The organism is Thermoplasmata archaeon, from assembly GCA_036395115.1.
Taxonomy (GTDB): Archaea; Thermoplasmatota; Thermoplasmata; order RBG-16-68-12; family RBG-16-68-12; genus RBG-16-68-12.
In genome coordinates, this window is the sequence record DASWDU010000034.1 from 1 (window position 1) to 57,671 (window position 57,671).

General features: G+C 66.1%; 60 protein-coding genes and 1 tRNA gene. 33 read left to right on the plus strand and 28 right to left on the minus strand.

What is annotated here, in order from left to right; all coding sequences use genetic code 11:
* The first annotated feature begins 651 nt into the window (after positions 1-651).
* Complete coding sequence (locus VF992_07855) at positions 652-1,065, plus strand: hypothetical protein (protein ID HEX9341065.1); 414 nt, start codon at positions 652-654, stop codon at positions 1,063-1,065.
* A gap of 19 nt (positions 1,066-1,084) precedes the next feature.
* Here the strand turns inward: VF992_07855 and VF992_07860 are convergent, their stop codons facing one another.
* From VF992_07860 to VF992_07875, 4 genes are all read right to left on the minus strand, one after another.
* Entirely contained in the window at positions 1,085-3,598 is a 2,514-nt protein-coding gene (locus VF992_07860) for an Ig-like domain-containing protein (GenBank protein ID HEX9341066.1), read from the minus strand.
* Positions 3,599-3,615: 17 nt separating this feature from the next.
* Positions 3,616-3,996 (minus strand): hypothetical protein, encoded by a 381-nt coding sequence (locus VF992_07865; GenBank protein HEX9341067.1) that lies wholly within the window; start codon positions 3,994-3,996, stop codon positions 3,616-3,618.
* A 75-nt stretch (positions 3,997-4,071) separates the two neighbouring features.
* Positions 4,072-4,539, minus strand: a complete 468-nt coding sequence (locus VF992_07870) for an ABC transporter substrate-binding protein (protein ID HEX9341068.1) — start codon at positions 4,537-4,539, stop codon at positions 4,072-4,074.
* 158 nt (positions 4,540-4,697) lie between these two features.
* Positions 4,698-5,387, minus strand: a complete 690-nt coding sequence (locus VF992_07875; protein ID HEX9341069.1) for a hypothetical protein — start codon at positions 5,385-5,387, stop codon at positions 4,698-4,700.
* 129 nt (positions 5,388-5,516) lie between these two features.
* On the opposite strand from VF992_07875, the gene VF992_07880 reads away from it, so the two are divergent.
* From VF992_07880 to VF992_07890, 3 genes are all read left to right on the plus strand, one after another.
* A complete protein-coding gene (locus VF992_07880; protein HEX9341070.1) occupies positions 5,517-5,993 on the plus strand; it encodes a DNA primase in 477 nt (158 codons plus the stop codon).
* Positions 5,994-6,197: 204 nt separating this feature from the next.
* Positions 6,198-7,502 (plus strand): DNA primase DnaG, encoded by a 1,305-nt coding sequence (gene dnaG / locus VF992_07885; protein ID HEX9341071.1) that lies wholly within the window; start codon positions 6,198-6,200, stop codon positions 7,500-7,502.
* Positions 7,503-7,519: 17 nt separating this feature from the next.
* On the plus strand, positions 7,520-9,049 hold the full coding sequence (locus VF992_07890; protein HEX9341072.1) for an ATP-binding protein: 1,530 nt from the start codon (positions 7,520-7,522) through the stop codon (positions 9,047-9,049).
* A gap of 139 nt (positions 9,050-9,188) precedes the next feature.
* Here the strand turns inward: VF992_07890 and VF992_07895 are convergent, their stop codons facing one another.
* From VF992_07895 to VF992_07930, 8 genes are all read right to left on the minus strand, one after another.
* Positions 9,189-10,388 (minus strand): tetratricopeptide repeat protein, encoded by a 1,200-nt coding sequence (locus tag VF992_07895; GenBank protein ID HEX9341073.1) that lies wholly within the window; start codon positions 10,386-10,388, stop codon positions 9,189-9,191.
* A 118-nt stretch (positions 10,389-10,506) separates the two neighbouring features.
* Positions 10,507-11,463: a hypothetical protein gene (locus VF992_07900; GenBank protein HEX9341074.1), complete on the minus strand. Its 957-nt coding sequence runs from the start codon at positions 11,461-11,463 to the stop codon at positions 10,507-10,509.
* Positions 11,464-11,748: 285 nt separating this feature from the next.
* A complete protein-coding gene (locus tag VF992_07905) occupies positions 11,749-11,928 on the minus strand; it encodes a hypothetical protein (GenBank protein ID HEX9341075.1) in 180 nt (59 codons plus the stop codon).
* A gap of 46 nt (positions 11,929-11,974) precedes the next feature.
* Positions 11,975-13,951: an ABC transporter ATP-binding protein gene (locus VF992_07910; GenBank protein HEX9341076.1), complete on the minus strand. Its 1,977-nt coding sequence runs from the start codon at positions 13,949-13,951 to the stop codon at positions 11,975-11,977.
* Position 13,952: 1 nt separating this feature from the next.
* Positions 13,953-14,753, minus strand: a complete 801-nt coding sequence (locus VF992_07915) for a hypothetical protein (GenBank protein HEX9341077.1) — start codon at positions 14,751-14,753, stop codon at positions 13,953-13,955.
* Positions 14,754-15,548, minus strand: coding sequence for a helix-turn-helix domain-containing protein (locus VF992_07920; protein HEX9341078.1), 795 nt, complete (start codon positions 15,546-15,548; stop codon positions 14,754-14,756). It lies immediately after the preceding gene.
* A gap of 9 nt (positions 15,549-15,557) precedes the next feature.
* A complete protein-coding gene (locus VF992_07925; protein HEX9341079.1) occupies positions 15,558-17,234 on the minus strand; it encodes an Ig-like domain-containing protein in 1,677 nt (558 codons plus the stop codon).
* A gap of 313 nt (positions 17,235-17,547) precedes the next feature.
* The gene (locus VF992_07930; protein ID HEX9341080.1) at positions 17,548-18,615 is read right to left on the minus strand and encodes an IS630 family transposase; all 1,068 of its coding nucleotides are present in this window, start codon (positions 18,613-18,615) and stop codon (positions 17,548-17,550) included.
* Positions 18,616-18,950: 335 nt separating this feature from the next.
* On the opposite strand from VF992_07930, the gene VF992_07935 reads away from it, so the two are divergent.
* Genes VF992_07935 through VF992_07955 form a run of 5 tightly spaced genes read left to right on the plus strand, consistent with a single transcriptional unit; the run spans position 18,951 to position 23,387 of the window.
* Complete coding sequence (locus VF992_07935) at positions 18,951-19,151, plus strand: hypothetical protein (protein ID HEX9341081.1); 201 nt, start codon at positions 18,951-18,953, stop codon at positions 19,149-19,151.
* Between the two features lie 4 nt (positions 19,152-19,155).
* Positions 19,156-20,019: a hypothetical protein gene (locus VF992_07940; protein HEX9341082.1), complete on the plus strand. Its 864-nt coding sequence runs from the start codon at positions 19,156-19,158 to the stop codon at positions 20,017-20,019.
* Between the two features lie 47 nt (positions 20,020-20,066).
* Entirely contained in the window at positions 20,067-21,659 is a 1,593-nt protein-coding gene (locus VF992_07945; protein ID HEX9341083.1) for an SLC13 family permease, read from the plus strand.
* A 49-nt stretch (positions 21,660-21,708) separates the two neighbouring features.
* Complete coding sequence (locus VF992_07950) at positions 21,709-21,900, plus strand: hypothetical protein (GenBank protein ID HEX9341084.1); 192 nt, start codon at positions 21,709-21,711, stop codon at positions 21,898-21,900.
* The gene (locus VF992_07955) at positions 21,897-23,387 is read left to right on the plus strand and encodes an SLC13 family permease (protein ID HEX9341085.1); all 1,491 of its coding nucleotides are present in this window, start codon (positions 21,897-21,899) and stop codon (positions 23,385-23,387) included. Before VF992_07950 ends, VF992_07955 begins: the two co-directional genes overlap by 4 nt.
* Before the next feature lie 113 nt (positions 23,388-23,500).
* On the opposite strand, the gene VF992_07960 is transcribed toward VF992_07955, so the two are convergent.
* On the minus strand, positions 23,501-23,935 hold the full coding sequence (locus VF992_07960) for a GNAT family N-acetyltransferase (protein HEX9341086.1): 435 nt from the start codon (positions 23,933-23,935) through the stop codon (positions 23,501-23,503).
* Positions 23,936-24,015: 80 nt separating this feature from the next.
* On the opposite strand from VF992_07960, the gene VF992_07965 reads away from it, so the two are divergent.
* On the plus strand, positions 24,016-25,002 hold the full coding sequence (locus tag VF992_07965) for a TRM11 family methyltransferase (GenBank protein HEX9341087.1): 987 nt from the start codon (positions 24,016-24,018) through the stop codon (positions 25,000-25,002).
* On the opposite strand, the gene VF992_07970 is transcribed toward VF992_07965, so the two are convergent.
* Positions 24,992-26,473, minus strand: a complete 1,482-nt coding sequence (locus VF992_07970) for a site-2 protease family protein (GenBank protein HEX9341088.1) — start codon at positions 26,471-26,473, stop codon at positions 24,992-24,994. The genes VF992_07965 and VF992_07970 overlap by 11 nt on opposite strands.
* Before the next feature lie 268 nt (positions 26,474-26,741).
* On the opposite strand from VF992_07970, the gene VF992_07975 reads away from it, so the two are divergent.
* Positions 26,742-26,930 (plus strand): hypothetical protein, encoded by a 189-nt coding sequence (locus VF992_07975; GenBank protein ID HEX9341089.1) that lies wholly within the window; start codon positions 26,742-26,744, stop codon positions 26,928-26,930.
* A 344-nt stretch (positions 26,931-27,274) separates the two neighbouring features.
* Here VF992_07975 and VF992_07980 read toward each other — a convergent pair whose 3' ends face one another.
* The 4 genes from VF992_07980 to VF992_07995 all read right to left on the minus strand — a co-directional run bounded on the left by VF992_07980 (position 27,275) and on the right by VF992_07995 (position 32,730).
* On the minus strand, positions 27,275-27,862 hold the full coding sequence (locus VF992_07980; GenBank protein ID HEX9341090.1) for a VIT1/CCC1 transporter family protein: 588 nt from the start codon (positions 27,860-27,862) through the stop codon (positions 27,275-27,277).
* Position 27,863: 1 nt separating this feature from the next.
* On the minus strand, positions 27,864-30,563 hold the full coding sequence (alaS, locus tag VF992_07985) for an alanine--tRNA ligase (GenBank protein HEX9341091.1): 2,700 nt from the start codon (positions 30,561-30,563) through the stop codon (positions 27,864-27,866).
* 322 nt (positions 30,564-30,885) lie between these two features.
* Positions 30,886-32,028, minus strand: a complete 1,143-nt coding sequence (locus VF992_07990) for an acyl-CoA dehydrogenase family protein (GenBank protein ID HEX9341092.1) — start codon at positions 32,026-32,028, stop codon at positions 30,886-30,888.
* A gap of 120 nt (positions 32,029-32,148) precedes the next feature.
* Entirely contained in the window at positions 32,149-32,730 is a 582-nt protein-coding gene (locus VF992_07995; protein HEX9341093.1) for a hypothetical protein, read from the minus strand.
* A gap of 105 nt (positions 32,731-32,835) precedes the next feature.
* Here VF992_07995 and VF992_08000 point away from each other — a divergent pair, with 105 nt between their 5' ends.
* The 8 genes from VF992_08000 to meaB are packed head-to-tail and all read left to right on the plus strand — an operon-like array spanning position 32,836 to position 39,915.
* On the plus strand, positions 32,836-33,987 hold the full coding sequence (locus tag VF992_08000) for an acetyl-CoA acetyltransferase (protein ID HEX9341094.1): 1,152 nt from the start codon (positions 32,836-32,838) through the stop codon (positions 33,985-33,987).
* Between the two features lie 11 nt (positions 33,988-33,998).
* Positions 33,999-35,147 (plus strand): thiolase domain-containing protein, encoded by a 1,149-nt coding sequence (locus VF992_08005; protein HEX9341095.1) that lies wholly within the window; start codon positions 33,999-34,001, stop codon positions 35,145-35,147.
* Positions 35,144-35,665: a Zn-ribbon domain-containing OB-fold protein gene (locus VF992_08010; protein ID HEX9341096.1), complete on the plus strand. Its 522-nt coding sequence runs from the start codon at positions 35,144-35,146 to the stop codon at positions 35,663-35,665. Before VF992_08005 ends, VF992_08010 begins: the two co-directional genes overlap by 4 nt.
* Positions 35,662-36,144: a Zn-ribbon domain-containing OB-fold protein gene (locus VF992_08015; GenBank protein ID HEX9341097.1), complete on the plus strand. Its 483-nt coding sequence runs from the start codon at positions 35,662-35,664 to the stop codon at positions 36,142-36,144. The genes VF992_08010 and VF992_08015 overlap by 4 nt, the downstream gene beginning before the upstream one ends.
* 50 nt (positions 36,145-36,194) lie before the next feature.
* Positions 36,195-36,761 carry a Rab family GTPase gene (locus VF992_08020; protein HEX9341098.1) on the plus strand — a complete coding sequence of 189 codons (567 nt, stop codon included), beginning with the start codon at positions 36,195-36,197 and terminating at the stop codon, positions 36,759-36,761.
* A gap of 50 nt (positions 36,762-36,811) precedes the next feature.
* A complete protein-coding gene (locus tag VF992_08025; GenBank protein HEX9341099.1) occupies positions 36,812-38,491 on the plus strand; it encodes a methylmalonyl-CoA mutase family protein in 1,680 nt (559 codons plus the stop codon).
* 7 nt (positions 38,492-38,498) lie between these two features.
* Positions 38,499-38,897, plus strand: coding sequence for a cobalamin B12-binding domain-containing protein (locus VF992_08030; GenBank protein HEX9341100.1), 399 nt, complete (start codon positions 38,499-38,501; stop codon positions 38,895-38,897).
* On the plus strand, positions 38,890-39,915 hold the full coding sequence (gene meaB / locus VF992_08035; GenBank protein ID HEX9341101.1) for a methylmalonyl Co-A mutase-associated GTPase MeaB: 1,026 nt from the start codon (positions 38,890-38,892) through the stop codon (positions 39,913-39,915). The genes VF992_08030 and meaB overlap by 8 nt, the downstream gene beginning before the upstream one ends.
* Here meaB and VF992_08040 read toward each other — a convergent pair.
* From VF992_08040 to VF992_08060, 5 genes are all read right to left on the minus strand, one after another.
* Positions 39,897-39,971: transfer RNA gene (locus VF992_08040), tRNA-Arg, on the minus strand. The two genes, meaB and VF992_08040, sit on opposite strands and share 19 nt — an antisense overlap.
* Before the next feature lie 96 nt (positions 39,972-40,067).
* The gene (locus tag VF992_08045) at positions 40,068-40,931 is read right to left on the minus strand and encodes an FKBP-type peptidyl-prolyl cis-trans isomerase (GenBank protein ID HEX9341102.1); all 864 of its coding nucleotides are present in this window, start codon (positions 40,929-40,931) and stop codon (positions 40,068-40,070) included.
* A gap of 74 nt (positions 40,932-41,005) precedes the next feature.
* The gene (locus VF992_08050) at positions 41,006-41,920 is read right to left on the minus strand and encodes a transcription initiation factor IIB (GenBank protein ID HEX9341103.1); all 915 of its coding nucleotides are present in this window, start codon (positions 41,918-41,920) and stop codon (positions 41,006-41,008) included.
* 152 nt (positions 41,921-42,072) lie between these two features.
* Positions 42,073-42,810, minus strand: coding sequence for a class II glutamine amidotransferase (locus tag VF992_08055; GenBank protein ID HEX9341104.1), 738 nt, complete (start codon positions 42,808-42,810; stop codon positions 42,073-42,075).
* Positions 42,811-42,812: 2 nt separating this feature from the next.
* Positions 42,813-43,298 carry an adenosine-specific kinase gene (locus VF992_08060; protein HEX9341105.1) on the minus strand — a complete coding sequence of 162 codons (486 nt, stop codon included), beginning with the start codon at positions 43,296-43,298 and terminating at the stop codon, positions 42,813-42,815.
* 38 nt (positions 43,299-43,336) lie between these two features.
* Here VF992_08060 and VF992_08065 point away from each other — a divergent pair, with 38 nt between their 5' ends.
* Complete coding sequence (locus VF992_08065; GenBank protein ID HEX9341106.1) at positions 43,337-43,723, plus strand: hypothetical protein; 387 nt, start codon at positions 43,337-43,339, stop codon at positions 43,721-43,723.
* 4 nt (positions 43,724-43,727) lie between these two features.
* Here VF992_08065 and VF992_08070 read toward each other — a convergent pair whose 3' ends face one another.
* Positions 43,728-44,237 carry a hypothetical protein gene (locus tag VF992_08070; protein ID HEX9341107.1) on the minus strand — a complete coding sequence of 170 codons (510 nt, stop codon included), beginning with the start codon at positions 44,235-44,237 and terminating at the stop codon, positions 43,728-43,730.
* An 81-nt stretch (positions 44,238-44,318) separates the two neighbouring features.
* On the opposite strand from VF992_08070, the gene VF992_08075 reads away from it, so the two are divergent.
* From VF992_08075 to VF992_08110, 8 genes are all read left to right on the plus strand, one after another.
* The gene (locus VF992_08075; GenBank protein HEX9341108.1) at positions 44,319-44,528 is read left to right on the plus strand and encodes a hypothetical protein; all 210 of its coding nucleotides are present in this window, start codon (positions 44,319-44,321) and stop codon (positions 44,526-44,528) included.
* A 95-nt stretch (positions 44,529-44,623) separates the two neighbouring features.
* Positions 44,624-47,245: a M1 family metallopeptidase gene (locus VF992_08080; GenBank protein ID HEX9341109.1), complete on the plus strand. Its 2,622-nt coding sequence runs from the start codon at positions 44,624-44,626 to the stop codon at positions 47,243-47,245.
* A gap of 116 nt (positions 47,246-47,361) precedes the next feature.
* Complete coding sequence (locus tag VF992_08085; GenBank protein ID HEX9341110.1) at positions 47,362-48,042, plus strand: hypothetical protein; 681 nt, start codon at positions 47,362-47,364, stop codon at positions 48,040-48,042.
* A gap of 180 nt (positions 48,043-48,222) precedes the next feature.
* Positions 48,223-48,723: a hypothetical protein gene (locus VF992_08090; GenBank protein HEX9341111.1), complete on the plus strand. Its 501-nt coding sequence runs from the start codon at positions 48,223-48,225 to the stop codon at positions 48,721-48,723.
* 60 nt (positions 48,724-48,783) lie between these two features.
* Positions 48,784-49,116: a hypothetical protein gene (locus VF992_08095; GenBank protein HEX9341112.1), complete on the plus strand. Its 333-nt coding sequence runs from the start codon at positions 48,784-48,786 to the stop codon at positions 49,114-49,116.
* A 47-nt stretch (positions 49,117-49,163) separates the two neighbouring features.
* Positions 49,164-49,499: a tRNA-binding protein gene (locus VF992_08100; protein ID HEX9341113.1), complete on the plus strand. Its 336-nt coding sequence runs from the start codon at positions 49,164-49,166 to the stop codon at positions 49,497-49,499.
* Complete coding sequence (locus VF992_08105) at positions 49,480-49,971, plus strand: NUDIX domain-containing protein (GenBank protein HEX9341114.1); 492 nt, start codon at positions 49,480-49,482, stop codon at positions 49,969-49,971. The genes VF992_08100 and VF992_08105 overlap by 20 nt, the downstream gene beginning before the upstream one ends.
* A 2-nt stretch (positions 49,972-49,973) precedes the next feature.
* Entirely contained in the window at positions 49,974-50,405 is a 432-nt protein-coding gene (locus tag VF992_08110) for a GNAT family N-acetyltransferase (protein ID HEX9341115.1), read from the plus strand.
* On the opposite strand, the gene VF992_08115 is transcribed toward VF992_08110, so the two are convergent.
* From VF992_08115 to VF992_08130, 4 genes are all read right to left on the minus strand, one after another.
* On the minus strand, positions 50,402-51,598 hold the full coding sequence (locus VF992_08115) for an aminotransferase class I/II-fold pyridoxal phosphate-dependent enzyme (GenBank protein ID HEX9341116.1): 1,197 nt from the start codon (positions 51,596-51,598) through the stop codon (positions 50,402-50,404). The genes VF992_08110 and VF992_08115 overlap by 4 nt on opposite strands.
* Positions 51,595-52,641, minus strand: a complete 1,047-nt coding sequence (gene tdh / locus VF992_08120; GenBank protein HEX9341117.1) for an L-threonine 3-dehydrogenase — start codon at positions 52,639-52,641, stop codon at positions 51,595-51,597. Before tdh ends, VF992_08115 begins: the two co-directional genes overlap by 4 nt.
* A gap of 70 nt (positions 52,642-52,711) precedes the next feature.
* Positions 52,712-53,851: an ATP-NAD kinase family protein gene (locus tag VF992_08125; GenBank protein HEX9341118.1), complete on the minus strand. Its 1,140-nt coding sequence runs from the start codon at positions 53,849-53,851 to the stop codon at positions 52,712-52,714.
* 43 nt (positions 53,852-53,894) lie between these two features.
* Positions 53,895-54,944, minus strand: coding sequence for a prenyltransferase (locus tag VF992_08130; GenBank protein ID HEX9341119.1), 1,050 nt, complete (start codon positions 54,942-54,944; stop codon positions 53,895-53,897).
* 52 nt (positions 54,945-54,996) lie between these two features.
* Between VF992_08130 and VF992_08135 the strand changes: the two genes are divergently transcribed.
* Genes VF992_08135 through VF992_08155 form a run of 5 tightly spaced genes read left to right on the plus strand, consistent with a single transcriptional unit; the run spans position 54,997 to position 57,430 of the window.
* Entirely contained in the window at positions 54,997-55,344 is a 348-nt protein-coding gene (locus tag VF992_08135) for a winged helix-turn-helix domain-containing protein (protein ID HEX9341120.1), read from the plus strand.
* Between the two features lie 33 nt (positions 55,345-55,377).
* Positions 55,378-55,668: a hypothetical protein gene (locus tag VF992_08140; protein ID HEX9341121.1), complete on the plus strand. Its 291-nt coding sequence runs from the start codon at positions 55,378-55,380 to the stop codon at positions 55,666-55,668.
* A 60-nt stretch (positions 55,669-55,728) separates the two neighbouring features.
* Positions 55,729-56,667 (plus strand): aldo/keto reductase, encoded by a 939-nt coding sequence (locus VF992_08145; protein ID HEX9341122.1) that lies wholly within the window; start codon positions 55,729-55,731, stop codon positions 56,665-56,667.
* 9 nt (positions 56,668-56,676) lie between these two features.
* Positions 56,677-57,267, plus strand: a complete 591-nt coding sequence (locus VF992_08150) for a hypothetical protein (protein HEX9341123.1) — start codon at positions 56,677-56,679, stop codon at positions 57,265-57,267.
* A gap of 34 nt (positions 57,268-57,301) precedes the next feature.
* On the plus strand, positions 57,302-57,430 hold the full coding sequence (locus tag VF992_08155; GenBank protein ID HEX9341124.1) for a hypothetical protein: 129 nt from the start codon (positions 57,302-57,304) through the stop codon (positions 57,428-57,430).
* The last annotated feature ends 241 nt before the right edge of the window (positions 57,431-57,671 follow it).

The following is a 57,671-nucleotide window of genomic DNA, read 5'->3' on the forward strand; positions in this document are numbered from 1 at the left end:
CAGACAGCATGTTAGCCACGGACCTGTCGGCTTAGCACACGTCCAGGATGCATATGATCGGTATCAGCGGACGCTGTGCAAGCGGCGCGCGTGCGCCTCCAGCGGCCTCTACCCCTTCCCCTTCGACGCCCGCGCACGTCGGGGGTGCACGTCTCGCCTCCGAACGTAAAACGGGATGCCAATGGCGCAGAGCCCTCTGCTCGGAGACCCGGTTCCTTACGGCGTGTGGATATTTAATCCTTGTCTCGCGGCGGTTCCCTACCGGCCCGAGGAGGCGACGGCGCGTGGGGGGATTGCGGACCGGATATGCCGCGAGACTCCGCGGATTCACCCGGATGGCGTCGACCGATGCGAGCCGAGCCATCGCGTCAGAAAGCCCGCCAACGGGACGTTTCATCGGTTCCGACCCGGCTTTCTTATGCGGGCGTCGGGTCGTCCCGACCGGATACCGCCGATCAACGCCTCGTTCCCACGGGACACGTTTTAAGCGGGTGAAACCGTTAGTCCTCATCTCGCGCGTCACCGGACGCGCGGACCCAAGGGGAGGATCGCGCGCCCGCCCGGTCGATCGTCGGGGATTGGAAGGCGTATCGCTGGGCCGTCGACACTCGCCGCTACCATTTCGATCTCCGCCATCCCCGTCTCCGATGGATGCCGGTGCTGATCGCCTTCACGTTCGTCGGCACGACCGCGACCGCGATCGTCCTGAACGGGGCCTCGCTCTCGCGCGGTCTGAAGACCTATCTGCTCGGGCTGCTTGTGGTCGACGGCGGTATGGTGGCCGTCGAGGTCATGGCCTGGCTCATCGGACGGAAACTCTGGCGGGAGGACCGCGATTTCCGGTATGTCGGGATCGTCGTGGGCTTCGCCTCCCTCCCGGTGTGGGGCTCGGTCGAAGCGCTGTGCGTCAGCTGGATGATCCCGGTGCTCTCGGAGTCGAACGTATGCGCGGTGAGCGGCGGGCTTTCGTGGGCTGCGTTCGTGTGGCTCGTGACAATCCCGAATCTTGCGGTCCTCCTTGATTTCCGGCGCTTCCTCGCACGCGGCGCGGAGCGCCCGGGGTGAAGCCGTCGATCGATTGCGCTTACGGCCGCTTCTTCCGCCTGCGGACCGCCCACACGATGACGACGATGGCGAGCAGCACCGCCAGCGTGATTCCGAACGGCAGCGCCCATCCGAGCGGCTCCGAAGGCGGCGTTGCCTGCGTCGCCGCCGTCGTGAAGGAAATCGAGTAATCGCTTGCGAGCGCGTTGCCCGCGACGTCCCTCACGCCGGACGCGTGAACCGTGACCTGGTATGTCGTGCCGCTTGCAATCGCCCCGGACGGCGTGAAGACGAGCGTGTTCCCGTCCCACCAGAACGTCCCCGCCACAGAGGGCGTGATCGAGAACGCGGCCTCGGCGGTCGCATGAACGACCGCCTCGCTGAACGTCACCCGGACGGTCAGGCCAGCCGTGGCGACGCCTGTCGCGCCGTCCATTGGCGCGGATGAGAGGACCGTCGGCCCGACCGTGTCGACGCCCAATTCCACCTCGCCCGTCGTTGGCTTCGTCGCGATGGACTCCAGATTTCCCGCGACATCCCTCCCGACGACCCAGAATCGATATCGGCCGTCGCCTGACGACGGAGTAACGGTGAAGGCGAACGGCGGGGACGTAAGCTCCGCCGCATAGGCGGGCACGGACCAGGTGGTGCCGTCCGCGCTGTAGCTCACGTAGAGGCGGACCGAGGCGACGCCGCTCGTCGCGTCGCTCGCGTCCACGGTCAGGGGAATCGGCAGGATCGACTGCCAGTAGCCGCTTGGACCGGAGAGCTGCGTCGTCGGCGCGACGGAGTCGAAGCCCGCCTCGATCTCCCCCGTTGCCGGTTTGCTCGACAGGGATTCGGAGTTGCCGGCTCCGTCCGTCGCGAGGGCCCAGAATCGATAGAGGCCCTCTCCCTGCGAAGGTGCGTAGTCGAAAGCGAACGGCTCGGCGTCGTCGGAGGCCACGACAGCGGGTGCGGACCACGCCGTCCCGTCCGCACTGAACGCGACGTAGAGGTCGACCGACGCGACGCCGCTGCGGTCGTCGGATGCGCTCGCGTCGAGGTGGAACGGTCCGGACGTCTGCCAATAGCCGGAGAGGGGGCTCAGGCTCGACGTGGGCGAGGTCGTATCTGGAGGTGGGGGCGAGACGAAGACCATGAAGGCGCGACTCGCGAACACCGCGGTCGTCGTCTCGTTGCCCACCGCCGCGGCCTCGAACTCGTACGTTCCGGGTGCCAGGGTCGACGTGAACGAAGGATCGAGGTCGACCCGCCAGGTGCCGGAGCCCACGAGGGAGGCAAATCCCTCCCGGAGCGGCGTGGCGTTGCCCGCCGCCGAGATCCGATACCGGACGGTCGCGTTATCGTACGGCGCGGCGTTCACAGTCGTGGTGAGGTTCACCTGCGCCGCCTCTCCGACGATGACGTCCGGGATTGGCTCGATTGCGAGATCGGGAACCGGATTCGGGAGGAGGTAGTCCCACCGGTCCGCCGGGAACGGATAGGCGTCGAAAGCCGTGACGGTCGCCTGGACGCTGATTGGGTCGACGGAGGTCAGAACGAACGGCCCGTTGCTCACGTAGAAGTGGCCATACGTGCTCCGGAAGTTCTGCAGGTCAGTCCACCGGCTCGCGGCCTCCGTGGGGTCGAAATTCAAACCGGGTGGCAGGTGCGACATGTAGGACGGCAAGTTCGCGTCCATGTCGGCAAGGCACGGGCCTTTCGTCAGGTCGAGCGCGTACTTCTGTTCGTTCTCAGCGGTGACCTCACTCACCCGACAGGTGTCGTCGAACACAGCGCTCAGCGCGAGTTCGCTCGCCGTCCATGGAGTCGACGGGAACGCGGCATTGATCAAGGAGGCGATTGTTGCCGGATCGATGTGCCAGTATTCGTACCAAACTTGGAGGTGGGTCGCATCGACGACGCGGAACCCTCGCAAGCTGTTTCGAAATAGGATCGCGGCGTAGGACGCCGCGTCGAGGTCTTTCGTATAGACGTCCCCGGCGGGATCCGCCCGGCGGAAGACGAGGGCGAGTTCGTACAGGACGTCGTCCATTGTGAAGTTCGATCCGTCGTGCCACTTCCCGAACGTGAACGTGTAGTTGACCAGCGACTTCGCCGTGGTCCCGGCGGGGACAACCTTGAAACCGAGCGTCGAGCTGTCCCACTCTTGGGCGTCCGTCGGGACGTCGATGGAACCCGTTGGGCCGGCGGTCGTCGTCTCGAACTCGGCGCGGACCCCGATGTACTCGCCGGTATGCGGATGAATCGTCAGGGCGGGGTCCGAGAACGTTTGCGCGACGATGTTGTCGTAGAGCCAACCGAATCCCTGCCACGGCTGCCACGGCGATAGCATCTGAATCCGCTGGCCGACTTGAAGGGTTCCTCCGGGCGAGGCGAAGCGGGCGGTCCGTAGGACGAAGGGGCCCCAGAGGCCCGCAGAGACATCCGAGACGAACGCCGTGACCCGGGGCGAGTAGACGAACGTCTCGTCGCCGACAAGCCAGACGCGAACGGAATCGTTCAGGCCGAGCGTCACGGCGGACTCCACCAAAGCCTCCCGCTCGGCCACGCTCGAGTACTGCCCGTTCAGGAGATTTGTGCATGCGGCCTCGAGGTTCGGCGGGGAGCGTACACGGTCCACACGTTGCTCCCTTCCCCACCGCAATAGAAGAAGTCGGGATCCGAGTCGGCCCACGTCTGAATCTGCGTGGGAGCCCATCCTTCCGTGTACAGCATCCAGGCGCCCGTGTCCGGCGGTCCGTTGTACACGATCGAGAAGGCGATTGCACCGGTCTTGTACATCCGGTTCACCGTCAGGCCGAGGCGCTCGACCTGATTCGCAACGTAGTCGCCGATTCGCGTGCGTGCGTCTTCGATTCGGATGACGAAGTTGACGACGATCGGGTTGCCCTGCCAACTCCATGTGCCGTTGAATGTCGCCCCGGATGCGTTGAGGGCGTTGAACACGAGGTCGTGCGCGCGGGTGATGTTGTATCGGGCGTCTCGGTTCAGGTCGCGGAAGAAGAACGGGTCCCGCGCGACTTATGGGCTCGAGTTGTTCCACAGGGCGGCGTGGGTCGTCCCGTACCCGCCGAACAGCTGGTCGTTGATGTACTCCCGGTCGATGAGGTAGTTGAGCGCGTTTCGGACATCCCGCAGCTCGAAGGGGTTGAACACCCCGGGCGCCAGCGTTTGGTCCACGGGAACCGGATTCACGAACAGGTTGTCTTCCTGCCCGTAGACATCGTCCGTCCGGAGGTCGGGGTCACTGTGCGCGGCCGCGATGTCGGCCGCAGTGCGGAGCGGGAACGTATACATGTCCATGTTGCCGTTCTTCAGGTCCAGCAACGCATGCGCTTGATTCGGCTGCTCGAAGAATCGAATCGAATCTACGAAGCCGCCGCTGCTTGGCGAAGGTGCGGTCGCCGACCCGCCTGCCCTCGGCACGACGATGAGCGAAGCCGCAACGAGCAATACCACGACAATCGCGCAGACGATCGAGCGCCGCATCGAGTTCCCTCCTTCCCCGCGGAGACCTCAAGCAGCGCCTCGGTCGCAGCGAGCCTCGCTCGCCGCGGATCCGGGAAGGCCCCCAACCGGGTGGTACCGCGTTCCGATGGCAGGACGGTCGTATATGACTTTCCGCCGTTCTTGGACGGGAGACGAACTCAAGCAGCCGAACCCGCAATCTGGACGATCCGTGCTTTCCCGCGGTCCACGAGGATCTTCGCGATCGTCTTCGGCAGGGTGACGAGGTCCTCCTTCTTCAGCCGGTAGGTCGTGTCGATCCCTGCAAACGGGGGCAGGTCCTCGAGCACATGGACGAGGACGTGGTCCTTCAGACTCGGCGGCGTCGTCGTGCGCCGCGTCTCCTCCGCCCGTACGACCTTCATGCGCGGAGTTTCCGGGGTCGGACCGGCTTTTTCCGTCGGCGGCTCGGGAGGTGGGGCGGCCGGTTCCGAGCCGAACGGCGATCCGCCGAACGACTCGGCGCGGGCTTTTTTCAGCAGGGCGACCATGCTGTCGAACAGCGCCCGGTCTTGCGCGGGGAGGTTCGGGATCTCGACCTCGGCGCCGCTCGCGCGGCTGGAGGCGAGCAGGGCGAGTTTCCGCTCGCGGTACGTGAAGATCTGATCCCTACGCTTCCGCACCTTTCGGAGCTCGTCCTGGAGAAGGAGGGCTTTCGGAGAGTTCGGATTTTTCTGTGCCTCTTTGTTCGCCAATTCGTCGAGTCGGGCGATGTACGCCGCGAGCTTGTCGTAGAAGTCCGCCTCGAGGCTCACGAGCGTCTTCTTGCCGCTCTCCTCGCGGTAGACTTTCGTCACGCGCTCGAAGTTGACGTCCTCTTCGCCCGGCACGCGTCGCACATCCGACCCGGCGTATAAGATGGCGTCGCCGCGCCGCGCAATCCTTATCGGCCGGGCCTTGCTTCTCGGATTCGGCATGCGCGCGGTCGTCGGCCCCCGCGCCTCGGGAGCGTGTTTCTGATGGACTGGGAGCGACTGTACGAGGACCTCCGGCGTGCGGTCGAAGACCTGCAGGAGCGGAGCCGGACCGCGCCGATCATCGTCGAGGGAGAGTACGACCGGCGGTCGTTGCGGGCCCTCGGGGTCGACGGCGACATCCGCCTCGTGAACGAAGGTTCGACGATCTTCGCGCTGTGCGAATCGATCGCCGCGGGCCACCGCCAGGCGATCATCCTGACCGATTGGGACGTGCGAGGGGGCCGCCTCGCCCGGCAGTTGCGGGACGGGCTGAGCGCGAACGGCGTGCGGTATGACGAAGAAATCCGCGCGCGGCTCACGCGGTTGTGCCGAAAGGACATTACCGACGTCGAATCGCTCCATGGATTCGTCGCACGGGTCGAAGAACACGCGAGCGTCGGGCACCGCCAGCGGCCCTCGAAGCGGTGGTACGCGGACCGGGTCCAGCGTCGCGATACCCGCCGACGATCCCAAAAGTGAGAACCATCGTCCGAACCCTTAAATAGGCCCGCTTCCAGTTTGGCACCGGGATAGCGGCCTGCGCCGCGATTCACCGATCCCCCTCATCCGAATCATCCTTTCCTGCCTCCTGGGAACGGGAGGCTGTGGCGCCCTGCGGGGCCGAGATTGTCCGGATAGCGGGACGTAAACCGCGAGCGAGGCCCAAGTCCGGACAGTGCGAGCATGAACATCGATCCGAGTACAACGAAATACCTGATCCAGGCCCGTATGGAGGCCGAAGGGATCGTGGAGAAGCCCGACGTCGTCGGCGCCGTCTTCGGCCAGACCGAGGGGCTTCTGGGAGAGGAACTGGACCTGCGAGACCTGCAGAAGAGCGGACGCATCGGCCGCATCGAGGTCGACGTGCAGAGCAAGAAGGGCCGGAGCGAGGGGACGATCCTCATCCCGTCCTCGCTCGACCAGGTCGAGACGTCGATCTTGGCGGCGGCGCTCGAGACGATCGACCGCGTGGGGCCGTGCAAGGCCTCGATCCGCGTCGACAAGGTCGAGGACGTCCGCGTGTCGAAACGCAACAAGATCATCGAACGCGCGCGGGCGCTGCTGAGCCAGATGGTCGAAGAGTCGAAGACGTCCGGCACGGACCTCTTGGACGAGGTCAAGATGAGCGTCCAGGTCTCCGAGATCGTCTCGTTCGGGGCCGAGCGACTGCCCTCCGGACCGAACGTCGCGGACAGCGACGCGATCATCATCGTCGAGGGACGCCAGGACGTCCTCAATCTGCTCCGCGCGGGCATCAAGAACGCGATCGCGGTCGAGGGGACGAACGTCCCGAAGACGATCCAGGAGCTCTCGAAGGAGCGAGCGCTCACGGCCTTCGTCGACGGAGACCGCGGCGGCGACCTCATCCTCAAGGAACTGTTGCAGGTCGCGGAAGTCGACTTCATCGCGCGCGCGCCGCGCGGCAAGGAGGTCGAGGAGCTCACGCAGAAGCAGATCATGAAGTGCCTGCGGAACAAGATCCCGGCGGACCAGTACGTCGAGATGTACGGCCTTGGCGGCCAGATCTACAAACCGGAATCCGAGTTCCCGGAGCCCCGCCCCGCCGGCGGACCGACGGGACGTTCGGAGGGACGGGCCGAGCCGCGGCCGATCGCCGCAACGCCGATCGAGACGCCGGCGTTCCGAGAGGAGAGCGCCCCCGCCCCGCTCACGCCGACGACGAAAGCGCTCAGCCCGAAGCTCGAGAAGTATCGGGACATGCTCGTCCAGCTCGGCGGTTCCTCGACCGCGCGGCTCCTCGACGATTCGGACGTCGTGTTGTCGGAGGTCCCGGTGCGCGAGCTCGTCGACACCCTCAAGACGAAGAAGAACACCCGCGCCGTCGTCTTCGACGGGATCATCACGCAGCGGATCCTCGACATCGCCTCGGAGATGAACATGCACTCCGTCATCGGCACGAAGATGGGCACGATTACGAAGCAGCCCGCCGGGGTCGAGATCTGGACCCGGAGCGACCTCGCGCCGTAGGCCCCGGGGTGGACCGTATCGCACGGACGAAGTCGCTCGCGGCGGACGAGGGATTCGCCCTCGACGACTTCGACGACACGTCGGAGATCCCGATCCCGGACGATCCGCTGAAGCGGGTGGTGGGCCAGGACGAGGCGGTCGCCCTCGCGCGGATCGCGGCGAACCAACGACGTCACTTCCTGCTCGTCGGGCCGCCGGGCACGGGCAAGTCGATGATCGCCCAGGCGCTCTCCCTCCATCTGCCGTCCGTGACGGAGGAGATCCGCGTCGTCCACAATCCGGAGAACCCGGAGCGGCCCTTTGTCGAGGTGAAGCAGCGGGACGAGGTCGTGCAGGAGCGAAGCCGGCTCGCAGGCGCGGAAGGCGACCTGATCGACCCGAAAGAGGCGCCGATCAACGTCGCCGAGCGGCTCGGCTACAAGTGCGTCCATTGCGGGACGTACTCGTCGCCGACGGACCGGATGTGCCCGAAGTGCGGCCGACCGAAAGCCGCGGCTCAAGGCAACGTCGGCAATCCGTTCGGCGATCTGCTCGGCGGCATCTTCGAGGTCACGTTCGCGCAGATGGGCGGCCGGGATCGCGTCACGACGACGCGACAGCAGTTCGGCAAGGAGGAGGTCGTCGTCTACGAGCGGGCGGGCGACATGATCCGCGTGCTCGATCAGAAGGCGCTCGAGAAACGGCGGGAGATGGAGAAGGAGAGCCCGCGCAAGGTCCTCGTGCCGATCGCCCGACGTCCGTTCGTGCTCGCGACCGGGGCAAGCGAGACGGAGCTCCTCGGCGACGTCCGGCACGATCCGTACGGGGGACATCCGCAGCTTGGCACGCAACCGTACGACCGCGTCGTGGCGGGCGCGATCCACGAGGCCCACCAGGGCGTCCTGTTCATCGACGAGTTGCCGCAGCTCGGTCACCTGCAGCGGTTCATCCTGACCGCGATGCAGGAGAAGCGCTTCCCGATCTCCGGCCGCAATCCGCAGTCGGCGGGCGCGAGCGTGAAGGTCGACAGCGTGCCGTGCGACTTCATCTTCGTCGGAGCGTGCAATATCCAGGACCTCCCGCACATCCTCTCGCCCCTGCGGTCGCGGATTACGGGCGCGGGGTACGAGGTCCTCGTCGAGACGACGATGCCCGACACCGGATCGAACCGAGCGAAGCTCGCGCAGTTCGTCGCCCAGGAGATCATGGTCGACAAACGCATCCCGCCTGCGTCGCGCGACGCGGTGCAGGTCGTCGTCGAGGAAGCCCGCCGCCGCGCGAAGTCACTGGATAACAAGGACAAGGCCTTGAGCCTCCGGCTCCGGGAATTGGGCGGCCTCATCCGGTCCGCGGGGGACATCGCGGTGACCGAAGAGGCCAAACGGATCGAGGCGGACCACGTTCGGCGGGCGGTGAAGGTCTCGCGATCGATCGAAGACCAGATCCGCGAGCGATACGGGTCGTATTCGGCCGGCGTCGGGACGGACCTGTCGTCCGCGCAGCGGGAATCCTCTCCGTACCATTACTGGAACGAGCACAAGGCGGACGACGTGCAAGGCTATCAGTAGGCGGGGATCGGCCGACCGCCGCAAGACGCAGTCTCGGCGCCTCGCGCCTTGGCGCCTCGACGGCTCACCCGACGGAGGGCTCGGGCCGATCTCCGTCGTCTCGCGGGTCATCCTCTTCTTCGGGGGAGCGAGAAGACCGCTATCCCGGCGACTTCCCGGTTGGCGGCGCGCCCTCCGGCGCTGGGTTTCCCAGGTGCGCCAGGACGGAAGCTCTCTCGCTCAAGGCCGTCGGATCTCCGGGGCTCAGCTGCAAGCCCTGCTCGTACGCGGCGAGGGCCTCCTGGTAGCGCTGCATTCCCTTCAGGGCACGCCCCTTCTCGTACCAGAAATCGGGATCGTGGGGGACGAGCCCGGTTGCCTGGTCGTAGGCCGAGACGGCGTCGCCATAGCGGCCGAGCTCTCGCAGCAGGCCGCCCTTCTGGGACCACAGATCGACGGATCTCGGTCGCAGCTCAATCGCGCGATCGTAGCAGCCGAGGGCCTCGTCCTGACGCCCGAGCTTCCGCAGCGAGTCGGCCTTCGCGGACCACGAATCCGCGTCCGTGTCGACGAGGTCAATCGCCCGATCGAACGAGGCGACCGCCTCCTCGTACCGCCCGAGCCCGTGCAGGAGATCGCCCCGACCCGCCCAGGAGTCGGCGTCTTCGGGTCGCAGTTCGAGGGCGTGGTCCAGGCAGGCGATTGCCTCCTCCGGCGCTCCAATCTTTGTCATCACGAGGCTCCGGCTGCGCCACACGGGAGGGTAGTCCTTGTCCAAGGCGATCGATCGGTCGAAGCTGTCGATCGCGTCCACGAAGTCCCCGAGGCCGAACGCGGCGAGCCCCCTCTGGTACCACGCCTCCGGGTTTTCGGGCGCCATCGCCGCGGACTTGGAGAAGGCGTCGCGGGCCTCCGCGAACTGCCCCTGATTGGCAAAGCCCATGCCCCGGTTGAGGAACACGTCCGCGCCTTCCTTCGGGGCCGAGGGACGCCTGCGCACGAAGATATGGGTCCGGTCGCGGAGGAGGCTCAGGACCAGGACCGCCAACAGGTCGTACGCGAGGAAGATCGCGGCGTTCGTCACGGAACGGTTCGCGAGATTCCAGACGAACAGGGACGTCAGAGCGAGGACCGCGAATACGAGGGATGTCGCGGACAGCTCGACCCAGAGGGACCTCCACGCCACGATGACGAAGGCGAGGACGAGCAATGAGACCCATAAGGCGAGGCGGTCCAACGGCGTGCGCCACAGGGCGATTCCCACCGCCGCGAGAGCGATGACGCCGCCCATGCTGACGGCGACGGCCACGCGGACCGGGGTCGTGCGGTCCCGGGCGACTGAGACCTCCAAGTTCGCCATCAGGCCACCTCCATCCTTGCCGATGCGGCGGAGTTCCCGATCCGGAGGTACGCTTCGCGGACCTCCGAGAGCGTGGCGACGGGCGTTCGACGAGAGCCTTGCGAGGAGTCACAGTGGTTCATGGTTCACCTTTTCGTTCGATTCGAGCGTCACTTCCTCCGCCTTGCGCGATGCCCGACCTCTTCCCTTTCCGCGCCGGTGGGCGAGAGAGGGGCCGGAGTCGCATCCTCACCGTCGCGAGGGGGACCGGCCGGACTTTCGGTTTCGCGACGACGATTGCGGGGAGCGTCACGGAGGGAACGCCTTCCCCGGGTGTGGCCGGGTCGGGTGTGACCTTCAGTGCTACGGTTCCAGGGGTCGAGGCGGTCGCCCGTTTGGGGCGTCGCCGAAGAGCGCCCCCGATGATCGTGCGCCCCCGCGCGACGAGGGCTCGGAACGCCTTGACGGCCGCGCTCCCGACGTCTCGCGAGGTGGCCTGCCACCTCTCTTCATGGGTGCTGGAGATCATGGTGCCTTCGGTGAAGGGGACGGTCCGGACGTTCCCGACGGCGGAAGAGGCTCCTCGGGACGTCGGCCGCCGCACGGGCAGGGGCGAATGACTCCGCTCCGGACGCACGATCTGTACGGCCGGTGCCGCTCGGAGTTGTGAGAGCGATGAGTATTCGTTTCTCTGCATGACCCAACCTCTCGTGTTCGCCTGCCGACCGATGTCCAGCGGATGGAGTGGCTTCAACCCGATGTTGCCAATGGTCTTCAGGTATCCTCGCAGCTTCCTGGCGACGCTTCCCGAGCAAACTTCCGTGATCCTGTACGTTCGCAGGCCCAGCGAGGCGTGGAGGTCCCGCTGAATGACCTTCGCATCGGGTTCGCCGATCGCGAGAACCTGTCCGACCCCGGTCTCGCCTTGTTTCAGCCTCGACTTCAGGTACGTTTCCTTGATGCCTCTGTATACCCACCGGCCCGCTTCCATGCCGTACACGAGGCCGCCCACGGCGATGGCGGCATCCTCGACACCCTGTGCACTCTTTGCGTCGCCGGCCCGGTGGAAGGTGATCACCTCGACCTCGGTCCGCAATGCCGAGCTCCGAGGCGTGACGGTGACGTATCCGCCTCCGTGTGAGGGTGCCGGAGCTCCCAGACCCGGCCAGCTTCGGCGCTTCCGGTCCGCTCTCCCTGCGTTGGCCGGACGCGAACTCGTCCCGCGATCGGCCCGGTCGACTGGGGTCGATGACCGCGCGTACCGATTAACCATGACGTTCAGCCCTCCAACGAGGGGATCGCGCCCGACCCCGCAGGCTCCCTATGCTGGGGGCGCCGCATAACGGTTTCGATGCCTCGAGTCGATATCGCTGTCTCTCGCTCACGATGCTTGATCCCCCCCGTCCAACGCGGCAAGGGCGCGTTGCGCCGCCGCGTAGCGCTCGACGTCCGCCGCTCGGCACGGCGGCGGATGGGACACCTGGCGGCCGCACGATCCGCACACCGGGCCCGTGCCCTTGCGGACCATGGAGTCGATGGCGCTCGCGAATCCGTTCGTCATGCACTCATCCCTCGCTTCGTTTTGTTTCCACGGATAGCAACTCCCCTCACCTGTGGCCCGGCCGGCCGTCGCTGAGCTCGCCGTCTCCAAATTGGGGGACCGGGCTCTCCGGACGTATCCGCAGGGCGACCGATTCCTTCCGCATGGGTGCCTCGAGCTTCTCGATCTTCAAGGTCTCGATGTAGGCTCGCATGATCCTCCCGTAGGCCCCGTCCTGGGCGAACAGCTCCCGATGGGTGCCGCTCTGCACGAGCCGTCCGTCTTCCAAGACGAAGATCCGTTTCGCTTCCAGGACGAGCGACATGTTGTGGGAAATCAGGAGCGTCGTCCGGCCCTCGCAGACCCTTCGGAGGGACACGTCGATTTCGCGGACGGCGAGGGGATCGATCGCCGCGGTCGGCTCGTCGAGGATCAAGACGCGGGGGTCCTTGAGGAACGCGCGGGCGATCGCGAGGCGTTGCCTTTGTCCCTTGGAGAGCGCACTCGCGGGACGGTCCATGCCGACGTTCGCGACGAACCCGCCCAGGCCGACCTCATCGAGGGCGTCCCACATGTCCGCCTCCGTCGCGCCCTCCCGGACCTGAGTCAGGTTGTCCCGGATCGTGCCGCGAACGTAGTGGTCTTCCTGGAGCACGATGCCCACGTGCTGCCGGATCTCCGATTTCGTCAGGTCCCGTAGGTCGACGCCGTCGAGGAGGACCCGGCCGGCGTCCGGATCGTAGAACCGGAGCAGCAGTTTCGAAAGGGTCGTCTTGCCCGCGCCGTTCAGCCCGACGAGCGCGTACAGGCCTCCGGGTTCCAGATCGAGCGTCACGTCGCGCAGCACGGGAGAACTCGGATTCGACGGATAGGCGAACGACACGAGTTGCACCGACACGTGTCCGCTCACGGCCTTGAGGCTCTTCGGGGCCGCGGGCTCGGCGAGCGCGGGTTTCTCGTCGAGCACGCCGAAGTAGCCGCCCGCGAAGTCGACGGCCTCCTGCTGCTCGTCGAAAATCCGGTGGAGATGCGTCACGGGAGCGGCGACGTTCCGATACAGGAGGAGATGCAGGAAGATCGCGCCGATTGAAAGCTGCCCGGTGACCACCAGATATCCCGTGATCCCTAGGATGGCGACCTCTCCGACGTTCTCGAAGAACTTCTTGATTCCGTCATACGTTCTGTTCACGTAGTGATGGCGAATCTCGTCCGCCTCGAGACCCTCGTTCATGGCCCCGATCCGGCGCGTCTCGAGCGGCTCCCATCGGTAGGCTTTGATGAGCATGATCGCCTCGAGGAATCCGATGAAGATTCCGGACCGCTTCTCCTTCTGCTGCATGATTGCGACGCGCGTTCCCGCGTTGACTTTCGCTTGGCGGATCGAGGCGTAGGCGAACAGCGGAATGATGAGCAAGGTGACGACGCCGACCAGCCAATTCGAGATGAACATGAGGATCAAGGCGAATGCGGACATCAAGAAGAGCGGCAGGATGTCGACGACGAGGTTCTTGACGAACTTCGACATGCCTTCGATCCCGCGATCGATTCGCTCGACGACGGCCCCGGGCGAGTTCTCCGGCGCATCGAAGAAGGCTTGGTCGAGCGTCCCGAGGTGCTGGCTCACCTTGTTCGACATGTCCGTCGCCGCCACGGTCCTGATTTTCTCACCGACGCGACCGACGGCGATCGTCAGGGCCTGCATGCCCGCTTCCTTGGCGACCAGGACAGAAATCAAGACGGCCAGCAGGAGGATTGCGGATCGGATTGCTGCATCTCTCGCCGCGGGATCGGTCAGCGCGCCCTGCTGCGTCACCTGAGCGGTAAGGGTGTCCGTCACGTACCGGAAGACGAGCGGATTGACTTGTGCCAGGGAAGCGGAGACGACCATCAACACGACCGAGATCAGGACGAGCCTCCGATGGGGGCGCATGACCTCGAAGCTCTGCCGAAGCACATAGCGCCAGGACCGCACCGGCGGTGCGGTCTCGCTCCGGGCCGCCGCGCCGGCCCGTTCCACGGAGGCCCCCAGGGCAGGCTCGGACACCTTATGTTCCCTCCGTCGTTCCGCGTCGATCGAGACGGGTCTCCGTGGGGCGAATCAGCAGCGGGTACGATAGGGCAGGTTGCGGAGTCGCTTCCCCGTTTTGGGCGTCGAGGATCACGGAGCCAAGCTCGCGGATCAGCTGGTGCGCGTCAGGCCCCGGCTTCTGCCCGAACTGGAGGGACTTCGAGTTGGACCATCCGAATCCCCTCCGGGCGGTGACGTAGATTTCCGAGGAGAGCGCCATCGTCTTGACGGTGACGTAGAACAGGTGGCGGAAGCACAAGACGATCAACATGATCCCCAGGAGGATGAGGATGTACCAGAGGAAATTGGTCCGAGAGGTCGCGAGGTGCGAGATTGCGGGGATCAAGTTCGTGTACGGCAGTAGGCCCAAGGCCAGCAACACCATCCCTGCGCCCAGCATCAGGAGGTTGAAGCTCCACCCGAGGAACGATTCCACGCCGACGACCTTGTCGAGATGGACCTCCTGCACGAATCGCGAACGCCCGAGGACGCCCCTTCCGCCGACGCCGTACATGAGAACGCGGAGGTTCGTCACGAGGATGTTCGCGCGGGCTCGGTAGGGGAGCCAAAGCCGTGCGACGTAGAAATTGCGGAGGGGATATTCCCCGACCGCCAACCGGATGAACCGACGCCAGTCCAGCACCTCGGAGGCCGGGTTCAGCTCGTCCTCCGGCACATCGGGGGTCGGTTCCCCCTCCTCGTCCAGCGCCGCGAAGGCCCGCTGCATCTCGTCCTCGAGCCCCTCGGAGGCCGGCGCCGTCTCGCTCTCCGCGCGCACCTATCGGCCTCCCGCTGGGTTGCCTTTCTGCGCGGACGTCGGGCCACGTTTCCGTCCTCCCCGCCCGTTCGCGCCTCCCGTGCGGCGGCGCAGGCGCGGCGGTCGCGCCCCTCCTGGAGAAAGCAACACGTCGACGCCCCGCCGGAAGACCCCGCGCGTTTCCGCGACGGCGTCCCCCAGCCGATGGGTCGGAAGACTTGCGGTGAATGTCATGAAGGCCACTCGCGGACCCCGGACCAGGATCGCGCGGAGCCGATCCTCCGGTCGTTCCAGGCGGACGAGCCCCTGTTGCGCGAGCAACCGCGCATGGTATGTCGCGAGCTGGCGGCTGATGCCGAGGATCCCCGCCACGTCGGAGATCGGGGCGCCCGGAGCCCGGGCGAGCGCGCGGAGGAAGCGTTCCTGGGTTCGAGAGCGGCCGTCGCCGTTCGCCGGTGCGCGGGCTTCGGCCGAGCGGTGCATCTTCCGTCCGTTCTGGGAGCGGGAGCGGATGAGCCCCGCCCGCTCCAAGACGCGCAGGTGGTGTGTCAACCCTCCCGTGCTCAGTCCGAGGGCGCGCTTGATGTTCGTGAACGTCTCGCCCGGGTGGGCCCGGACGTGGTCGTAGATCCTCCGGCGCAACGCCTGCTTGAGGGTCGCCGGGAACGCCGTGCCGTTCTCGAAGACGGGGCGCAGGACCGAAGTCCCCTTGGCACCGGCTCGCACATCGTCCGGGCCGCCGCGCTTCGTCAGGAGCCGCGCCGCGGGCACGGGCTTCAGACTCGCGATGGCGTGGCGGGCGTCCTGGTGTTCCATCCCTCCTCCTTACTTCCTGAAGTAGCCGTGGGTCCTCAACCAGATAAGGCTTACGGGAACTAGGATAATGAGGAGGGGGGCGTACTTCGAGGAATGAAGCGACACAATGATCATGCTGTTGACCCACCCGGGGAGGCCCAAGGCCATGACGGAGGCCTCAAGCGCCTCCGGCGTCGACGAGTCGGCGTTGATCGTGACGCCATTCAGGACCTGCACTGTGACGCACGCGGGTTCTGAGTACAGACTCCCGTCGAGGGAACGCGCGCACACCTTGTGCTCCCCGTTCGGGACCACCAAGGTGTTCCACTCGAACGCCCACGTGCTCCAGGCGAGCGCGGGTCCGGTGTCCGTGGCGCTCGACCACGCGCCGTTGTCGATCTGAACCTGGACGAGCTGCACGCCCGGGGTGATGCCCGTGGACCCATGGACGAGGTACAGCCCCTGCACCGTGTCGCCGTTCGTCAGGTTCTCGAACGCGATCGCGGGCCGGTCGTTCCGGTTGTCCACGCACGCCGTGATCGTCGCGGGATCGGAGAACATCGACCCAGACCACGCGCGCGCGGAGAGGTACAGGCAGCCGTCGTTGCGGGCCGTCGTGTCCCACGCGCTGGCCCACGTCGTCCACGACGCGTCCGGGGATGTGTCCGTGGCGCTGTTCCACGGGCCGCCGGCGATGCTCACCTGCACGAGCCAGACCAGACCGTAGTCGTTCGACGCTCTCCCGTTGATCAGGACGAACCCGCGGACCGTCTCTCCGTCCGTCGGTTCTACGATCGATAGCGTCGGCGGGCCGGAGCTGTTGCCCACGTAGACCGCCGCGCAGACGATCTCGGAGTACTGGCTCCCGTCCCAGGCGCGGACGCACACCACGTGGTTCGCGTCGGCGTATGCCGTCGTGTCCCATTGGTACGCCCAGGAGGTCCACGACTTGTCCGGCGACGTATCCGTCGCGTTGCTCCACGCGCCGTCGTCGATGCGGACTTGCACGAGCTGCACGCGACCCGCGTCAGCCGGGCTGCCTGCCGTCCCGTGGACGAGGAGGATTCCCCGCACGGTCTCCGGGGGCGTGACGTTCCCGCTCGGCTGCACGAGATGCACGAACGGCCGGTTGTCCACGAAGTACTCGTTCAACCACGGCCTCGAGTACAGGTCGCCGTCGAACGCGCGCGCAGCCACGACGTGCTGCCCCGTATTGGCGCCCACCGTGTGCCAATCGAACGACCACTGCCCCCAATCCGAGGTTGTCGGGGTCGCATCCAACCAGTTCGCGCTATTCGGCGTGGGGTCGATTGCGACCTGGACGAGTTGGACCGCACCGCCCGCGCTCGGGTCTCCGGCCTCCCCGACGACGGTCACGTTGCCGGCGGCGGTGGTCCGGTTCGCCGGGGTCAAGATGCGGACCCAGGGCGGGTTCGCCACGATCACGCGGGTCGTCGCCTCCTGCGCCTCGTCAGAGGTCCACGCTCTCACGGTGATCGCGTGCGACCCGTCGGTGGCCGACGTGGAATCCCACAGCATCCTCCATGTGCCCCAGGTCTTGTTGACGGAAGTGTCGTTCGCGATCCACCAGTCGCCCGCGTCGACGCGGACCTTCACGCCAGTGAGCTGCGAATCGCTGGAAGCCTCGCCCCCGATCGCCACGGTCCCGCTTACCGTGGCGCCCGCTTTCGGGGTGCTAATCGACACGTGCGGTCCCGCATCCTGGATCAGGAAGAGGACCGTAAACGCGCTGAAGGCTAGCGCGATTAAAACGGCTGGAACCGGCCCCCTCTCTACCTTATCAACTCCACTTTCTAGGGAATGTATGCGACTACGCGGGTATAGCCGTTTCCGGTACGCGGTTTTCGCACTATAAGTAGGTTGTGGAGGCCGTTTTCGCGCCGCGCGGAGCCCGTCAGGGCGTTCGCTTGCTTTCTTCACGTAGTTTAGGACGGTCGGAACCGCCTGACCGTCCAAGGCGACGTGCGGATCCATGTCGGACGATTCAGTGTGGCGTCGTTTACGTACTTCCCGATCGAGGGATGCTCCGTGGCCTGCGGAAGTCCGTCTCCGGCGACTTCATCCAGATGAACGGGCGCGGGCTCTCGGCGTTCGCGGCCCGGTACTCCCGGATCGCCGCTTTGAGCTCGCGGACGTTCCCGGGGTTCCGCCGGCGTGTTCGCCCGTCCATGAGGTCGGTGAGGCACCGTTTCGTCGCATTGTGCCACGAGGACCCCGCCGGGACGACGTGGATGCGGAATCGCGGGTGGTGGGCGAGCCACCGCTTCAACCGTTCCTCCGTCCGCACGGTGACGTCGTCGAGGACGATGTGGATGTCACCCTCCGGTGGGACCGCCTCGTCGATGGCACGCAGGAACGCGAGGAACTCCTGACCCCGGTCGCGATGGTGGAACTCCCGGATCGCGGTCCCGTCCACCAGGTCGAGTGCGTCGAGGAGGTCCACGGAGACCTCGTGCCGATGTGCCCGGCTCCGCACCTTCGGGGAGCTGCGCCTGATCGGGATGGCCGGCGTGGGCTCTAGGACCTCGGTCCGCGTCTCCCCGTGCACAGCGAATACGACGGCACGCTTAGGCGGGTCCAGGTACGACCCGACGACGTCGACGTGCCGTTCCAGGAACCGAGCGTCGCTCCTGGGCGTTGGCGACCTCGCTTCAGGTGTGAGCCGATGCGCCCGCCATAATCGAGAAACGGTCATGTGGCTCACGCCGACGGCCTCCGCGAGCGTCCGCGTGGACCAGCGGTCGGTCCCGCGGCGTCGCCCTTGCAGCGTCTTCTCGAGGATGCGCCGTACGGTCCGGGCCGGGATCTCGGGCGTCCGCCCCGAGCGCGGGGCTTCCCGTTCGATGCCGACGAGGCGGAGGCGGTGGAATCGGGAGCGCCACTTTCCGACGAACGGATCGCTCACCTCGAGGCGTCCCGCGATCGCTCGGTTGTCCAACCCCTTCGCCGCCAGGAGGACGACCTGGGACCGGAGGACGAGGCGGTGGGGCGCGGTCCGGCTCAGCGACCAACCGAGCAGGCGCCGCCGCTCCGCTCGAGAGAGTACGATGGTCGGAGCGACCCTCACGGCCCCGCATCGAAGTCCGCGATATTAGTTTACCGCTTTTGTGTTACACGCACATGCGAAGGAGCCTGATTGAGCGTGGCGTCCTCCGATAGAGCGGGGTCTTGCCCTCATTTCCCGCAGCAATGCATAAATAGACCGCCACTCATTCATATCGATGGAGTGCAGGGGTTCCCGGGGGTTTTAACATGACGTGGCATCTATGTCATAGCTGTGGAAAAGTCGTTGACGTCGACCCGTACGTTGAAGCGTGCCCCGAATGCGGGGTCCACATCCCGGTTCCGCCCCACGAGCGCGGCTGGATGGGTCCGCCGCCGCCTCCGCCTCCGATTCCGCCCATGTCCAGGATGTACGGCCCTCCGGGGTACGCCCGTCCGGTCAACCCTGCTTCGGTGGCGGCGTCCAGCCGGCCCGAGAACCCCGAGATTCGAACTCTCCTCGACAAGAACGCCGTGCTCGAGGAGGAGAACGCCAAGCTGAAGAGAGATCTGGCAGAGAAGGAAGCGGCGCGAATACGGGGAGTGGGGGAGGGGAACTAGCCAAGTGGACGTTGACGTACGCCTCCGGGAAGAAGTCGCTGGCAACCTGTACATCAGGACCATCACGATGGGCGCCTCGCCGGCGGCCATGGAATGGTATTCCCGACGCCTGCCCGAGTTCGCGAAGCACGACTTGCCGAAGTACCGCGACCCCGGAGCGGCGTTCGCGGAGTTTGCCAGCATTCCTTTCGCGAACGTGCCACTCGCAAGTCCATTGCCCAGCGGCATCATGGTGAACCTCGCACAACGGGGCTTCTCCGGGATGAAGGGGATCTCCGACGTGCGGTTGTTGCAGACCGAAGTCGTACGGATGGGCCGGACGATCGGGGCGGAAATCCTCGCCTCCGAAGAGTCCGTGGCCTCGCGTTTCGACCGACTCGTCTACCCGGAGGAACGCATCGTCACGATCGGCTCGAGCAGCCTCTGCGAACGGGCGCTTGTGAATGCTCAAGCGCGCGGAAAGAAACCATCGGTTACAGTCTTGCTGGCGTCCGCCAAGCCCGAGACTCTGACGATCGGGAACCGCCTCACCCAGTCGAATCTCGACGTGTCCTATGGTTTCCTTGCCGACTCCATCCAACACGTTGGATCCGCTGATCGCGTGGTCGTCGGCGCGCATCTGATCACGGAAGACGGCGACGTCGTCTCGTCACAAGGTGCGGATCTTCTCGCCCTTGCGGCGAAGCGGCTCGGCAAGCCGGTCATTGTCCTCGCGGGGCCGTTCAAGGCGGTCGGCCGATCGACCAATCATTATTCGGACTACCTTCGGATGGTCGACCTCGAACTGGACTTCACGGTCGACCGCTACGCCGTGGGCACGCGCGACTTTTCGGTCGTCTCCCGGGACCTCATCGACGCGATTCTGTAGGCGATAGGCTTATCTGGTCCGTCGCTTGAGGGGGCCCTCCGGTCTCCGTGATCAACGAAGTCGTTTCCCTGACCCTCTTGATTGCGCTCCTCATCAGCGTCGCTCTCGATGCGGTCCACCGGACGAGCATCGCGATTGGAATCGCGTTTGCCGGCGTAGTGATCGGCTCGATCCTCCCGGAGACACGGGACGTGCCGGGGAAAGGGCTCCCCTATTTCGGCCCCGGGACTGCGCTCGGGGCGGTCAACTTCCAAACCCTCGTCTTCCTGGTGTTCATGGGCGTGTTCATGGCGATTATGCAACGAAGCGGCGCCTTCGACTGGGTGACGAAGACGCTGGTTCTGAAGAGTCGGATGCAGCCCGGCATCCTTTTCGTCCGGATCCTCCTCTTGTCGTACGCGATTTCGCTCTTCGTGAATAACGTCACCGTCGTCTTCATCATGGTTCCCATCACGCTGAACATCTGTCGGCAGTTCGGCGTGAATCCCGTGCCGTTCAGCGTGGCACAGGTCGCCGCCATCAACCTCGGCGGTGCCTCGACGATGGTGGGCGATTTTCCGAACATCATCATCGCGACGTCGCAGAAGCCGATCGAACTGACCTTCTTGGATTTCCAGACGAACATGTTCCCCGCCTGCTTCGCTCTCCTTGTGGCGGAGATCCTCCTGTTCAGCCGCATGCACCCCGAATACTTCACGCGCTTCGAGCCGGGGCCTGCGGCCCGCGCCTTTGCGGCGGACCTCGCCGAGCGTCGAAGCACGGCAATCACGGACAAGCGCCTCCTCCAGGTGTCCGTGTTGGTCCTGGCCGCCATGTTGGGCGCATTCGTCGTTTCGACGACGCTTCGGATTCCCATTGCGCTGATTCCGGTTGCCGGAGCCGGCAGCATCCTCATGATATACGAGGTGCGACTGCGATCGAGGCACCCGCTAGACGCTACGTTAGACAAGCTGCAACGCAGGAACATCATCGGCGACGAGATTTCCAAGGTCCTGAGCGAGGTGCACTGGGACGTCGTGCTATTCCTCGCGGCCCTGTTCGTCGTGGTCGGATCGCTGGAGCATACCGACGTCCTCACGTGGGCGGCCAATTTCATTCTCGGGACCTCGCAAGGGAACCCTGTGCTCGCAGTCATACTCATCGTGGTCCTTGCATCCATCATCACCATGGGCGCGGAGGCGGGACCCGCGACGGCGGTCCTTATCCCGGTGATTAACCAACTCACGGTGGCTGGGCTCGGGTCGGGGGGTTTGCTCTACTGGGCACAGTCGCTGGGTGTGCAGGCTGGGTCGAGTACCACGATGATCGGGGCCAACGAGGGTCCTCTGGCTGCACGGATGATCGAGCAGGACGCGCGGATACACAACGCTTCGGACAGACTGACTGCGAAGGGCTTCACCCGGATTGGCGCGCGCATGTGGCTCCTTTTCATTCCGCTTTCCATCGTTTACCTGACGGGCTTGATCTTCTTTGGTTGGATGGTCTCAGGGGCTGCGTTCGTCCTCGCCCTTGTCGGGTCCCTTTGGATTGCGGCCCGCGGACTTGGGGGGGGGGGCGGCCCAGGACCGGCGCCGAGCGTGGCGTCATCCCAAAGGGGACCGACGGCGCCGCCAGCGTCGCCATCCCGACGGACCCGCTGAACCGCAACGTACGGCGGTACGCGCGCTGAAGCCGGATGCGGGCGGAGAGGTGGCCTTCCCGGACCGGGTCGAGACTCGTGTCCTTGCCAGCCCCTGCCAGCCCGAGAACCTCACGATTGAGAAGCCAAACGCACCGTCGAGTCCCGCGGGGTCCAGCGGCTTCCTGGGCGACGCGATGAATGTCGGGTCCGCCGATCCGGTGACCATCGGCGCCCGGCTGACTACCGAGTTGATGACGTGATCAACGAAATCGTTTCCCTAGTCCTTCTGTTCTCGTTGCTCATCGCGGTCGCACTCGACGTGGCCCACCGGACGACGATCGCGATGGGGGTTGCGATTGCCGCAGTCGTGGTCGGCTCAATACTCCCATACGAAGGCACCGACCCAGCGAGGTTTGGCCAAGGGTACTTCCCGCCATGGGTCGCACTCCAAGCGGTCAACTTTGAGACCCTCATCTTCCTGGTCGGCATGGGGGTGTTCGTGGCGATCATGCAACAGAGCGGCGCTTTCGACTACGTGACGAAGACGCTCGTCCTCAAGAGCAAGATGCAGCCGGGCATCCTATTCGTCCGAATCCTACTCTTGTCGTACGGCATTTCGTGCTTCGTGAACAACGTCTCCGTCATCTTCATCATGGTCCCGATAACGCTCAACATCTGTCGGCAGTTCGGCCTCGACCCCGTGCCGTTCAGCGTGATACAGGTCGCCGTCATCAACCTCGGCGGGGCCTCGACGATGGTGGGCGATTTTCCAAACATCATCATCGCTACGTCGGGGACGAACCTGTCCTTCGTGGACTTCCAGGTGAACATGTTTCCCGCCTGCTTTGCGCTTGTGATCGCGTCGATTCTCCTGTTCCGTCGCATGCACCGCGAATACTTCACGCGCTTCGAGCCGGGGCCTGCCGCCCGCGCCTTTGCGGCGGACCTCGCCGAGCGTCGCGACACCTCAATCACAGACCGGCGCCTCCTTCAGGCGTCCGTGGTGGTCCTAGTGGGCATGTTGGGCACATTAGTCTTCTCGACGCAGCTTGGGATCCCTCTCGCCCTGATTCCGGCCGTCGGGGCCGCCATCATCCTCATCCTATACGAAATGCGCCTGCGCGTCAGGCAGCCCTCGGGCGCCGCGTTAGACAAGATCCAACGTAGGAACCTCATCGGCGACGAGGTCTCCAAGATCCTGAGTGAGGTGCACTGGGACGTCGTCCTGTTCCTCATGGCCCTGTTCGTCGTGGTCGGCTCACTGCAGGCGACCGCTGTCCTCGACTGGGCGGCCGATTTCATTCTCGGTGCCTCGTCAGGCGACCCCTTGCGAGCTTCGATGCTCATCGTTGTCATCGGATCCATCGTTTCCCTCAGCGCTGCGGCAGGACCCGCGACGGCGGTCTTCGTCCCTGTGATCAAGAAGCTTTCTGGGGTCGGGTCCGGGGGGTTGCTTTACTGGGCTCTGTCGTTGGGGGTACAGGCTGGGTCGAGCACCACCTTGATCGGGGCGAACGAAGGTCCCCTGGCCGCTCGGATGATCGAGCAGGACTCGCGGGCACACAACGCTTCGAGTCGATTGGATGCCAAAGGTTTCAGTCGGATTGGGGGGCGCTTGTGGCTCATGATGATTCCGCTCTCCATCCTTTACCTGGCGGGCATCATTACGCTCGGCTGGATCGTCTCGGTGGCGGCTCTCGTCATTGCCCTCGTCGGGTCCTTCTTGATTGCCGTCCGGGGAATCTAGGTTTCGGCTTCATGGGTCGGCGCGGGGCGAGCGATCGCGTCGGGATTGGCGAAGGCCAAACGATGGCGAAGGCCGGTCTCCCTTTGTCAACAAACGCGGCGGGCAGACGCCCTTCACAGGTGTCGCAACATCTTGTATCCGTCCTCGCCGTCCGTGTAGAAGTGTGGTAAGGCCGCCGAAATCTCGAACCCGTATCGCTTGTAGAACTGAATCGCCTCGGCGTTCGATACGCGGACCTCCAGCTCGATCCGCTTGAGGCCGCGCATTGCGCACGCCCGGAGGAAGGCGTCCATCATCGCGGTCCCGACGCCGCGGCGACGGAAACGCGCCGAAACGGCGAACATGAGGACGCGCGCCTGTCCGTCGGCCGTGATCACCGACGCCAGGAATCCGACCGGATGGCCGTCGAGATCCGCGACGAGGAAACCGTCCCGCCACCAGCGGTGGATGTCCAAGTACAGGGACGTCGGATAATTCTCCCGCAACGCCTCGCGCACGATCGAGGCGACCGCGGGGATATCGTTCGGGACGAACGGCCGGATGCGCACGCGGGCAAACCGAAGGGCCCGCCCCTTTTCAAAATGACGGTGGTCGGCAAGCTCATGTCCTTCCGGACCGTTCGAAGGCCGTGCGCCTCGCGATCGAGCTCTCCGGCGAACACCCGACGCTCCCCCGCGCCGAGGTCTACGCGGCGATGGCGGCGGAGGGCGTGGAGGTCCGTGCGGCAACCTTCAACGCGAGGCTCCTGCGGTTGGAGGTCTCCGGCCCCGCGGGCCGCGCGGTCGGACGGCTCGGACTCGCCCACCTCGCCTCCGAGGAGGTCGCCGCGGGGGATTTCGAAACGGTTCGGTCGTTCGCTCGGGAGGCCGACCTGGAGGGACGCCGATTCCGGGTGCGCGCGGAGGGGATCGGCGTCGACATCGATGTGCGGTCCCTGGAGGGCGCCCTCGGCGCGGACTTCGCGCGGACCGGGAAGGTGGATCTCGATCGACCCGAGGTCGAGTACCGGCTGCTCGTTGGAGACGAGTTCGTTCTCGGGCGGGTCGTGCATCGAATGAACCGGTCCCGGCTCGAGGCGCGCAAAGTCGCGAAGCGGTCCTTCACCCTGCCGATCTCGCTGCATCCGAAGCTCGCGCGCGCGCTCGTGAACCTCGCCCGCGTCCCCCGGACCGGCACGCTGCTCGATCCGTTCTGCGGCACGGGAGGGATCGTCCTCGAGGCGGCCGACATCGGCATCGGAGCGTTGGGCACGGACCGTGCCCGCCGCATGATCGTCGGGACCCGCCGCTCGATGCGTGCCCTCGACCTGTCCGCGGCGCTCGCCGTCGCTGACGCGGGGCTCCTCCCGATGCGACGGGGGACGATTCAAGGGATCGCGACGGACCCACCGTACGGACGGGCGGCCTCGACGCGAGGCGAGCCGATCGGGCGGCTGTACGCGCGGGCGTTCGACTCCTTCGCGGCCGTACTCCCGGCCGGAGGCCATGCGGCGGTCGTCCTGCCGAGCCCGAAGGCGATCGAGATCGCGTCGGCGCGGATGGAGCTCATCGAACGCCACGAGCTCCGCGTGCACCGGTCCCTCGTCCGGCACTTCTGCGTCTTCGTCACGGCGTGATGTCCAGGATGACGACGAGATCGGCCGTCGCGGTCTCTCGCAAGGTCGTGGCGTGGACCTCGAACCGGACGGTCGCGGGGAGGGGCACCGGCCACGACGGCGGCGCGGTGATCTGAAGATCGAGGAGCGCGCGTTCGGAGGCGTTGAGTTCCACGCGCACCGTATCATTGTTCACGGTCGTGTTGGTCGAACCGACCACCACGTCGAGGAATTGGAACGAAAAGCCGAAGCTCGCAAGGTTCGGATTTTTCGCCGTGACGACGACGATTTCGGACGCTGCCGCGGTATGGTTCACGGCGAACCGGGTCAGCCCGATCGTCGCGCCGATGCGGATCGTCTGGTTGATGGCGACGAGCGGGCTTCCGTCGAGCTTCTCGAATGTCAGGCCCGGTCCCCCGCCGATCGCGACGAACGGCACGGGGACGAACGTCAGGAAGAGGATCGCGACGGCGCCGATCCCGACGAGTTTGCGGGCCGCGTCGAGGCGCGTGATGTCGTTCAGTGGCGGGGGATGGCGCGCGCCCAGCATCAGGATCAGGAAGGCAAAGAAAATCCAGCCGATGTACCACGCGCTCATGATGAAGAGCAAGAGGATCGCGGCCCACGACAGGTAGAACTGGTTCCGCCCGAAGAGGGCGCGGGCGATGTGGCCGCCGTCGAGCTGTCCGGCCGGGAGGAGGTTGATCGCCGTCACGAAGAGGCCGACCCATCCCGCGAAGGCGAGGGGATGCTTGAGGACCGGGTTCGGGAGGGGGAAGAACAGGGAGAGGAAGTTGAAGAGCAGGGAACCTTGGATCGCTTCGCCGGGCACCGTCGGCACGACGGGAGGCGTCCCGGTCGAGAGGGCGAGGCCCGCGAGCGTCACCGGGATCGCGATCGCGAAACCGACGAGCGGCCCGGAGACGCCGATGTCCAGGAGGGCGCGGCGGTTCGGGATGGGGTCGCGCATGCTGATGAACGCGCCGAGCGTGCCGAGCGGCGGCAACGAGGGGAGGAAGAACGGCAGCGAGGCGTGGACCTTGTACTTCTTGGCGACGAGGAAGTGGCCCATCTCGTGGGAGCCGAGGATCGTGAGGAGCGGGAGGGAGAAGAACAGGCTGCCGTAGCCGATCGAGGCGGCGGAGAGGATCGGCTCCCCCGAATAGGCGGACCAGTTCCAGGCGCCGCCGAAGAACACGATCGAGGGGATCGTCAGGAGCAGCAGCAGGAGGTTCACCTGTCGCCTCGCGAATCGCATCCGCGGCCGGCGCTGCACGTGGAGGAGCGTCTCGCCCCGTTCCTGCGTCACGGTCGGGATATAGTCCCTCGGGACGAGTTCCTGGCGGAGTGCGTCGAACGGCGCATCGATGCTCCCGCTCGGGGAGGTGACCTGGAACGTCAGCGCGAGCGGCGTCACGACGACGCCGTATACGGTGAAGTACTTCGCCACGACGGTCCGGATCGCCTCGATCTCCGCTGCGGGCGAGTCCATCGGCCGACCGAACCTTCCCGCGTATTAAAAGATACGTGGCAGTGCATCCTGCGGATGGAGGCCACGAAAAGCGTATTATATCAACGAGAATATCGGGGAGCAGCGAGGAGGGGTAGAGTCGATGGGGTCTTGGTCTGGTTTCGTTCGCGATAGCCCGAACGCGGTTTATCAAAAGGCCCAAGGAGCGGTCACGTCGAAAGGGTTTGAATCGAAGGTGGCCCTTCCCGGTCAAAGCTTGACTGCAGAGGGGGGTCGAGCGTATCGCTTGGTGGTACTGATCATCCTTGTGGTCGTGATCTGGCCTGTGGCGCTCATCTACTACTTCACTCGCAAACGAAACTCGATCACGGTCCAGATACGGCCTCAAGGTGAAGGAAGCGCGGTGCAGATCAACAGCTTCGGCGAGAAGGCCGACGATGCGCTGGGAATGATTACTTCGGGATTGTCGGCTCAGTAGCCGGTCGTCGGTCGTGTCGGGAAATGCGAGACCCGTTGCGTCCGCCGTCGGGTCGCCTTGGAATCCGGTAACCAGCCTGCGGCCCAAGAGTCTCTTCTCCCTGACTAGACTCCCGCTCCGAGACCGACGGACTATGCTCATCCTTAACGATTAATCGGCTTGCTCTGCTCGCGGTCGTTCCAAAGGGGGAAAAGGCCGTGCGGGCCCGGAATGCTGCGAGCGAAAGGGACGCGAAGCACGCTGCTCCGAGGCAGCGGGGAAGCTACGAATCCTCCTCCCGGTGTGCGCGTCTGGAAAACCGGTGATACGAGGTTCAGAGGCATCGCCAAGTAGAAAGCGCGGGCTCACCGGGGCCGCGCGCCGAACAGCCAAAGGAGGACCGCGGTCCCGAGGCCCGCGGCGACGAACCGCAAGCCTGTGACGACGAGCCGCTCGCGCACGAGGGTCCCGAGGTAGGCGCCGATGACGAACAGGATCGCGAGGGTCAGGCCGATTGCGACGACGGTCGCGGTCCGGATGTCGAAGAACAAGAACGGGATGAGGGGGACGAGCGCCGCGATCATCGGGGAGACGCCGTGGACGAGAGCGCTCACGATGGCGGCGAACTGAAACGCCTCCTTGTGTTCCTCGCTGAGCCGCGCGAGCAACGCCCGCTCGATCGAGCGCACGTCGAGCTTCTTCTCGACGCGCTCCGCCTCGTACGCTCCGACGGCGCTGCTCACCGCGAGGGCGATCCCGGCGCCGAGCGATGCGGAGAGGATGATCGTCTTGTGGGATTCGTCCGCGCCGGCGGCGACCGTGCCGATAATGATCCCGAGGATCGTCAGCGCGCCGTCGAAGGCCCCGATCACGAAGTACCGGCGGACGATCGGCCCGACGTTCGTGATCTCGTCGTACTCCCGGATCCGGCGGCCCCAGGCGCGGAAGTCCATGTCATCCGCTCTCGATCCCGAGTCGCTGGCGGACGAGTTCCTCGAGCCGCGCCGCGGCGGCCCTCGCCTGGTCGGCGTTCGGGAAGCTCGCCTGTGCGAAGTCCGGCTTTCCGCCGCCCTTGCCGTGGAAGTCCGGCGCGACGCTCCGGACGAGCTCCGCCGCGTCGATCGGCACCTGCACGCCGCGCGTGAGGACGAGCTTCACGTCGCTCGGCGACGGCGCCCAGTAGATCCCGATCGCCCGCGACTCGGAGGCGGTCGCCTTCGACATCGAGAGCATGAACCCGACCCCTTGTGGGACCTCGGACCGGAGGATCGGCCATGGACCTTTCGCGGTCTCGATTTCCTGTCGCGTCTTCGCGGCCGCCTGCTCGTCCGTCGCCCGCTGGGAGATCTTGCGGTACTCCTTCCACTCGGCCACAATCCGCTCCGCGGCCGGCACGACGCGGTCCCCCGGCACTTCGAGGATCTCCGCGACGCGCGCGAGCTCCTCGGCCTGCTTGCGCACGGCCTCGAGCGCGCCTTTGCCGGCGGCGTACTCCAGGCGGACGACGCCGTCCTGGATCCGGGTTGATCGGAGGATCTTGATCAAGGAGACGTCGCTCGTCCGCGAGACGTGGGTGCCGCCGCATGCCTCGACGTCCCACTTCGGGATCTCGACGACCCGCAGCTCGCCCCCGGGGACGGAGCCACCCTGATAGAGCCGGAAGCCGTACTTCCGCTCCGCGACGTCCCGGGCGAGGAACGTCGCCCGCACCTGGCGCCGCGCGAGGACCTCGTCGTTCGCGAGCGCCTCGATCTTCGTGACTTCCGCGTCGGTCAGGGCGTCGAAGTGGGTGATGTCGAGACGCGCCATGTCAGCGGCCTTGTGCGCGCCCGCCTGCCACACGTGGTTCCCGAGCGCCTTCCGCGCGGCGCCGAGGACGATGTGCGTGGCGGTGTGGTTCCGCATGAGTGCCTCCCGCCGCTCGCCGTCGATCGCGCACGCGACGCGTGCGCCCTTGAGCGCGGACGCGTCGCCGCGGACGAAGTGCAGCACGCTGGCCCCGACCTTCTGGACGTCGTAAACCTCCCGGTCCCCGATTGTCCCGTGGTCCGCCTCCTGGCCGCCGCCTTCCGGGTAGAAGTACGTCTGGTCGAGGACGACCGCCTCGCCTTCGACCGCGAGGACCTTGGCCCGGAAGGCGCGCTTCCGCTTGTCCTCGTAGACGCGGAGCTTCGTCGGGGGGAGCGCCTTGGAGACCGTGACCTTCTTCGTCGCCTCGGCGGCCGCGGGCCGTTCGTGGCGGGCGGCGACCCGCGAGTAGAAGTCGTCCGGCACCTCGACGGGGGCGTCCGCGAATTCCCGGACGACGTCCGGGTTCAGTCCGTGGCTATCGTAGAGCTGGATCAACGTGTCGACGTCGAAGGCCTTCCCGGCGGCCTTCAGGTCCGCCGCGATCTTGCCGACCGTGGCACGGCCCTTTTCGAGCGTCTCACGATACCGGGCCTCCTCGACCTTCAGGAGTTTCAGGATGTCGCCTTTGTTGAAGAAGAACTCCGGGTAGTCCTCCCGCATCTGGTCGATCATGAACGAGACGGTGTCCGCGAGGCTGTACGTGATGTTGAGGTCCTTCAGCGCTCGCAGCCCGCGGCGCACGAGGAGGCGGGCGAAGTACCCCTCCCGGCTGTTCGACGGCACGACGCCGTCGCCGAGGAGGAAGATCAGGGCGCGCGCGTGGTCGCACACCGTGTACAGTGCTTCGAGGGGCGAGACCTGGGCGACGAGCTCGTCGACCGAGAGGCCGACCCGTTCTGCGGTCTGCCGGCGGATCTCGCGGATGTCCGCGAGGCTCTCGACCTTCAGCAGGCCCGCGACCTTCGAGTACTCCCGCAGCACGCGGTCGTCCACGCGCTTCGCCCCGGTCGCGCGCTTCAGGTATGCGAGCGCGTCGCCGAAGACGGCCTCGTACGCCGACGTCGTGCCTTGGGAGAGCCACGTGAGCCGCTCGAGGCCGTAGCCCGTGTCGACGACTTGCGTGTCCATTGGCACTCGATGCCCGTTCACCTCGCGGTTCATCATGAACACGAGCGTCGCGGCTTCCGCGCCGCCGAAGACGACCTCGAAGCACGGCCCGCTGTTCCCGCCGCCCTCCCACCACGACTCCTTGTACCGGACGACATCGGGCTTGAGGCCGAGCCGATCCGTGAGGAAGCCGTGGCACAGTTCGACAGTGTGATCCTTGAAGTACAGGAACTTCCCCGGAAAGTTGAACGCGTGGTGGGCCATCATCTCGAACATCGTGAAGTGCTGCCCCGTCTTCCCGACGTTGTCGACATCGAGGAAGCGGACGCACGGCTGCGAGAGTGTGAGCGGGTTCGCAGGCGGGCTCGCCTCGCCGCTGATCACCCACGGCTGGAACGGGTAGACGCTCGCCTGCACGAAGAAGACGTCGTCGCGCCAACGGGCGACAATCGGGTAGCGCTTCACGCGAGTGTGGCCGTTCTGCTCCAGGTAGGAAAGGAAGTCCTCCCGCATCGCGCGGTAGGTGAGCTTCTTGGCGAACGGAGGATTCCCGATGAAGTCGTACTCCTGGCACGGGGCCTCGCCACACGTCTCGTGCTGACCGATCGCCCAGAAGGCCTTCCCGCACTTCGCGCACGTCTGGCGAGTGAATCCCTGCTTGCGGAACAGCTCGACCTCGTATTCACTCTCGGGCATTCCCGGCTGGATGAACGCGCTCGATATAAAGATGTATCAAGAGTGACCGCGCCTGCACCTCCAGGTGCCGTCCGGAGGCCAGAGGCGGCGTTTTGTAGGATTCTTCAAAACGGTCACTCGACCCGAACGTCGAGATGGCCGTACGCCACACTCTTAGCCTTGTAGACGTTTTCAAAGCCGCGCGGAGCGTGGAGACGGTTTTGCAAGGTCCTTCAAAACAGATTCGTGGCCCGACTGGGGCGATCGCCTGATTTCGAAATATCCTACAAAAAGGGCAGGCCGCGTTTCGCATTTTTGAAGGACTCTACAAAAGGGACTCAAGTCACTCTCGTATCAATTCGCGAGCAATGACCATCCGCTGGATCTCACTCGTGCCTTCTCCGATTTCTGTGAGTTTCGCGTCACGCAACATCCGTTCTACGGGATAGTCGGCGATGTAACCGTATCCGCCGTGGATCTGCACCGCCCGGTTCGTCACGAACGACGACATCTCGCTCGCGTAGAGCTTGGCCATCGCGGCCTCCTTCTTGAATGACTTTCCCTGGTCTTTCAGCCAAGCCGCGCGCCGTACCAACGCCCGCGCCGCATCGATCCTCGTCGCCATGTCGGCGAGCATGAACTGAATCGCCTGATGCTCCGCAATCGGTTTGTCGAACTGAATCCGTTCCCTCGCATACTTCACGGACTCCTCGAACGCGCCTTGCGAAATCCCGACCGCCATCGAGCCGATTCCGATCCGGCCGCCATCGAGGATCTTCAGCGCGTTCGCGAAGCCTCCCGCCTCGGGTCCCAGGAGCGCGTCCTTGGGGACCTTGCACTCCGTGAGGATGACCTGCGACGTGGCGCTGCCGCGCACCCCGAGCTTCTCTTCGACCTTCCCGATCGAGAGGCCGCGGTTGCCTCGCTCGACGATGAAGGCGCTGATCCCTCGGTTCCCCTTGGTCGTATCCGTAACGGCGTGGATGACGAACGTCCCCGCGACCGGGGCGTTCGTGCAGAAAGTCTTCGTGCCGTTCAAGACCCAACCGTCCTTCGTCCGGATGGCCGTGGACCGCATCGCGGCAGCGTCCGATCCGCTTGTTGGTTCCGTGAGGGCCCACGCCCCGACCTTGCGGCCGCTGGCGAGGTCCGGGATGTACCTTCGCTTCTGCTCCTCCGTCCCCGCGAGCCAGATCGTCCCGGTGCACAGCGAGTTGTGGGCCGCCATGATGAGCGCGTGCGATCCGCACACGCGCGCGACCTCCTCGATTCCGATCGCAAGCGCGACGGCATCGAGGCCCGCACCTTCGTACTCCTGGGGGATCGCCACGCCAAGGAGCCCGAGGCCGGCCATCTTCGCGACGGTATCCTTCGGGAACTCGCCGGTCTTGTCGACGCGTGCCGCAATCGGACGGATTTCATTCTCGGCGAAATCGTGGACCGTTTGGCGGATCATCTCGTGTTCGGGCTTCAGCTCGAAGTCCATGGGACGCCCATGAGGCCTAAACCCAAACGTGCCTTTAGGGCTTCGCTCCCATCGTAGCCGTCGTCTTTGGTAGGATCCTACAAAAGGGCTCGTTGGGCCGACGCGATTTTGTAAGGTTCTTCAGAATCCACCTTCAGCGCCCGAGGCTTGCGGCGGCCTCCGCCGCTTGTCCCCAAGGTCTCCCAAGACCCCGCGACTCTCGTCCAACACGTCCATCAAGGCGTCGCGCTCTCGCGTCACGTACTCGATGATCTCCGGATACCGTCCGTCCCGGTACATCTTCGGGACGCGGGCGCCGCTCTCCTTGTCCGCGTACCGATGGAGGCTCGATCCCTCGAACGAGCCGCGGTTGAGCAGGACGAGCACGGAGGAGAGGTCGAAGTACGGCTTCGTGAACCAGTAGTACTTGAGCTTCCCGATGTCCCAGTCGACCAGCTTCCATTTGGTCGCCCGCTCGATCAGGAACGTCAGGTCGAACCGAAGGCGGTTCCCCACCGGCACGAAGTCCCACGTCGGCTCGAGGACGCCCTTTTCGAGGACCGTCTGGATCGCCTGCCTCTCCCCCCACTCCCACTCCGCGACGACCTGGAAGGTCCCCTTCGGCGTGAGTTCGTCGGTGAGCGGCTGGTACTGCACCGTGATGATGCGGTCCTGCTGCGGGCCGTCCCCCGTCGTTTCCGTATCGAAGTAGTATAGCGGCACGCGGAGCCTTCGGATTGCACGAAGGCCTCTGACGGGCCTTAAGTCCTTCCACCGCTCGCGCCGTGCGACAGTCTTTTCTCCGCATCCTGCGTTGCCGCGCCGGACATGCGAGTCGGGATCATCGGCGTCGGCATGACCGCCTTCCGGCCGTCGACGCCGGACGTCAGCTGGAAGGAGCTCATGTTCGAGGCCGCGTCCCGCGCGTACGCCGACGCGGGCGTGGACCCGCGGGCCGACGTCGGCTCGTTCGTCACGTGCGCCGAAGACTACTACGAGGGATTCGGGATCTTCGACGAGTTCGTGCCGGACCAGCTCGGAGCCGTGCTCCGGCCGACGTGCACCGTGTCGGGCGACGGATTGCAGGGCCTCGCGAACGCCTTCATGCAGATCCACACGGGCCTGATCGACGTCGCCGTCGTCGAGGCGCACAGCAAGATCTCGGACGTCCTGACGCCGCTCGGCATCGTCGAACACGGCCTCGACCCGATCTGGAACAAGCCGCTCGGATTCCATCCGTACGTCGTCGCGGGGCTCGAGGCGGACGCCTACCTGCGTGCGACCCGCACCCCGACGAAGGCGCTCGCCGCGGTCGTCTCGAAGAACCGGCGGAACGCGTTGCACAATCCGATCGCGGCGTACGGCGCGGCGGTGGACCCGGATCACGTGACGTCGTCGGAACCGCGGTTCGAGCCGCTGCGGTCGCTCGACATCAGCGGGCCCGCGGACGGCGCCGTCGTCCTCGTCCTCGCGTCGGACCGCGCGGCGCGCCGCCTCCACGCGACTCCCGTCTGGATCCGCGGCGTCGGCTGGGCGAGCGACTCGCCCAGCCTCGAGACGAGGGACTGGGCCTCCGCGACGTACGCGCGCCTGGCGGCCGCGATGGCGTACCGGCTCGCGAAGGTCCGTCGGCCGGCGACGGAGGTCGATTTCGCCGAGGTGGACGACCGCTTCTCGTACAAGGAATTGCAGCACCTCGAGGCGCTCGGCCTCGCAAAGCCCGGCGAGGCGGGCCGGGAGGCGCTCCGCGGCGCATACGCGGCGGACGGCCGGCGGCCGGTCAACGTGTCCGGCGGCTCGCTCGGCTGCGGCAACGTCTTCGAGGCGACGGGCCTGCATCGCGCGGCGGAGGCGACGCTCCAGCTCCGGGGCGACGCCGGCTCCCGCCAGATCGACGGGGCGAAGATCGGTGTCGCGCAGTCGTGGCGGTTCATTCCGAGCGCGACCGGTGCGGTCGCGGTCCTGGGGGCGGGAGCCTGAGGAAAGTCGGCGTGATCGGCGCGGGCATGACGATCTTCCGACGGCGTCTCCAGGAGACCGGGAAGGAGATGTGCTTCGAGGCCACGCGGATGGCGCTGGATTCCGCCGGCCTCTCGATTGGCGACGTCGAGATGGTGGTGAACGGCACCGCTCCGGACGCCTTCGACGGCGTCCACATGAAGGGCGAGTACCTCCTCGACGGCTGCGGCGGGTACCGCAGGCCGTACACCCGCGTCTTCACGGGCGGCGGGACCGGCGTCTTCAGCACGATCGCGGGCTGGTGGCACGTGGCCTCCGGCCTCGCGGACGTCGTTCTGGTCGTGAACGAGGAGAAGATGTCGTCCTGCCAGCCGCATCCGCAGTCGGTCTTCGCGCACATCTGGGATCCGATCCTGGACCGCCCGCTGAAGCCCAACCTGGTATGGATCTTCGCGATGGAGATGAACCGCTACATGACGGTCTACGGGATCAAGAAGGAGGACATCGCCCGCGTGGCGGTCAAGAACAAGCGGAACGCGGTCGGCCATCCGTGCGCCCAGCTCGCGGACCCGAACATCACGGTCGACGACGTCCTGAAGAGCGAGGTCATGGCGTGGCCCGTCCAGCGGCTCGACATCAGCCCTCCCAGCGACGGCGCGTCCGCCGTGGTGCTCGCGTCGGACGACTTCATCCGCCGACGGCGGATCAAGGACCGCGCGTGGATCTCCGGCGTCGGGTGGTGCATCGACTCGACGATGTGGACGGATCGGGACCTCGTCTTCCCGGAGTACGTCGCGCGCGCCGCGAAGATGGCATATCAGATGGCGAAGATCCGCGACCCCCGTCGGGAGATCGACTTCGCGGAGCCCTACGACCCGTTCGACTACAAGGAGCTGCACCACCTCGAAGGATTGATGCTCGCGAAGAAGGGCGAGGCGCCGAAGCTCACGCGAGAGGGCGTGACGGAGCGCGACGGTGCGATGCCCGTGTGCCCATCCGGCGGCCTCATGGGCGTCGGGAATCCGATCGCGGCGACGATGGGCATGAAGGTCGGCGAGCTGTTCTGGCAGCTCACGGGCCAGGCGGGCAAGCGGCAAATCCCGCACGAGGTCCGCACCGGGGTGTCGCAGGCCTGGGGCGACCTGATGCAGTACGGCTGCGTGGTGGTGATGCGGGCATGACCGCGCGCGTCGCGAAGTGGCCCGGGGTCGAGCTGAGCGCCGCCGACCTCCTCGAGGGCAAGGTCACGCAGACGCGCTTCCGGCCCGAGGCCAAGTACGCATGGTCCGCGGGTGAGGCGATCTCCCGGTTCCTCGAAGAGCTGCAAGCCGGACGGCTGATTGCGCGGACCTGCCATCGCTGCGAACGAGTCCTGTTCCCGCCGCGGATGTTCTGCGAGGAATGCTTCCGGCCGACGGATGCGTGGACGTATATCCGCGATACGGGCACGATCGAGACGTACTCGGTGTCGTACCTCGATACGGACGCGAAGCGAATCTCGGAACCCATCCTCGTCGGCGTCGTGAGCCTCGACGGCGCCTCCCCGAAGATGGGGATGATGCACTACTTCGGCGAGATGACGAAGGACGAGATCCGAATCGGGATGCGGGTGAAGGCGGCCTGGCGGCCGGCCGCGGAGCGGAAGGGGAGCGTCCTCGACATCCGCTACTTCCGGCCGCTGCGGGAGGGGGAGGGATGACGTTCCTCGAGCGAACGACGGACGCCCGGCGGTACCGGGCGTGGGAGGGGAACATGGAGGCCGACTACATCTACACGTCCGGCGTCGCGGGGGAGCGGTTCTTCGTCGCGCTTCGGGACGAAGGCCGTCTCCTTGCCACTCGGTGCACCGCGTGCGGCCTCGACTACCTCCCGCCGCGAATCTTCTGCGAAGTGTGCTTCGCCGAGCTCACGGAGTCCGTCCCCGTCCCGCCCGAGGGCCGGATCGCGTCCGTCACCGTCGCCCACCAGGACCGCACGGGGGCCCTCGCATCGCCCCCGCAGGTCTGGGTGTTCGTCACGTTCAAAGGGGTCCGAGGCGGCCTCCTCCACCGCTTCCTGGGGGCTCCGGACGCCCCCCGGCCGGGGACACGCGTCCGCGTCCGGCTCCGACCGCGGGAGGCGCGGACCGGGACGATCGCGGACATCGAGGGGTTCGAGCCCGCCCGTTACGCAAAATGAAAACCAGCCCGACGGCTTGATAACCCCCCTCTTGGCTATTGACGGCCGTGATGCTGCGCAAACCCACGATGGACCCGGAGTCGAAGACCTACAAGTTCAAGATCTGCCTTGTGGGGGAAGAGGGCGTCGGCAAGACGAGCCTCATCCATCGTTTCGTGTCCGGTGCGTTCGACGAGTCGTACATCCGCACACTCGGGGCCGTCGTCTCGAAGAAGACCGTCGCCCTGGGATCGATGCACGGTCGGCCGGTCCAGGTCGACATGATGATCCTCGACATTATGGGCAAGCGGACGTTCTTGCAGCTGTTCAAGGAAGCGTACTTCCACGGCGCGAAGGGCGTCCTCGCGGTGTTCGACATGACCCGCGCCGCCTCGTTGCGCGACCTGACGAAGTGGATCGACGGCGTGCGGGACTCCGTCGGCCCGATCCCGGTGTACGCGCTCGGCAACAAGACCGACCTGACGCAACGCCGCGAGGCGACGCCGGAGGAAGCCTCGTCGATCCTGCGGTCGTACGAGTGCCCGATCCTGTACACGTCCGCGAAGACGGGCGACAACGTCGAGCAGGCGTTCCAAGGCCTCGCGAAGACGATCGTCGAGTCGAGCGTCACCGAGTAACGCCGCAACCATCTTATACGCACCGGCGTTTGAAACCGCCCGAGGGTTTCATGCGGGACGCCGACGAGCGCCGCTCGCTCGAGAAGGAACGGAAGCGGTGGGAGGAGACGACGCTCAAGGACGCCCTGAAGGCCCTCCCCGAGCGCCGCAAGGAGTTCCTGACGACGTCAAGCCGCGCCGTCAAGCGGCTGTACACGCCCCTCGATGTGGCCGACAAGCCGTCGGCGGAGCGCCTCGGCGCGGCCGGCGAATTCCCCTTCACCCGCGGCATCCATCCCACGATGTACCGCGGCCGCCTCTGGACGATGCGGATGTTCGCCGGCTACGGGAGCGCAGAAGACACGAACGAGCGGTTCAAGTACCTCATCGCCCACGGCGAGACGGGCCTGAGCGTCGCCTTCGACATGCCGACGCTGTACGGATACGACACGGACGACGACGAGGCGAAAGGCGAGTTCGGCACGTGCGGCGTGGCGGTCTCGTCCCGCGAGGACATGAAGATCCTGTTCAACGGGATCGACGTTGGCGGCGTGAGCACGTCGATGACGATCAACTCGCCCGCGAGCGTGATCTGGGCGATGTACCTCGCGATGGCCGAGGAACGCGGGGTCTCTTGGTCCGGGCTCCGGGGCACGATCCAGAACGACATCCTGAAGGAGTACCAGGCGCAGAAGGAGTGGATCTTCCCGCCCGAGCCGTCGATGCGCCTCGTCGTCGACACGTTCGAGTTCGGTTCGGCCTCGGTGCCGCAGTGGAACACGATCTCGATCAGCGGCTACCACATCCGCGAGGCCGGCGCGACGGCGGCGCAGGAGCTCGCCTTCACCCTCGCGAACGGCATGGAATACGTCCGGTGGGGGATCGACCGCGGCCTCGCCGTCGACAACTTCGCCCCCCGGCTGTCGTTCTTCTTCAACGCGCACAACGACCTCTTCGAGGAGCTCGCGAAGTACCGGGCCGCCCGGCGGATCTGGGCGCGGGAGATGCGCGACACCTTCGGCGCGAAGAGTCCACGCTCCTGGCTGTTGCGCTTCCACGCGCAGACGGCCGGGGTGAGCCTGACGGCCCAGCAGCCGGAGGTCAACATCGTCCGCACGACGGTGCAGGCGCTCGCCGCCGTCCTCGGCGGCACGCAGTCGCTGCACACGAACGCGTACGACGAGGCGTACCAGGTGCCGAACGAGAAGGCGGCGCGGATCGCCCTCCGGACGCAGCAGATTCTCGCGCACGAGAGCGGCGTCGCCAACACGGTCGACCCGCTCGGCGGCTCGTACTTCCTCGAGGCGCTGACGGACGAACTCGAGGAGGACGCGTACCGCTACTTCGACCGCATCGCCGGCCTGGGCGGCGTGATCCCGGCGATCCGGAAGGGGTTCTTCCAGCAGGAGATCGCGAACTCCGCGTACCGCTACCAGCGGGAGATCGAGGACCGCGAACGGATCATCGTCGGCGTCAACGACTTCGTCGTCGACGAGCAGTCCGAGGTCGAGCCACTCCGCGTCTCCGAGGCGTCGTTCCGGGGACAGCTCGAGCGGCTCCGCCGGATCCGCCGCGTTCGGGACGCGAAGAAGTACTCCCGCGCGATGGAGCGGCTTCGGACCGGGTGTGAAGGCGACGACAATACGATGCCGCTCATCCTCGACGCGGTGCGCGCGAAGGCGACGCTCGGCGAGATCTGCGACGTGATGCGCGAGGTCTTCGGCGTCTGGGAGGAGCCGCTGCTCTACTGAGGACCCCATGCCGAAGAAGATCCGCGTGCTCATCGCGAAGCCTGGCCTGGACGGCCACGACCGCGGGGCGAAGGTCGTCGCGCGGGCGTTGCGCGACGCGGGGATGGAGGTCATCTATACGGGGCTGCGGCAGACGCCGGAGGACATCGTCGAGGCCGCGATCCAGGAGGACGTCGACGCGATCGGGCTGTCGTCCCTGAGCGGCGCGCACATGACGCTCTTCCCGGCCGTTGTCCGGCTGCTCAAGAAGCGGAAGGCGGGCGACATCATCGTGGTGGCCGGAGGGATCATCCCGGAGGAAGACGTTCCGAAGCTCAAGAAGGCGGGCATCCGGATGGTGTTCGGTCCGGGGACGACGCTCGGCGACATCGTCGCGTTCTTCGAGAAGGCGGGCAAAGATGCGTGAGCGGGTGTCCCGCAAGAAGCCGTCCGTCCGACGATCGCGGGATTCCGTCCGCGGGCTCGTCGAGGCCCTCCTCCGCGGAGATAAGCGGGCGGCGGGAAAGGTCATCTCGCTCATCGAGGACGACGAACCGGAGGCCGTCGAGGCCGTCGCCCGGATATTCCCGCACACGGGCCGCGCCCACGTCGTCGGGTTCACGGGACCGCCCGGAGCGGGAAAGAGTTCCCTCATCAACCGCCTGGTCCGCACGTTCCGCGGGAAGGACAAGAAGGTCGGCGTCGTCGCGGTCGATCCGACGTCCCCATATTCGGGCGGCGCGGTGCTAGGCGACCGCATCCGCATGGCGGACACGGGCGTCGATCCGGGGGTCTTCATCCGCTCCATGGCGACGCGCGGGCACGCGGGCGGACTGGCCCTCGCCACGTTCGACGCGGTGCGGGTCCTCGACGCGCTCGGCATGGACGTCGTGTTCGTCGAGACGGTCGGCGCGGGGCAGAGCGAGGTAGAGATCGCGACGCGCGCGCACACGACAGTCGTCGTCGAGATGCCCCTGACCGGGGACGTGGTCCAGACGATGAAAGCAGGCATCCTGGAGATCGGCGACGTCTACGTCGTGAACAAGGTGGATCTGGGCAACGACGACGTCCTCGTGGCGAACCTGACGTTTCAGCTGCAAGCCCGAGACGGCTGGACCCCGCCGATCGTTCGGACGATCGCGACGGACGGCCGCGGAGTCGACGAGCTCGCCGACGCCCTAGTGCGCCATGCGGAGTTCCTCGACCGAACGGGCCTCCGACGAAAGCGGGAAGTGGCGCGGGCCCGGCTCGAAATCCTGGAGAACGCACAGCGATCGCTCGCGCGTCGGGTCGAGGACACGTCCCGGTTGGGCGTAGCGTTCGATAGGCTCGCGCAGGAGGTCGCCGATCGCCGGATGGACCCGCACACCGCGGCCCTGAATCTCCTGGAGCGCCGAAACAAGAGGGCCCGCAAGAGTTCCGGAGACGCTCGGGGTGGGATTTGAACCCACGATCTGCGACTTAGGAGGTCGCTGCCTTGTCCGTGCTGGGCCACCCGAGCGCTGCGACGAGGCCTTGGCCCGCCATTAAAATTTCGGCCTCGATGAACCGATGCGGCCCAGCGTGCGACGCAGACCGCGTTTTTTGGCTCAGAGGATCAGAGTTCCTCGGGCGCCTTCTCCGACGACCGCGGTTCCTCTTCCTTCGGGGTCTCGGCGGGCTTCTTCGCCTTCGTGGCCGTCGCCTTCTTCCTCGGCTTCTTCGGAGGCGGGCCCTCCGGGGGCTTCGCCTTCGATTCCTCGGGCGCCGCCTCGGCGGCCTTCGGCTCCTTCTTCTCGTACTCTTCGAGGAACCGAATCGTCTTGAGCTCGGATAGCTCGCGGAGGTCCGCGACGACGCGGAACTTCGATACGAACCACTTCTCGTCCGTCTTGCACACGTCCGGCAGCTGGATCTCGGCGGTGCCGTCCTTCAGTTGGATCTTGAACTGATCGCCGAGTCCGTAGTCCATGTCGAGGATGGCCCGCATTCGTTCCTCAGGGGTCTTCGCCTTACGCGTCACGCGGAAGGCGTACTTCAGCGTCTTGCCGGCGAGCGGGTTGTTGAAGTCCACCCGGACGCGGCCCGCGCTGACGGCCGTGACGACTCCGTGCTTGCCCTTGATGGAGACCTCCATCCCGACCTCCGGGTTGATCTCCTGGCGGAGGAACTCCCGTTCCGTCCGAAGCTCGACGAGCCTCGGATCCCGCGCGCCCGCGCCTTTCTCCGGAGGAATCACGACCTCCTTCGGTTCGCCGAGGGTCGCCCGGAGGAGCGCCTCCTCGAGACCCTCGAAGAGCCGGCCGCGGCCGACGACGACGGGGGCTTCCATGTAAACCTTCTTCTCGTCGAACTTGCCCTCCTTCTTCGCGACCTCGTCGTGGGTCGTGTCGAAGAGGGTCTGGGTCCCGGTCGGGTTGATCGTCCAGGCGTCATACTCGAGCCAGACGATGTCCCCTTTCTCGATCGATTCGGAAACCAACCGCCCACCGCAGGTTTGGTTCGGAAGGGACCCGCTCGCTTAAACCTTGCGGGGCGCGGAGGCGATGCCGGGGCTCACTTGTTCATTCCGATGGCCACAGAGATCCGCTTGTACCGATTCCGGATCGTGACTTCCGTCACGCCGGCGACCTCGGCGACTTCCTTCTGCGTGCACGGTTTGTTCGACAAGATGGCCGCGATGTAGATCGTCGCGGCGGCGACGCCGCTCGGCGCGACGCCCGACGCCAACTCGTCTTTCTCGACCTTGTCCAGGATCTCCTTCGCCTTCCGCTGGACGTCCATCTCCAGGTTCAGCCGATTGCAGAACCGCGCGATGTAGTCCCGAGGGCTCTGCGGGAGCAGCTTCAGGCCGAGTTCCCGGACGAGCGTCCGGTACGTGCGGCCGATTGACTTGCGGTTGACGCTCGACTTCGAGGCGATCTCGTCGAGGGTCCGCGGCACGCCGCACTGGCGGCACGAGGCGTACAAGGTCGCCGCGACGACCTCGTCGATCGAGCGCCCGCGGACGAGGTTCTTCGTCGACGCCCGCCGGTATAGGACCGCGGCGCTCTCGCGGACGTGACGCGGGAGGCCCAGCTTCGACGCCATCGTGTTGATTTCCGTCAGGCCTTGGGCGAGGGACCGCTCCCCGCTCTTCGACGTGCGGATGCGGTGCTGCCACTTCCGCAGCCGGTAGATCTGGGCTCGGGACTTGTGCGGGATCTGGCGCCCGTAGGCGTCCTTGTTCCGCCACCCGATCGATGTCGAAAGGCCCTTGTCGTGGGCCATGATCGTGCCCGGCGGCCCGGCCCGCTCGCGGGACTCCCGCTGTTCGGAATCGAAGGCCCGCCATTCCGGGCCCTCGTCGATGATCATGTCGTCCAGCACAAGCCCACAGTCCTCGCAGACGATCTCCGCCCGCCCATAGTCCCGGACCAGGTGCTCCCCGTGGCACTCCGGACACTGGGTCGTAATCTCTACTTCCCGCACGCCAACAGTCCTCCCCCACGGAGAATAGTACAAACCCTACGAGACAGGAATTATATAACCCTTGCCCACGGGGAGGCTCGGCTTCGACGGTTGGAGAACTGGAAAATTCTCTCGGGATGAGTCACGCAGGCGGGCCCGGGCCTCGCGGGGATCTACGGCCGGAATTCGATTGATTCGCCGTTGCGCAACATGCGCCACCGGCCGGGCAACGTCGGGAGGACCTCCGAACACACCACCCGCATCTCCTCCGTGCCGGTCTCGTGCAGCGTGTAGTACGGTACGCACGTCCGGGCGTCGCGGTGGGCGATCAGCCTCTCGCCATCGAGGAGGAGGAACGTGTACGACTCGACCTTCCGGGGGAAGCGCTCGTCGATGCTCGCCTTCGCCTTCGCGATCGCCTGCTTCACCTCCGGGAGCGGACGGCTCTCTGGGCCCAGCGATTCGACGAACCGGTCGAAGATGAACTGCGAGTCGATCTGCCCGTCCTGCACCCCGAACTCCGCAATCTCGCCGTTGTGCGCGAAGAACACGGTCCGGCCGTCGACCTCGCGGCGGAACGGGTGGCAGTAGCGCTCCTGGATCGTGTCCCGCTTCGACGCGTACCTGAGGTGGGCCACGAGGACGAGCGGCGGGCTGCACGTCCGGATCATCTGGCGGATCGCGTCCTCGTACTTCGGATCCGCCGTCGCCTTCGCAGCGCTCCGCGCGTAGAATTCGCCCTCCTGGGCTACGCAAGCGATCCCCCAGCCGTCCGGGTGGCCGGACTTCGGGTTGGGCTGCGGACATCCGAAATCCCGGAAGTTCCGGCCCGTGTCGGCGAGCTGCCGGAACGCGAGGAGCGTGTCCGCCGGCACGGGCTTCCGGCTCACGACCGCGAGCATCCGGCACATCGTCAGCCCAGCTTGTAGCCGATCTTGCGCAGGAACGCGATTCGCTCCGCGCGGTCTCCCTCCGTCTCCACGCCTTTCGCCCGATCTCCGTCGACCACGCCGAGGACGCCGCGTCCGCGGTGCGTCGTCGCCACGATTACGTCCACGGGGTTCGCCGTCGCGGCGAAGATCGTCACGATCTCGGGCACGTCTCGAAGCGCCCGGAGGACGTTGATCGGGTACGCGTCCTCCAAGAAGACGACGAAGAAGTGACCGGCCCCGACCGCCAGGGCGTTCTTCGCCGCGAGGCCCTTCAGTCGGAGATCGTTCCCTTCCGCGCGGACCAGGCACGGCCCGGACGCCTCGCAGAACGCGACGCCGAATCGGATCCCGGGGACGGACCCGACGAGCGCCTCGTGGACGTCCTCCGCCGTCTTGATGAAGTGGGTCTGACCGAGGATGACGTTCAGCCCGTCCGGGTTCTCGATGGGGACGATCTCCGTGTCCACCGCCATCGCCGATGTATCGACCCCGGCCGATTAAAGTATTGTTCTCGGACGCGTGGACGTACGTTACGTGCACGCGGAAGGGAGAGGGACCCGTCCTCCATGCGCTTCCCATGGCACGCATCAAGGGGCTGTGGGCCGTCCTGTTCGAGGTCGAAGACGCGGACGCGAGAGAGGACTTGGCGCTCGTCGCAACGGCGATCCAGGTGCACTTCGCGAACGGGGTCACGCGGGAGCGGGCCGTCACCGAGTTCATGGCAATCCGGTTCCGATGGCCCGCGTCGCGGACCCGCAAGCGGTTGCAAGGCCTCGTCGACCTCGGGGTGCTCCGCTGCACGCGGGATCTGTCGGACAACTGGACGAAGGTCTACGAGGTCGTCGACCGCCCCCACGTCCCTGCGGCGTTCGCCCTCGAGATGGCCGGGTGAGCGCTCACCGCCCGGCACGGACGGTGGCCTTGCGGACCCGCTCGAGGAATCCGGACGAGCGGAGCGGCTGGTAGCAGAGCATGAAGAAGTCCGACGCGACGAGGACGAAGATCTCCCGCGGGACGCGCCGCATCGACCGGTGCCGAACCGCGGCGACCTCGCCCTCCGGATGGAATTCGAACGGGAACCCCATCTTGCGGCTCGAGGCCACGAGCCGTCGCACCGGGCTGCTCGGCCGGCGCACGATCGATTCGTGGAGCGTCCCGTTCGGCGGGCGGACGAACGCGTACGCCACGACCTCGGGCGGATCCGCGACTCCGGGGAAGACGCCGACTCGCAGCGCGAAGCCGAACGAGAAGCCCGCTTGCGCGGTTCGGCGGACGCGGGAGAAGCGGTAGCCCACGAACCCGTGGTTCGCGATCCGCGTGCGGCGGAAGTTCTCCATCGGCCATTGCAGCGGGCGCCGGATCCGCTCGAACGTCGCGGCGATCTCGTCCCGCCGATCCGTCGCCATCGGTCCAGTGGAGTCCGTGGAAGGCCATAATCCCTCGGTCGTCCGAGGCCTTCTTGTACCGAACCGCCGCTCCGCGGGCCGATGGAGCGCCGATCGGCCGCGCTCACGCTCGTCGCCGGGCTCGCGGCGTGCGTCGTCACGGTCGCGACGTTCCTCGTCGACCTCGGGGACCACGACCTCGCGGAAGGCTTCGGACTGCTCGCGTTCGTTCTCGGCCTGTTTCTCGTCTGGGAGGGCGGGTTCAGCCTGTGGCGGGAACGTGCCCTCGCGGGCCGCCAGAAGCCGAGGTAGCCGCCACATCCGGTCGGCCGCCGACGCCCGATTCCGTGACGTTAACTACATATTCGCCAAGACGCTGCCGGCGACCGGAGACCCCAGGGCCTCGCATGGCGACGTCGAACCGCTTACCCGACACCGTCCGACCGGAGACGTATTCGATCGAGTTGCGGCCGGATCTCGGGGACTTTACCTTCCGAGGGAGCGAGTCCATTCGGATTCGCGTCGCGCGGCCCGTGAAGACGATCATCCTGAACGCCAAGGAGCTCCAGGTCCACGAGGCGACCGTGCGGTCGTCCCGGGGCCGCCCGGTGCCCGCCGCCCGGATCGACACGGAGCCGACCACCGAGCGGGTGCGCCTGACCTTCGCGGACCCGATCCCGAAAGGCGCGGCCACGCTCGCCCTCGGCTTCACGGGGACACTGAACGATCAGCTCGCGGGATTCTACCGGAGCAAGTACACCACGACGGCGGGCAAGGAGGGCTACATGGCCGCCACTCAGTTCGAGGCGACGGACGCCCGCCGCGCGTTCCCCTGCTGGGACGAGCCGGCGGCGAAGGCGGCTTTCGAGGTGACGCTCATCGTACCCGACGGAATGGCGGCGGTCTCGAACACTCCGGTCCTCCAAGACGAGCGCCTCGTCGATGGGACGCACCGCGTGCGATTCGCGAAGACGCCGACGATGTCGACGTACCTCCTGGCGTTCGTGATCGGCCCGCTGGAAGCCCTCAAAGGCTCGATGGCAGGCAAGACGGAGCTCGGCGTGTGGGCGCTGCCCGATCGGGTCGGCCACGGTCGTTGGGCCCTCGAGAGCGCGTCCCGCATCCTCTCCTACCTGAACGAGTACTACGGAATCCCGTATCCGCTCGAGAAGCTCGACCACGTGGCCCTCCAGGATTTCGCGGCGGGCGCGATGGAGAACTGGGGCGCGATCACGTACCGGGAACGGATCCTCCTCTTCGACCCGTCCACGTCGTCGGCGCAGACGAGCCAGAACATCGTGGACGTTATCGCGCACGAGACCGCCCACATGTGGTTCGGCGACCTCGTCACGATGGCGTGGTGGGACGACCTCTGGCTCAACGAGAGCTTCGCGTCCTGGATGGGGAACAAGGCCGTCGACGCGCTCCATCCCGAGTGGCGCATGTGGACGCAGTTCCTCCTCTTCGACACGATTCGCGGCCTCGGCCTCGATGGCCTCCGTAACTCGCATCCGATCGAGGTCCGGGTCGAGGACCCCGCCGAGATCCGCGAGATCTTCGACGAAATCAGCTACAGCAAGGGCGCGTCGATCCTCTGGATGCTCGAGCAGTTCCTCGGCGAAGACGCGTTCCGCCGCGGGCTGCGGCGCTACCTGAACGCGCATCGATACGGGAACGCCCGCACGGAAGACCTCTGGACGGCGCTCGAGGACGTGTCCCGAAAGCCCGTGCGGGCCTTGATGGGCACATGGACGAAGCAGACCGGCTTCCCCCTCGTCGACGTCCAAATCTCCAGGAAGGCGAAGGAGGCCACGGTGAGGCTCACCCAGTCCCGGTTCTTGTACGAGCACCTCGCGGGAGCCCCGGCGGGGAAGGCGCTCTGGAAGGTCCCCGTCCGGATCGCGCGGGCGGGTGCGCCCGAGGTGGAACGGTCCCTGATGGAGAAGCGGACGGAGACCCGGAAGGTCGCCAAGGGGAAGAGGCCTCCGGACCGGGATTGGATCAAGGTGAATGCGGGGCAGTCCGGCTTCTACCGGGTCAACTACCCTCCGGAAGAATGGGACCGGCTACGGCGGGCCGTCGTGGCGGGCGAGCTCGAGGCGGAAGATCGACTCGGCCTCCAGAACGACGCGTACGCCCTCACGGTCGCCGGATACCTGCCGGCGATGTCGTTCCTCGAGCTGACGTCCGCGTACCGAGACGAAGACAACACCACCGTGTGGCAAGGGATCGCGGATTCCTTGATGGGATTCGAGAGCCTGATCGCCGACCGGCCGTACCTGGATTCCTTCTACGAGTACGCGAGGGACCTGTTTCGACCGGTCGTGGCCCGCACCGGATGGGCCCCTAAGAAAGGAGAAGGCCACCTCGACGCCCTGCGCCGGATGACGGTGCTCTCCCGTCTCGGCCACTACTTGGACCGACCGGTCTTGGACGAGGCGTCGAGGCGCTTCGCGGACTCCCTGAAGGATCCCGCGTCCCTGCCTCCCGACCTGCGTTCCGTCGTGTACGGGCTCGTCGCCCAGGAGGCGGACGAGGCGACGTACGAGACCTTGTGGGGGCTCGAGCAGAAGTCGGCGCTCCAAGAGGAGCAGGTCCGCCTCCTCCTCGCCCTGACGCGGCCCCGAGGGGAATCCCTCCTCCGGGAAACCCTCGCTCGGGCCCTGTCGGACGCAGTCCGGTTCCAGGATGCGCCGATCGTGATCCGGGGCGTGGCGACGAGCCGACCGAGCGTCGGGAGGGACCTCGCGTGGACCTTCATCAAGGCGAACTGGGATGAGTTGTATCGGCGGTATTCACCTTCCGGATTCCTCATCCGCGGGCTCGCCGCAGTCCCGGAGACGTTCGCAAGCGCCAATCGGGCGCGGGAGATCGAGGCCTTCTTCAAGAGTCATCCGTCGCCCGGCGTCCGGCGGACCGTGAAACAGGTAATGGAGAAGATCCGCGTGAACGCCGCGTGGCTCCGGCGCAACGACAAGGCTCTTGCGGCCTGGTTCCGAGGGCACGAGCCTTCGACAGCTCGCGAGTGAAGCGGCCAGTCCGAAGCCTCCTCGTGCCGTAGGCGAGTTGATCCCTATCTCGGCAGGTAGCGGGAGAGGAACGAATATTGAGCGGAAGAGTCTTACCGAACCCCCGAGGGACCTGGTTGGCGGCATCACAGTCGGAGGCCGTTGAGGTCAAGGTGAGTGCGCGCTCTATTGGGAAGAAGCCGAGGACAGTCTTCGTGGCGTATCCATACAAACTATTCGCTGGAGAAGACTATCGGGCTGTGTTTGATCGCGTGGGAAAGGCGCTCGGCGTGAAATTCACGTTTGCCGACCAGAAGATACTTGATGTCCACATCTTGGAAAAGATCGCCCTCATGATCAAAGAAGCAGAGTTCTCCATTTTCGACATCTCAGGGTGGAATCCAAACGTTACCTTGGAGTATGGACTGGCTCTCGGATTTGGCGAGAAGAAGTTCCTGCTGTTCGATCCAGGCAAGACAGAATTTAGTGAAGTGCCCGCGGATGTCAGGGGGTTTGACCGGCTTGAGCACCGGTCCTATGCAGAACTTGAGCGTGCCCTCACGTTCCTCATCGCCCAGGAGTTCCCGCCTGAGAAGAAAGCCGACCCACTCGGAGACTTACAAGTCCAGATTAAGGACCTCCTTGCAAGAACGCCGGGGGTTTCAAGGAGCACCGTCGCAGCGGCGCTCGGGATTAGGCCGGAACTGGCTAGCTTGGTGCTCGGCCAGATGGTCGGCACCGAGCTTGAGGTGCGCGGGGAAAGGAGGGGCACGAAGTACTACCTTAAAGGCTCAGCACCAGCGGGGCCAAACCATTAGCCGCACTTTGGCGGAGGCCTTTGATCCACGGGGGCAAACACAGCCGCGGCCTCCGTAATGCGTCTGGCGGCCTCCTAACCACGTCCCCGCAATGTTGTGGGAGCGGCCCAGACCCCAATATCTGGTATTGCGGAGTCGGTCCCAAAACATTCATTCTCTCGGGCTGACTTGCGGTCAAGCGTGAGAAGCGTCCGGATCAACCGCAGGCTGGGGGTAGGCCCTAAGCCGCTCACGACCGTGTTCCCCGGCCTGGATCGGGACCCGAACTTCATCGCGCTTTTCAACGACGGGCTGCGGGAGAAGGTCTTGGCCGAGACGCGCGTGAATCTGGTCCCCGAAGACTCCTACGCCTACATCGACGACGAGCGGGGGTGGGTGAACCTCGGGCATGGATACCTGAAGACCGGCGAGGCCCGAATCCTCTACCTCGACATCCTGCACGAATTGACCCACATCCGCCAGTGGCACGAGGGGAAGGAACTATGGGATCGGAAGTACGACTACGTAGACCGGCCTACCGAGGTGGAGGCCTACCGGGTCGCGGTTGAAGTCGCCCGGAAGATCGGGATGACCGACCGGGAAATCGCCGATTATCTCCGGGTGGAATGGACCAGCCGCGAAGAGCACGAGCGGCTGTGCCGCCGCCTCGGGGTGCGGCAGACCGACTCCCGCGCTCACTGACTGCCTATGATTGTCTGACGGGGCTGATGGGGGAATCACCCGATCAAGGGCAAAGTGTACATGTACATCGACGACGACGCCGGCAACGTCGTGGCAGGCCTCGGCTACCTGCGGACGGGGGAGTCGCGCATTCTGTATCTCGACGTGTTGCATGAACTCACGCACATCCGCCAGTGGCATGCGGGCCGCGAGCTCTGGGACCGTCGGTACAACTACGTCGACCGCCCGACGGAGATCGAGGCGTATCGAATCGCGGTCGACGAGGCGCGTCGTCTCGGGATGACGGACCGGGAGATCGCCGACTATCTCCGCGTGGAGTGGACGAGCCGCGAGGAGCACGAGCGGCTTTGCAAGCACCTCGGCGTCCGCAGCCCCGAATCGCGCGCCGTCTGAGGGCAAGGCCTCAAATCGACGGGGCCTGTTCCGCGCAGGCGAGGCAGATGGCGCCGATCACCTTGGAGGAGTTCGCGAAGGTCGAGATGCGCGTCGGCAAGGTCGTCGACGTGCAGGACTTCCCGGAGGCACGCAACCCCTCGTACAAGCTCTGGATCGACTTTGGACCGTTCGGTGTGAAGAAGAGTTCGGCGGCGATCCGCCGATGGTACGCGAAGGAGGACCTTGCGGGCCGTCAGGTCGTTGCCGTGACGAACTTCCCGCCCCGGCAGGTCGGTCCGTTCCTGTCCGAGGTCCTCTGCCTCGGCGCGGTTCAGCCCGACGGGCGGGTCGTCATGCTCCGCCCGGATTCGGAGGGAGAGCTTGGGGCTCGGATCGCTTGAGGGTGGCCGCGAGTTCCTCGTCCGCGCGTGCGGCGTCCTGGTACACGACGACGCCGTCCTCGCCCAAGAGGGAGACGACGGACGGGGCAGCCGGAGCTACGCGCTCCCGGGCGGCCACCTGGAGTTCGGGGAGACCCTCGCGATGTGCATGTCGCGCGAGTTCTACGAGGAGAGCGGCCTCAACGTCGAGGCCGAGAAACTCCTGTACGTCCACGAGAACTTCTACACCCTCCGGGAGATCGTGACCCACGAAATCGGATTCTACTTCCTGGTCGATCTGAACTCCGAGTTCCCGTCGGCGGATTCCGACGGATATGTCCCGAGCCGCGAGTCCCACATCCGCATGCGATTGCTGCCGCTTTCGGAACTCCGCGCGTTCGCGATGATGCCGCCGTTTCTTCGAGAACGTCTCCCTGCGGACGCGCGTGCGCATTTCGCCGGTCCAGCCAGGCACCTCGTCTCCCGGGACTGACGATGGCCGTTCGAATCCGCCCGCTGCGGCTCCGCGACTACGACGACATGATCGCGCTCTTCCGAGCGTGCGGGATGGAGCCGAAGGCGCGGGGAAGGGATTCCCGTCCCGCCATCGCACGGCAACTGCGAGCCCACCCCGGTCTCTACATCGGCGCGTTTGACGGAAGTCGGCTCGTGGGCGCGGTCCTCGGGACGCACGACACCCGCAAAGGCTGGATCAATCGGCTCGCGGTACACCCCGCATACCGGAGGCGGGGGCTGGCGCGCCGACTCGTGCGGGCGTGCGAGCGCGCGTTGCGGGCCGGGCGCATCGAGATGTTCTGTGCACTCATCGAAACGGACAACGCGGCCTCCGAGGCCGTCTTCCGCTCGCTCGGCTACGAGGTCGTCGAGATCCTCTATGCCCGCCGCAAGCTCCGCGACGACATCTAGGGGATCACGTTCAGTTCCTTTCCGATCTTCTCGTAGGCGACGAGAGCGTCGTCGAGGTCCTGGCGCTTCAGCCCGGCGTTCACGATGTTCCGGATGCGCGCCTTGTCCTTCGCGACCATCGGGAATACGATCGGCAAGGCGAACACCCCTTCCTCGAACAGCCGCTCGCTGAACCGCTTCGCGGTCGCGGAATCGCCCAGCATGACGGGCGTGATGGGCGTCTGGCTCCGCCCGATGTCAAAGCCGAGCGAGACGAGCCGCTTCTTGAAGTACTTCGTGTTCGACCACAGCTTCTTGACGTGCCTCGGCTCCGTCTCGAGGACGTCGATTGCCGCGGTGCAGGCGGCCGTGACCGCGGGAGGGTGGGATCCGCTGAGGAGCCAGGTCCTCGACTTGTTCAGCGCGTAGTTCCGGAGGTCGTTCGACCCGGCGATGTAGCCGCCGACCACGCCGAGGGCTTTCGAGAACGTGCCCAGCTCGACCTGGATCTTCTCCTCGACGTGGAAGTGCGAGGCGACGCCACGGCCGCCGTCCCCAAGGACTCCCTCCCCGTGCGCGTCGTCGATGTACACCATCGCCCCGAATTCCTCGCTGACCTTCGCGATGTCGCCGACCGGCGCGATGTCGCCGTCCATCGAGAACACGCCGTCACTCACAACGAGGATCTTCTTGGCCGTGGCGTCGGCCTCCTTCAGCGCGCGTTCGAGGTCGCCGACGTCGCAGTGCCGATAGATGATCCGCTGCGCCTTCGTCAGTCGCACGCCGTCGATGATGCTCCCGTGGTTCAGCTCGTCCGTCAGGATCGCGTCGCCGTCGCCCGCGAGCTGCGAAATCAGCCCCGCATTCCCGGCGAAGCCGCTCATGTAGAACAGGGCCGCCTCGCGCCGCTTGAAGCGGGCGATCCGGCGCTCGAGCTCCTCGTGGAGGTCCATGTTCCCGGCGATCGGCCGCACGCTGCCGCTGCCCGCGCCGTGCGTCTTGATCGCCTCGCGTGCCGCCCGCTTCACCTTCGGATGATTCGACAGGTTCAGGTAGTTGTTCGAGCAAAGCATGATGACGGTCTTCCCGTCGACGACGCTGCGCGGAGCCGACGGCCCTTGGAGGACCCGGAGCTTCCAGTCGAGGCTCTGCGCGACGAGGTTCTCGTACTCCGCGCGCATCCAAGAGGTCGGATCTCGGTTCGCCAGCGTCATCCCTCCATCGGGAACGCGACCTTGCCGCAGTTGCCGCTTCGCATCACGTCCATCGCCTCGTCGTACCGGTCGAGAGGAAACTTGTGCGTGAGGAGCGGCCGCAGATTCACGTTGCCGCTCTTCAGGAGTCCGCCCATCTGAGCCCACGTCTTGAACATCAGCCGGCCGTGGATCCCGTGGATCGACGCGCCTTTCGTCACGAGCTCCGACATCGGGATCGTCACGTCCTCCGTGTAGAACCCGAGAATATGAATGCCCCCGGCGGGGCGCACGATTTGCAGGGCCTGCCGCAACGCCTGTTCGCTCCCCGACATCTCGAGGACCTCGTCGACGCCTTCGCCCGATGTCAGGTTTTTGATCTCGTCGACGAGGGCGGCCTTCGACGCGAGCACGTGATGCGCCCCGACCTCCTTCGCGAGGTCCATCCGGTACCGGTTCGTGTGGCCGATGGCGATGACCCGCGCGGCCGCCATCGCGCGGCACAGGGCGACGGCCATGAGGCCGATCGGACCGAGGCCGAAGATCGCGACGGTCTTGCTGGGCACATTCGCGTTCGTCACGGTATAGACGGCGTTGCCGAGCGGATCTTGCATCGTCGCGAGTTCCGGCGGAAGGTCCGGATCGTTCACAATCACGTTCGTCGCGGGGATCTTGAGGTACTCTGCGAACGAGCCGTCGCGGTCGATCCCGAGGATCGACACGGTCTTGCAAACGTGCGCGTTACCCGTGCGGCACATGTAGCAGCGGCCGCACGCGACGTGGCCCTCCGCGCTCACGTACGCCCCCTTCTCGAGGCCCGTCACCTCCGAACCGAGCCGTTCGATCCGCCCCGCGAACTCGTGTCCCTGGATGAGCGGCACCTTGATGCGGGCCTGAGCCCACGCGTCCCAATCGAAGATGTGCACGTCCGTCCCACAGATCGATGCGACCTGCACGCGAATCAAGACCTCCGACGGGCCGGGCTCGGGGATCGGGACCGATCGGACTTCCGTGCTCCGCGACGACGGCTTCAATTTCACTGCGGCTTTCATTGTGCCGGCCATGCCCGCATTTCCCCGGTCGTGCCTCGCATAGGGCTGGGGTATTTCAACTTGGTTCCTGGCCCTCGCGGGCTCATCGCTGGATCGGGTGGAGCTTCGATGTGCGATATCCGATGAGCACGAAGAGGTATTCGCGACTCCGGAATTCCTCGTCCAGCCCCGCATCGCCCGTGTCGACCCGCAGCACCGGCGTCATCGCGAGTTTGCCCGGCGTCGCGACGGCGATCAGGTTCCGCGTCCCGATCCGCCGGAGGACCTCCGGGCTCGCCTCGAGATTCCCGCGTCCGAGGAGGAAGCCCTGCGAGCCGATCGGACTGAGGACCAGCTTCGCCTTCGGGTGCGCATCGAGCAAAGACAAGATGCCCCGCTCGTTCAGGTCCTTGGCGACCGTCCGGCCGCCGAGGATCGCGTCGATCCCTAGGATGGTCTTCTCGAGACCGAGGGCGGTCGCGATCGACGCGATCGTCGAGCCAGGGCCGAGGAAGAAGAGGGTGCCCGGCTCTCCCGCGAACAGCTCGCGGAAGTGATCCGCGAGTTCCTCGCGGGTCGACTCTTCGCTCACCTCCGCGACCTGAAGCTTGCCGGCCTGGACGAGCGTCGGTTCCACGAGCGTCTTCGCCGTCCCGACGAGTGCGACGCGCCACTCGCCTCGGCGGTATGCGTCCTCGTCGAGGTCGAGGATCTCGGCGGATCCGACACGCAGGCTGCCCTGGAGGTGAGCGACGGTCAATTCGGCGGCCGCCCGCGGGGAGACCGCGAACACGCCCGAATGCATCTTGACGCCCGCCGGGATTCCGAGAATCGGGACGCGGTCCTTCGCCGATTCCGCGACATCGCGCGCCGTGCCGTCTCCGCCGCAGAAGAGGAGGAGCTCCACCCCGCCGGAGATGCACGCGTCGACGGCCCGCCTCGTGTCTTCCGCCGTGGTCGTGTTGCCCGGCCGGTAGACGACATCCACTTGCGCATCGACGACCCCGGCATCTCGAAGCGGCTCACCGCCCATCGGTCCTTCGCAGGTGAGCCATCGGACATCGGGCAAGGGACTCGCGCGCGCGGCGGATAGGAACTCGTTCGCGAACTGGCGGGCCCGCTCCGGTGCAACCGGTTCGGCCCCCGCGGCTCTCGCCTGCTCGACGACGCCGTCCGTCCCCTTGAGGCCGACTCGTCCGCCCATCCCCGCGATGGGGTTGACGACGAATCCGATGCGCCGCACGACGTCCGCACTCGCCCCGCCGTATTTCCTTCTTCCGAGGCCCTTAGCGGTTCCGCGAATCCGGTGCCGGTGCGCGGCGCCATGCGCGGGCGAGGGCGGGAGGCGGCGCGGCTACCATGAGGTGCGCGAAGTAACCGAGCGCGGCGAGAGGGAGGAGAGGCCACAGCAGCGGCGCGAGCAAGACCGATGTCGTCAAGCCCGCGGCGATGCCGAGCTGGATGACCCTCAGTTCGTTGCGGGTCGTTGACTCGAGGTCCGCCGCGTCGATCCGCAGATGGAACCAGATCGCCGGGAGCGTGAGGACGGCGGCGAAGAAGAACGCGGTGTGGAAGGTGACGCTCAGCCAGAGGTCGAGGATGACTGCCGCGACGACCATCCCCGCGGCGTACCGCTTCGCATTCCGGAACCCAAGGGCGACGACGGTCGTGCGCTTCGGCGGCACCGCCGCCGCGTCCATCGGCGCATCGGCATAGTGATGGACGACCAGCATGCCGGTGCACGCGAGGGCGTGGGCCGCCAGGGCGATCACCGCCACGAGCGAGACGGAGAGTGCCTGGATCGCGTACGCGCCGAGGCCCGACAGCAAGACGCCGGGGAATCCGCCCAGCCACTCCCCGGTGAAGGGCCGGTACGACATCGCGATCGGCGGGGCGGTGTACGCCAGGCCGATGAGGTACCCGGCGAGGATGATCAGGGCGAGCCACGGTGCGCGCGCCACGACGACCCAGGCGGTCAACGCGGCGACGCCGAAGGTCGCGCAGGCAAAGATCCGCCACAGATCCCGCTCCTCGAGCAAGCCCATGTTCCGGACCTTGCTCCCGCCGGACAGGGCGCGGAGCCCGATCTGGTCCGTGCCGCTCCGCCAATCGTAGATCTCGTTGATGGCGTGCGTCTCCCATCCTTGGACGAGGCCGCCGAGGGCGAGGGCCACCACAAGCCAGAGCGGCTCGAACCTCCCGGCGACGGCGAAGGCCACCGCGGTCCCCAGCACGACCGCCGTGTACGACCAGAGCAGGACCGGGATCAGCCGGAACTCCAGGAACCAACCGAGCGCCTTGCGTCTCCACGACTGCTCGACCGGGACGGACGCCACCATTTTGACTATTTCGATAGTAATATTAGAACGTTCGCGGATGCGGTGTTGGATGGCCGAGCCACCGGGTACGTTGTCGAAGAACGGTTGGGTGCGCGGCTTCATGGACAAGCGGTTGTGGTATCTCATCGCGGCAACCCGCGGGGGCATCAACCGCGCGCGGATCTTGCGGACGCTCCACGACCGGCCGTACAACGCGAACGACCTCGCAGGCCAACTCGGTCTCGACTACAAAACGGTTCGCCATCACTTGGATGTGCTCCGGGAGAACGATTGCGTCATGACGCTCGGACACGAAGGCTACGGCATCTTGTATTCCCTCTCGCCTCGGCTCCAGGTGCACTTCGACGACTTCCTCGAAATCTGGCGGCTCATCGAGGGCCGCGTTGGGGAAAAGTAAATATGGTGCACATCCGACTCGGCACGTGGTAACGTGGCGCTCGGGACCTTTTGGATGATCGACGTCGGGCTCGCCCTCGCGAGCGTGGCGGTTCTGGCGGGACTCCTCTATGTCTACGTCGGGAATTATCGCCACCTGAGGTCCCCCTTCTCCTTCGGCCTCGTGGTGTTCGCGGCCCTCTTCGTGGTCGAGAACCTCGCCGCGGTCTACTTCTACGTCGTCATGAGCCAGGACTTCGGGGCGGGCGTCGCGGTCCCGATGCTCGCGCTGAACGCCGCGGAACTCGTCGGGTTCGCGACCCTGTTCTACGTGTCGTGGCGGTAAGCCCTCGGGGAGCGTCGCGGTCAAATACGCCCGCACCCTTTGCGGTCCCGAGGCGTCCCCGTGGTGAACTATCGTCCGATGGGGAAGACGGAGCTCGAGGTCTCGGAGGTCGGGTTCGGCCTGTGGACCCTCGCCACCGGCCGGTGGGGCGAATTCACCGACGACCAGGCCGTCGACTTGCTCCACAAGGCGTACGACGCGGGCATCAACTACTTCGACGTCGCCCCCACGGACGGGGCGGGGCGCGGGGAACGCTTGCTCGGACGGGCCTTTCAGGACCGGCGGGAGCTCGTCATCATCTCGACCAAGGTGGGCCGCACCGATGGCGGGGTCGATTTCTCGCCGGCCGGCATCCGCAAGGCGCTCGACGCGACCCTGGATCGGCTGGCTTCGTCCTACGTCGACGTCGTGCAGCTGCACTACCCCGATGCGGCAACCGTCGCGAACGCCGGCGTGTGGCAGACCCTCGAGGACCTGAAGTCGGAAGGGAAAGCCCGCTACGTCGGGATCGCGCTCGGCCCGGGCCCCGGTGGCCTCGAGGAAGGGCGAGCCGCGATGCGGAAGCGCGACCTCGGTTGCGTGCAGACGTACTACAACCTCCTCGAAGAGGAGCCGGGTCGGAAGTTCTTCCCGGTCGCCCTGGAGATCAACCAAGGGATGGTGATCCGCGCGCCGCACGCCGGCGGCGTGCTCGAATCGAGCCCCGACGCGGTCCGCTTCCCCGCGGACGGGGATCTCCAGGTGAAGGAAGCGGCGTGGGTTGAGCGGGCGAGGGACCAGGCGGCGAACCTGAGCTGGATCTACGAGGGGAAGGGGATGAGCCTCTCCCAGGCCGCGGTGAAGTTCATCCTGTCCGAGGAGACCGTGGCGTCCGTGATCCCGAACATCTACCGGGAAGAGCACCTCACGGAGTACGGCGCCGTGTCGGACTTCGAGAGCTTCTCCCAGGTCGAGCTCGGTGAGATCGCGGAGCAGTTCCGGAAAGGGTTCGGTGCCTGAGGCATCCGTATGATCCTCGGCTACGTCGACAGGGAGGATCGCATCTACGACCTCGGCTTCGCGACGATGCGTCTTCGCGTCCGCCTCGAGGCCGGGGAAGGAAGCGTCTCCAGGGTGACGTTCTCCCAGGTCGCGGGGAGCGGGGCGGCATCGTACCGCGTGCTCGGGGAGGCGGACGGGCGCGCGGAGGTGTCGATGGACCACGATGGCAAGCGCATCCCGCTGTTGCGCGAGGTCGACGGGCATCTGTACCGGCACGAGGCGGGCCTCTTGTTCTTGGCGTCTCCGGCGACGCGGGATCCCGAGGATCCCGGATACTTCTTGGTCAAGCTCCGCGCGATGCCGAGCGCGGTCGCGTTCTTCTTCGAGGATCAAGAAGGTCGGGAACTCGTCTCGGTCCCGCGCGATGAGGTCCTCCGGGTTGCGGCGGAGGGGGGCGGGCTCACGGTCTTCGTGAGCGCGGCGAACGTCGCCCTGCCGAAGGAGAAGATCGCATACACGGTCCACTTCGAACCGGCGTCTCGCATCGGACCACTCCTGGAGGATCTCGTGCTGGCGCAGGGCGAGGGACAAACCCCTCCTAAGCGACGAAATCCTTAATACGACCGCGCAGCTTCGCCCGCCGGGGTCCGACATGTCCTACGATGTCGCAGGTCTGGGTCTCGGCGGCGAAAAGAAGGGCAAACGGAAGACGTACGCGTACGTCGGGGTCGCGGTCGTCGTCATCGTCCTCGTTGCGGTTTGGTGGGCCTTCTACATGTAGGCCTCCCCGGGAATGCTTGAAGGTCCTCCCGTTCCATCCGCTCAAGGGAGAACTCTTCCGGGTGAGGTCATCGGGCTTCATTCTTCTCCCATGGCTCGCATGCCCCGGCCCCGAAGCATCGCGATGAATCCTAAGATGAACAAAGCCACCGAAATAATGTACGCCGGCCGCCAGAAGAGAGACAGCGGGGAAATCAGAAGCCCGGCGAACATGAGCCATAAGCGTCTCTTCGTTGCGGAGT

Coding starts and splice junctions, on each gene's coding strand:
- VF992_07855 (HEX9341065.1), top strand. CDS start 652: ATGCCGGTGCTGATCGCCTTCACGTTCGTCGGCACGACCGCGACCGCG.
- VF992_07870 (HEX9341068.1), bottom strand. CDS start 4,539: ATGCGGCGCTCGATCGTCTGCGCGATTGTCGTGGTATTGCTCGTTGCG.
- VF992_07880 (HEX9341070.1), top strand. CDS start 5,517: ATGGACTGGGAGCGACTGTACGAGGACCTCCGGCGTGCGGTCGAAGAC.
- dnaG (HEX9341071.1), top strand. CDS start 6,198: ATGAACATCGATCCGAGTACAACGAAATACCTGATCCAGGCCCGTATG.
- VF992_07895 (HEX9341073.1), bottom strand. CDS start 10,388: ATGGCGAACTTGGAGGTCTCAGTCGCCCGGGACCGCACGACCCCGGTC.
- VF992_07905 (HEX9341075.1), bottom strand. CDS start 11,928: ATGACGAACGGATTCGCGAGCGCCATCGACTCCATGGTCCGCAAGGGC.
- VF992_07920 (HEX9341078.1), bottom strand. CDS start 15,548: ATGGAACACCAGGACGCCCGCCACGCCATCGCGAGTCTGAAGCCCGTG.
- VF992_07935 (HEX9341081.1), top strand. CDS start 18,951: ATGTCCAGGATGTACGGCCCTCCGGGGTACGCCCGTCCGGTCAACCCT.
- VF992_07970 (HEX9341088.1), bottom strand. CDS start 26,473: ATGGACTCGCCCGCAGCGGAGATCGAGGCGATCCGGACCGTCGTGGCG.
- VF992_07980 (HEX9341090.1), bottom strand. CDS start 27,862: ATGGACTTCCGCGCCTGGGGCCGCCGGATCCGGGAGTACGACGAGATC.
- alaS (HEX9341091.1), bottom strand. CDS start 30,563: ATGCCCGAGAGTGAATACGAGGTCGAGCTGTTCCGCAAGCAGGGATTC.
- VF992_07990 (HEX9341092.1), bottom strand. CDS start 32,028: ATGGACTTCGAGCTGAAGCCCGAACACGAGATGATCCGCCAAACGGTC.
- VF992_08000 (HEX9341094.1), top strand. CDS start 32,836: ATGCGAGTCGGGATCATCGGCGTCGGCATGACCGCCTTCCGGCCGTCG.
- VF992_08010 (HEX9341096.1), top strand. CDS start 35,144: ATGACCGCGCGCGTCGCGAAGTGGCCCGGGGTCGAGCTGAGCGCCGCC.
- VF992_08015 (HEX9341097.1), top strand. CDS start 35,662: ATGACGTTCCTCGAGCGAACGACGGACGCCCGGCGGTACCGGGCGTGG.
- VF992_08020 (HEX9341098.1), top strand. CDS start 36,195: ATGCTGCGCAAACCCACGATGGACCCGGAGTCGAAGACCTACAAGTTC.
- VF992_08025 (HEX9341099.1), top strand. CDS start 36,812: ATGCGGGACGCCGACGAGCGCCGCTCGCTCGAGAAGGAACGGAAGCGG.
- VF992_08030 (HEX9341100.1), top strand. CDS start 38,499: ATGCCGAAGAAGATCCGCGTGCTCATCGCGAAGCCTGGCCTGGACGGC.
- meaB (HEX9341101.1), top strand. CDS start 38,890: ATGCGTGAGCGGGTGTCCCGCAAGAAGCCGTCCGTCCGACGATCGCGG.
- VF992_08055 (HEX9341104.1), bottom strand. CDS start 42,810: ATGTGCCGGATGCTCGCGGTCGTGAGCCGGAAGCCCGTGCCGGCGGAC.
- VF992_08070 (HEX9341107.1), bottom strand. CDS start 44,237: ATGGCGACGGATCGGCGGGACGAGATCGCCGCGACGTTCGAGCGGATC.
- VF992_08075 (HEX9341108.1), top strand. CDS start 44,319: ATGGAGCGCCGATCGGCCGCGCTCACGCTCGTCGCCGGGCTCGCGGCG.
- VF992_08080 (HEX9341109.1), top strand. CDS start 44,624: ATGGCGACGTCGAACCGCTTACCCGACACCGTCCGACCGGAGACGTAT.
- VF992_08095 (HEX9341112.1), top strand. CDS start 48,784: ATGTACATCGACGACGACGCCGGCAACGTCGTGGCAGGCCTCGGCTAC.
- VF992_08100 (HEX9341113.1), top strand. CDS start 49,164: ATGGCGCCGATCACCTTGGAGGAGTTCGCGAAGGTCGAGATGCGCGTC.
- VF992_08110 (HEX9341115.1), top strand. CDS start 49,974: ATGGCCGTTCGAATCCGCCCGCTGCGGCTCCGCGACTACGACGACATG.
- VF992_08115 (HEX9341116.1), bottom strand. CDS start 51,598: ATGACGCTGGCGAACCGAGATCCGACCTCTTGGATGCGCGCGGAGTAC.
- tdh (HEX9341117.1), bottom strand. CDS start 52,641: ATGGCCGGCACAATGAAAGCCGCAGTGAAATTGAAGCCGTCGTCGCGG.
- VF992_08135 (HEX9341120.1), top strand. CDS start 54,997: ATGGCCGAGCCACCGGGTACGTTGTCGAAGAACGGTTGGGTGCGCGGC.
- VF992_08150 (HEX9341123.1), top strand. CDS start 56,677: ATGATCCTCGGCTACGTCGACAGGGAGGATCGCATCTACGACCTCGGC.
- VF992_08155 (HEX9341124.1), top strand. CDS start 57,302: ATGTCCTACGATGTCGCAGGTCTGGGTCTCGGCGGCGAAAAGAAGGGC.